Genomic DNA, 55,123 nt, shown 5'->3' on the forward strand with positions numbered 1-55,123 from the left:
TGCTCCCCGCGTGAGCGGGGATGAGCCCCACTCGGGGGCGTCTGCGAGGTACACGGGTAACGTGCTCCCCGCGTGAGCGGGGATGAGCCGCTGCGCAGCACGTAGGGGTTACTACATTTGCGGTGCTCCCCGCGTGTGCGGGGATGAGCCCAACTAGGCCCGCGCCCTCACACCACTCGCTAAGTGCTCCCCACCTGACCGCGGAAGCGCTAGGACGACTACAGTTTGCTATAGTCGGATCTACTGTCGGGACGGCGTCCGTGCAGTTGTCGGAGAGTACGCCCCACGCACGTGGGGATAGCTCGTCTCGGGTCACTGACTTCGGGTCAAGCAACATGTATGCCCCACGCATGTGGGGATAACCTAGGTAGCGCTCACCACGTAAACAGGTATGAGTTTGTATAGACCGTTGGAAGCGTTGTGTCCAACGTGGAGTCGAGCGAGTTTCCCAGTCGTTGTTGTTTTCGATATGGCGTGCACTCCGTTGCAGAATTTCGCGCTTTTCTTCGCTGGAGTTTCAACACTGTCCTAATTTCGTAGTTTTTCTTTTCATGAGAAAACTAGGTCTTCTCCTTTCGCAGTACGCTAGGGTCAGTATCTGTGATTCAGGACGTCGACCCGCTCATCCATTCCCTGTACCAGGTCTTTGATCTCATCGGTGTGGTACTCAACGGCATTATCGGTGGCACGATTGCACGCCGTAGGGAATTCGACATTATTGGCTTCGTCTTTCTGGCGCTCTTTTCGGCGCTGGCTGGCGGCATGATCCGTGACATGCTGATCGCCAGCGGTCCGGCTGCGGCTATCTCTGATCCGCTGTATCTCACGCTGGCGTGTGTGGGCGCGCTCATTGCTTTCTTGACGGACCTGAAGGGCAAGGCCTGGGAAATCTTCCTCGAGCACGCGGATGCTGTCATCTTGGGCGTATGGTGCACGACTGGATGCGTGAAGGCGCTGACCCATGGAATGCCGTTCATCGCCTGCGTATTCTTGGGCGTTTTGACCGCAGTGGGTGGCGGAATGGTACGCGATGTTGCTTCCGGCCAGATTCCCTCGGTCTTTGGCGGCAGCCCACTCTATGCCGTGCCGGCGGTGCTTACAGGAATCGTGATGGCATCCTTCGGGCACTTTGACAAGTTTGCCCTCGGCATGGTCATCTCGCCCTTCGTGGGCTTTGGCCTAGCAGTTATGGCGTATTGGCGCGGATGGGTGCTTCCGCGCGCTGGCATTGCTCCCTTGAACTACACCGCGGCGCAGGTGGCATCGATTGCACGGAAAGCTGAAATTAGGGGCTTTCGGCGAGGCCGTAGAAAACGTAAATAGGTTCTCGGCCGGACCTCGGCCTATCTACAGCTCCTATTGGTTGCTGATTTCTTGGTTTTGATTAGACCTGTTTATTTTCCTCGGGATTTACAGCAAGTTCGTTAGCCGCAGGCTTTTGTTGGTTTCGGTTGAGGAAAGTCCTCACGAGAGGAGTAAGGGATGCTAAGCCAAGGATCGTAGCGCCGACGAAAGACTCCGGTGGCTCCAGAAAGAGCAAACAGCAGAAAATGCCGGCAATGGAAGCGAATGTAATGAACGCGGCGACGCGAAAGCCAGCCTTGGCCTCCCAAAGGGCGTGATCGAACGCCTTCTGAGTGTTCAGCCGATCCGCAATTGTGTCTTCGTGGGCGTCGTCCAGAATTCGCTCGCCAAGCCCTGGCTGAATTTTCTCGCAACCATTGATGATGTGGGGTGGAGGAATGGGGCCGGCGTACGTATGGCCGATAATGGGGCCATATTCAATTAATTGCCCGTCGATCCCTGGGATTGCCGGTTGATTTGGCGGCTGATCCTGCCCCCAATTTGGTTGAATACGCGGGTCTGTCGGGTCTGAGTGCTGCGACGGGCGACCGACAGGGCCTTGTCTACCTGACCCGAGTGGCTGAAGGTGATCTTGTCCATCCCGCGCACCGTGGAGTGGAACATCGTCATGACTCAGACCGTACCTTTTCTATGGTTCGTCTGCCTGAGTTACACAATAAATGAGAGGAATAGGCGGGATTGGAGCTGTAGTGAGCAGCCGGACGCAACTGCCGTTTTCTCTGCTGTCACATCCGTATACCCCTGTGTGATGATGCCCGCGGAAAGAGTCTCGCTAGGGCCTCGCTAGCGAGTCTTCTTACTGCCGTCAAAGTCAAAACGAAACACCGCTCTCCTGTGTCAATACAGGTAGAACGGTGCATTATTTTGCTTCCCCACCAGGACTCGAACCTAGAATGACGGTACCAAAAACCGTAGTGTTGCCGATTACACCATGGGGAAACGCGCCCACATTATGAGCGCTGGGGGACATGTTACCCGACGGGTGCGTATCAGACCTAAACAGGTGGCCAAGACTCGCATTCCCGTTGCTTGCGGCTTACTTTTAGCTGGTGCGGGCCATGTCCAGTGGGGGAGATACAGTAGAAGACATGGTTCGACAAAGGATGACCGGGCGTGAGCGCCGTGAGCAGTTGATCTCCATTGGCCGTGCGGCCTTCGCAGAGCGCGGTTTCGATGGCGCCAGCGTGGAGGACATAGCGGCACGCGCCGGTGTGTCCAAGCCGGTGGTCTACGAGCATTTCGGTGGCAAGGAAGGCCTCTATGCCGTCGTCATTGACCGCGAGCTCGTCGCTTTGGAAAAGGTCGTGACGGAATCGCTACAGACGGGTTCTTGGCGCGAGCGCATCGAGCAGGGAGTTGTCGCCCTGCTGACCTATGTGGAGGAGGAAACCGATGGTTTCTTGATCCTCGTGCGCGACTCCAAGCCAGGGGATGAGCGTAGTTTCTCCACGTTGTTGAACGCAGCAGTTAATCAGATCGCGCACATCCTCGGTGAGGCCTTTGAACACCGCGGGCTTGACCCAGAGCTGGCGGTGCTCTACGGCCAGGCGCTCGTCGGCATGGTGGCCACCACGGCCCAGTGGTGGCTGGATGAGCGTGAGCCTTCGCGTGAGACAGTTGCCGCGCACATCGTTAATCTGTGCTGGAATGGTCTTTCCGGCATGGAAGCAGCACCGAAGTTGAAGGGAGCCAAGTAGGTGGCAACGCCGATGCTGGGCGGGCTTTTAAAGGTAGCCGCCTCAGATCCGAAACTTAAAGGCCTCACCTCCCAAGTGGGGGAAGCCTCATTGCACATTACTGGCATTGACCAGGCACGTCCCTGGGCCATCGGTACCTTGGCGCACCACGCACCGGTGTTGGTGGTGACCGCCTCCGGGCGTGAGGCGGAGGACCTTACCGCAGAGCTGACGGCCATGCTGGGGGAGAAGGTCGCCTACTTCCCGGCATGGGAGACGCTTCCACATGAGAGGCTGTCGCCGGCCGCGGATATCGTCGGCAAGCGCGCGCGTGTGCTCGACCTCGTGGGGGCGGGCAAAGCCCAGGTCGTGGTGACCTCCGCCCGCGGGTATTGCCAGCCCATTCTGAGCAAGGTGGAGGGCCGCGCACCCATTTTCCTGAAGGAAGAGGACGAGCACGAGCTCGCGCATATCCTGTCGGATCTGGAGTTTCGTGCTTACAAGCACGTGGACATGGTGGCCAAGCGCGGTGAGTACGCCACGCGCGGCGGCATCCTTGATGTTTTCCCCACCACGTCGGATTACCCGGTGCGCGTGGAGTTCTGGGGTGATGAGATTACGGATATCCGTCAGTTCTCCGTGGCTGACCAGCGTGCCATCCCCGAGATCGAGGTGGGAGAGGTCGCTATCTATCCCGCCCGCGAGCTGCCGATCACCAATGAGGTCGCCGCACGCGCCCGCGAGCTGGCGCAGAAGTTTGGGGGCAACGCAGCGCTGGCGGAGCTTCTGACCAAGGTAGGGGAGCACATCCCGGCCGAAGGTATGGAAGCCGTGCTGGCCGTGCTTGCCGACGCCCCCTTTGTCACCCTCCCCGAACTGCTTGCCCCGGGCACGCACGTGCTGCTCGTGGCACCGGAAAAGATCCGCACGCGAATTGCTGACCTGGAATCCACCGATGCGGAGTTCTTGGCTGCTGGCTGGGAGGCCGCCGCGATGGGCGCGGATGGCCCGTTGGCTGCTGAGGGCTTGGATACCTCGGCGTCGAGTTATCGCTCCTATGAGTCGCTTGAGGCGACGTGCCGGAATATCGAGGCCCCGTTGTGGACTTTTGCGCCGCCGGGGATGTTTGCGGCGGCTGAATCGGAGACTCTGCCGCTGGACTTTGAACCCGGACCAACTCCGCGCGGTGATATTCCAGAGATTGATGCCATGATGGCGCAGCTTCTGGCGCACACGACGGCCGGCGGGCGTGCCGCCTTCATTGCCCCTGCGCAAGGCGCTATCAAGCGCATGGTGGAGCGCTTTGCGGAGAAGGGTATCCCCACGAAGGTGGCCACACCTGGCTGGGAGCCGAGTCCCGGCGAGGTCACGCTCTACCAGGCCTTGTCCCATGCTGGTCTGGTGTTCCCGAAGGTACGCAAGCTCAAGGACGCTGAGGCGCTGCCGCTGGTGGTCATCACGGAAACCGATCTGACGGGTAACCGTGTGGGCGATATTGCGGGGGCGAAGCGTCGCCCAGCAAAGCGCCGTAACCGCGTGGATCCCCTCGCACTCAAGCAGGGGGACTACGTGGTGCATGAGACTCATGGCATCGGCAAGTTCCTCAAGATGGCCGAGCGCACCGTTCAATCCGGTGACGAGACTTCGCGCCGCGAATACATCGTGTTGGAGTATGCCGCCTCCAAGCGCGGCCAGCCGGCTGATCAGCTGTGGGTCCCCATGGATTCGCTGGATCTGCTGAGCAAATACACCGGCGGCGAGACGCCGACGTTGTCCAAGATGGGCGGCTCGGACTGGAAGAACACCAAGAAGAAGGCGCGCGCCGCGGTGCGCGAGATCGCCGGTGAGCTGGTGGAACTCTATGCCAAGCGCCAGGCCGCACCCGGTCACCAGTTTGGCCCCGATACCCCGTGGCAGGCCGAGATGGAGGATAATTTCCCCTTCGTCGAGACCGAGGACCAAATGCTGGCCATCGACGCCGTCAAACAGGATATGGAATCCACGGTGCCGATGGACCGCGTGGTCGTCGGCGATGTGGGTTATGGCAAAACCGAGGTGGCCGTGCGCGCAGCCTTCAAGGCCGTACAGGACGGCAAGCAAGTCGCGGTCCTCGTGCCCACCACTTTGCTGGCCCAGCAGCACACCGATACTTTCCGCGAGCGCATGCAGGGCTTCCCGGTGGATATCGAGGTGCTTTCGCGCTTTACCTCGACCAAGGAATCCAAGGAGATTCTCGCCGGTTTGGCGGATGGTTCCGTAGACATCGTCATCGGTACCCACCGTTTGTTGCAGACTGGCGTGCAGTGGAAGAACTTGGGCCTCATCGTGGTGGATGAGGAGCAGCGTTTCGGTGTGGAGCACAAGGAGCACATCAAGGCGCTCAAGGCCAGCGTGGACGTGCTCACCATGTCCGCGACGCCGATTCCGCGCACCTTGGAGATGTCCATGGCGGGCATCCGCGAGATGTCCACCATCCTGACCCCGCCGGAGGACCGCCACCCGGTCCTGACCTATGTTGGCGCGTATGAGGATAAGCAGGTGGCCGCGGCCATCCGCCGCGAGCTGCTGCGCGACGGCCAAGTCTTCTTCATCCACAACAAGGTTGCGGATATCGAAAAGAAGGCCCGCGAGCTGCGGGACCTAGTCCCAGAAGCGCGAATCGTCGTGGCACACGGCCAGATGAACGAGGACGTCCTTGAGCGCACCGTCCAAGGATTCTGGGACCGCGAATTCGACGTCCTGGTGTGTACCACCATCGTGGAAACCGGCCTGGATATTGCGAACGCGAATACCCTCATCGTGGAAAACGCCCACCACATGGGCCTGTCCCAGCTGCACCAGCTGCGCGGGCGCGTGGGCCGCTCCCGCGAGCGCGGCTATGCCTACTTCCTGTACCCGAAGGGCGCCACGCTGACGGAAACTTCCTATGACCGCCTGGCCACTATCGCCCAAAACAACGATCTGGGCGCCGGTATGGCCGTGGCCATGAAGGACCTTGAGATGCGCGGTGCTGGCAACGTGCTGGGTGCTGAGCAATCGGGCCACATCGCCGGTGTGGGCTTTGACCTCTACGTGCGCCTTGTCGGTGAGGCAGTGGAGACCTTCAAGGCGCTCGCGCGTGGTGAGACCCCCGTGGTCACGGACGAAGGCCCGAAGGAAATCCGCATCGATCTTCCGGTGGATGCCCATATTCCGGAGTCCTATATCAACTCCGAGCGCTTGCGTTTGGAGGTCTACCGCAAGCTGGCGGCCTCCAAAGACAACGCGGACCTGGCTCATGTGGTGGAAGAAATGCAGGACCGCTACGGGCCCATTCCGGAGCCGGTCGAGCGCCTGCTCGCCGTGGCTCGCCTGCGCCACCAGGCCCGCCGGGCCGGGGTCAGCGATATCACGGTGCAGGGCACGCGCATCAAGGTCCATCCGGTGGAGCTGGCGGATTCCAAGCAGGTACGCCTCAAGCGCCTCTTCCCGGGCTCCAACTACCGTGCAGCGGCCAAGGCCATCCAGCTCAATTTCCCCAAGGCCGGACGCAACGTCACGGACCCCAAGTTGCGTGACATCGAACTCCTGCAGTGGGTGGCGGACTTCTTGGCTTCGATGTTCGAACTCGAGCGCGTCGACGTCAGCGGTGCTAAGACTAAGAAGAATGTCATTAGCGTAGGAGAAAAATAATGGACGCCAGCACCGCCGCCGGGATTTCTCGGGCCAATCCCAGAATCGTTTTAGTGGCGGTGTGGATGGCTGCCTCGCTGCTCAGCATCCCCGTCTCACTGGTGATTAAGTTCAGCGGTGAGAACGGTGGCTGGCTCACCTTCATGTTGATGATGTTCGGAGTAATCCTGGTTGGCATTTGGGTGCTGCTTGGTTTGCTCCCGCTGTTTATCCGCGGTGATTACACAAGCAAGCTGGGGTGGGCGTGGGTGTCGATGGCCTTGGTGTTCATCGGCTTTATCGTGGGCAATGCCAACGTGCCGGATTTTGGGGACGTCGGTCCGGCCACCGTTCCGACGTGGTGGTTTGGCAACGAGGAAGCGGCCTCGATTACTGGAGGCATCTTCCTCGTCATCAGCGCTATCGGCCACGTGTTGTGGATAGCAAGCTGCATCGCCTATGCGGTGCTATCGCGCCGCACGGCGCCCGAGGTTTTCTAGAGCGCCAAGCGGCCCGTGCTCAAGCCCCACACCGCGGCAACCGCGCCGATAACTACCAGCGCTACCACGAACCATTCGAAGGTGTTGAACACGCGCTCTTTCTTGTACAGGCGGGTGGCCACATAAGGAATCATGCTGGGGACCACGGCTAGCGCGCCGAGAAGAACATAAACCGGGTCGGCGGCATAGATGAGCCACAGGGAATAGATGAAGGCGACGAGGCCGATGCAGAGGTGGCGGCGATTCTCTCGGCGGCTCACCTCCGGACCTGAAATATCGAAGCGCACCCCTGCATGTGGGTGAGTCAGCCCCTTGCCGCGCACGGCCAAGAGGACCAGGTAAAGGGAAGAGAAGATGTAGGGCAGCAGGTACATGATGGTGGCCAGCTGCACCATGGCGTTATAAGAAGTTTCGTTGAGGAAGAAGACGATAACGAAGAGCTGAATCGTCAGCGTAGAAATCAGCTGCGCTACCCACGGCGCACCGGCGATGTTCACGGTGCCGATCTTGCGGGGGAGAAGACCATCGACAGCCATCATGACAATCGGTTCCGCGCACAGCATCTGCCAGGACACGTAGGCGCCGAGCACGGAGAGGCACAGGCCGAGGGAAATGAGAGCGCCGCCCCATTCGCCTACGGCCGCGGTGAGCACGGACGCCATCGAGTTATCCGGCAGCGCTGCGAGCTCTTCCTGGGTAAGCACGCCGAAGCTCAGCGTGGACACGGATACCAGCAACGCCAGAACGCTGATGAAGCCGATGACGGTAGCGCGGCCGACGTCGGCACGCGTGCGCGCCTGCTTGGAGTACACGGATGCGCCCTCCACGCCGATGAAGACCCACACGGTAAAGAGCATGATGCCCTGAATCTGCTCGAAGAGGGACTTATCGGAGGCCTCGCCCCAGAAGTCAAGAGTGAATTTGTCCCAGCTAAAGCCTACGAAAGCGAGGATGACGATGAAGGCGAGGATGGGGACGATCTTGGCGATGGACGTCACCATGTTCATGATCGCCGCCTGCTTAATTCCGCGCGCCAGCACAGCAAAGATTCCCCAGGACAACACCGATACGGCGATGGCGGAGACCCAGCGGTGGTCGGCGTCAAAGAAAGGCACGTAGTGGCCAATGGTGTTGAAGAACAGGGTGGCGTAGCCTACCTGCGCCATCACAGATCCTAGCCAGTAGCCCCAGCCGGACGTAAAGCCAATAAAGTCACCTAAGCCGGCGCGGACGTAGGAGTACACACCGGAGTCGAGGTGCGGCTTGCGGTGGGCAAGAATCTGGAAAACGAAAGCTACAGAGAGCATGCCGATGCCTGCGATGAGCCAGCCGATGAGCATGGCGCCAGGGCCGGCCACGGAGGCGATGTTCTGCGGAAGAGAGAAGATTCCGGCGCCCACCGTGGAACCGATGATGAGCGCGATGAGCGTCCACAACGTCACAGAGTGCGTGCGCGGCGATTCGGTGAGATTGGAAGTGGTCATTGGTTAAAAATACCCCTTCAGGCGGGCGTTTGTGCAACTGCAGCGAAAGTTCAAAGAACTGGGGACCTATACTCGTTGCTTATGACTGTCCTGTTGTTAGATCCGCGCTGGCCCACGTTAATCCCTATGGAGGCCGTTGGGAAACTGCAGGGCCCTGTTGTTTTCACTGATGAAGTTCCGGTGAAGGTGCGCTGGGACTTTGATTCACTGTTGTGCGGTGAGGATCCGGAAGGCCATGGTGTTGTGGTGAGCACAGATCCATCACACCCGCAGGTGCGCGCGCTTATCGACGCTGATGCGGACCTCATCCTCGCCCCCTCCCTTGAGGAACCGATGTGGAAGGCACGTGAGGTGATGTCGCGTGCGCGGCGCATTGGGGAGTGGGAGCGCGATCAAACCCACGAAACTTTGCTGCCGTATCTAGAAGAAGAGTCGGCGGAATTCGCCCAGGCGGTGCGGGAGCGTGCCACTGATTCCGAGTTGCTTAAGGAATTGGGCGATGTCTTCTTACAGGTCCTCTTTCACGCCGAGATCGCGGCACGCCGTGGGGCTTTTACTCTCGACGATGTTGCGATGTCCTTCGTCAACAAAATGCGCTCCCGCGCGCCCTACCTTTTCGACGGCACGGAGGACGTCGTGGGGGTAGAGGAGCAGGAGCGCCTGTGGGCCGAGGGTAAGGCCCGAGAAAAGAACTAGCCCTTCTGAATCATCGAGGACAGCAGGGGAGCGTAGTCAGCGATCGTGGAGGATAGGCCGGTACCGCCGGTTGCGAGAGTGTCTTCCTTGACGATCTTGCACTCGAGGGCGCGGTCGGCGGTCTGGCCGGAGTACTTCACGGCGGCCAAGGCCAGCGGGCCGAGTTCCTCAGAGTTGCCCAGTGCGGTGAGGTTCTTGGACAGCTGGTTGCGGGTGGTGTTCGGAGTAAGCAACTCACCCTCGGTGCTCTGATCAATCAGCGTCAGGGTGCTACGCAGGGTGTTGCAATCAGCGGACTGGATGCCCTGGGAGAGGAAGCCGCCCAGCTCAGTCAGGGAAGCGGCAGAAGCGGTGGCGGGGGTGATTGCGCCGAGGGCGACAACGGCGGAAGCAGTAGCGAGGATACGACGGATGGACATGGAACTCCTTGGCTAAGAGAAAGGCACGTTTCTAGAACGGACAGTGATAGAACGTGGAGCACCAGCAGGGCCTCGGCTCTCTGTTCAACGCTGCAGTGTAGCGCAGAATGTTACGCATGGGAACATTTGGACATAACTTTTGTTCCGCGATTGTCGTAGGTCTTGCCTATACGGTCGCCTCGTGGCGCCCTCTGTGTCGCTCGACCCCCTTCCTGCAACGGGCTGTAGTATTCACCTTTATGACGCAGGGGCTTAGGAGGATCGGGGGCTGTGGCCTCGGCATTGTCTTGGCCATCATTCTGATCATTTCCTTGGTGGCCTGGAGTCTTTCCTTCCTGGATAAACCATCCCCGTTCCGGCAGCTTTCCCCCGTCCCAGAGGAACTTCCACCCGTGGGCGGGGCAGAGGTGCCCGCTATTGATGTCGACGGGCCGGGGCGCACGGCGGACAAGCTGACGTGGTGGTCCGACCAGCTTGCCGACGCCACCAGTATCCCCGCCCAGGCATTGCGGGCCTACGGCAACGCCGAGCTGATCGCGCGGCAATCCTGGCCGAACTGTAATCTGCGCTGGAATACCCTCGCCGGTATCGGCTGGGTAGAAACTCGTCACGGGACCTATAATGGAAGCCTCTTCGACCGTTCCTCCCTTGATGAGAATGGTTATCCCGACCCGCCCATTGTGGGCATTCCTCTCGACGGAACTAACAACACCACTTTGGTTCCTGATAGCGATGGCGGCGCCATTGACGGCGATGTCGAGTTTGATCGGGCGGTTGGCCCCATGCAATTCATCGCTTCTTCGTGGGAGCATCTAGGCCGAGATGCCAACGGCGATGGTGTTGCTGATCCCAATCAAATCGACGATGCTGCGCTGGGTGCCGCCGCACTGCTGTGTCACGGAGATAGGGATCTTTCCACGCCAGAGGGATGGCGTTCGGCGGTCCTCAACTACAACCAATCTGAGGACTACCTGCGTAAAGTCGCAGCAGCCGCAAATTCCTACGCCATTGAACAGCCTGCCGTGTCCTAGCCTCTTTCTAGATCTATGTCACGTTGTCCGTTTCCGCCCGACATGTTCCGAAGTTTTCTGGAACAATTGTCCCCAGGTGGTTTGGGAGCCCCTCCCAGAACACGAACCCAAGATCAATTTGGCTCTATAGGAGTGAAAGCAGCATGGCTGACATCATCCACGTAATGGCACGCGAAATTCTTGATTCCCGCGGCAACCCCACCGTTGAGGCTGAAGTATTCCTCGACGATGGTGCACGCGGTGTCGCCGGCGTTCCGTCTGGCGCTTCCACCGGTGTTCACGAGGCTCACGAGTTGCGTGACGGTGGTGACCGCTACTTGGGCAAGGGCGTTCTGAAGGCTGTTGAGAACGTCAACGAAGAGATCGCTGATGAACTTGCCGGCTTCGAGGCCGATGACCAGCGTCTCATCGACCAGGCCCTGATCAAGCTGGACGGCACGGATAACAAGTCCCGCCTCGGCGCCAACGCCATCCTGGGCGTGTCCATCGCAGCCGCCAAGGCCGCTGCCGAGTCTGCTGGCCTTCCGCTCTACCGCTACATTGGCGGCCCGAACGCTCATGTCCTGCCCGTTCCGATGATGAACATTGTCAACGGTGGTGCCCACGCTGACTCCGGTGTTGACGTTCAGGAGTTCATGATCGCCCCGATCGGTGCCGAGTCCTTCAGCGAGGCTCTGCGCATGGGTGCACAGGTCTACCACGCACTGAAGGCCGTTATTAAGTCCAAGGGCCTGTCCACCGGCCTGGGTGACGAGGGCGGATTCGCTCCGGAGGCTGAGTCCACCAAGGCAGCTCTGGACCTCATCGTTGAGGCCATCGAGAAGGCCGGCTTTAAGCCGGGCAAGGATGTTGCCCTGGCCCTCGACGTTGCATCCTCCGAGTTCTACAAGGACGGCAAGTATCACTTCGAGGGCGGCGAGCACACCGCTGAGGAGATGGCCAAGGTCTACGAGGACCTCATCGCCAACTACCCGATCGTGTCCATCGAGGACCCGCTGCAGGAAGATGACTGGGAGGGCTACACCAAACTCACCGCAGCTATCGGTGACAAGGTGCAGATTGTCGGCGATGACTTCTTCGTCACCAACCCGGCTCGCCTGAAGGAAGGCATTGAGAAGAAGGCCGCCAACGCTCTGCTGGTGAAGGTTAACCAGATCGGTACCCTGACCGAGACCTTCGACGCCGTTGAGCTGGCACACCGCAATGGCTACCGCACCATGATGTCCCACCGCTCCGGTGAGACTGAGGACACCACCATTGCCGATCTCGCCGTTGCTCTGAACTGCGGCCAGATCAAGACCGGTGCTCCGGCCCGCTCTGAGCGCGTTGCCAAATACAACCAGCTGCTGCGCATTGAGCAGGAACTGGGTGACGCCGCAGTTTATGCCGGCCGCTCCGCATTCCCGCGCTTCCAGGGCTAGGAATTAACTCCGGTTTCCAGCAGTGGTCTGCACAGACCACTCGCTGAATGACTGGTGAACGAAAAGGTGCCACAGTAACCGTGGCACCTTTTAATCGTTTTGATCGTGGCACCTTTCCTGTTGTCTGGCCCCGAACAGGCCCAGCCCAAAACTTCTGAGGCGCATGTTATTTCTGGGACACGTCGCGCGCCGCACAGCACCTGGGCCGGTCCGGGATACAATGGCTTTCCGATGGCACGCACTACTTCTCCCCGCACGAAACGCCGGAACACCGTTCCGGTTCGCACGCGTGCCCGCGATGAGCAGCGAGCTAAACGGAAGAAAGCGCCGGTGCAGCCCAAGGGGCTAGACATCCTCGGGATCGGCGTGATTATCGCTGTTGTTCTCGTGGTACTGCTATCCATTGCCGTTCCGCTGCGAAACTACTATCACGGCCAATCGGAGATTGCGCGGCTGGAAAGCTCAATCGTCGCCAAGCAGGCACAGAAGGATGTCCTCCTCACGGAGATTGACAAGTACCGATCCGAGGAATACGTCAAGGAGGAGGCGCGCCGCCGCTTCGGTGTCATGGATGAAGGCGAGATGGCCTTTCGCATCATGGATCCGCGCATGGACTCTGGTGACACGGTGACCTCAGAGCGGCGTGAGGATGCCGATGACCGCGAGTGGTACACGGTTTTGTGGGATTCGGTATCGGAAGATCCCGAAAACCTACCGGAAACACCTGCTGAATAGGACTCATCCATATCTCCATGTCACAATGGTTCCTATGACCGTGACCGATGCTGACCTTGAAGTCGTCCGCGAACAGTTGGGCCGCACCCCTCGCGGCGTCGTGGACATTGCTTACCGCACTCCGGACGGAGCCCCAGCGGTGATTAAAACCGCGCCCAAGCTTCCCGACGGCACCCCGTTTCCCACCCTTTACTACCTCACCGACCCGCGCCTGACTGCCGAAGCATCGCGCCTTGAAGTCGCCCATGTCATGAAGTGGATGGAGCAGCGCCTCGCCCAAGAAGAGGACCTGCAGCAGGATTACCAGGCAGCGCACGAACACTACTTGGAAACCCGTAACGCCATGGAAGACCTGGGCACTGAGTTCTCAGGCGGCGGTATGCCAGAGCGCGTGAAGTGCCTCCACGTTCTTATCGCTTATGCCTTAGCTGAGGGACCGGGCCGCGTGCGCTTTGGTACAGAGGCCGTCGCGATGGCTGCGGAGCACGGTAAACTCCGAGGAAGCGCCATCCCTGAGGATTGGCCCACCGTGGGGGACCTGGGCATCGACATGACCCAGTTCGATTTTTCTAACGCCGGTTAAGAGAAAGGCTAGCCCTATGACTCGCGTCGCTGCTGTCGACTGCGGAACCAACTCCATTCGCCTGCTCATCAGCGAGATTCAGGAGGATGGCAAGATCCGGGATATTACCCGCACGATGGAGATCGTCCGCCTTGGCCAGGGCGTCGATGCTACCGGTGAGTTTGATCCTGAAGCGCTTGCGCGGACCCGCGTAGCGCTCGAAGGTTACGTCAAACAAATGAAGTTTGAAAAGGTCGAGCGCGTGCGCATGGTCGCCACCTCGGCCACTCGTGATGCAAAGAACCACCGCGAGTTTTTCAACATGACCGAAGAGCTTCTCGGTGAAATCCAGCCGGGGGCTCGCGCGGAAGTAATTTCCGGTGAGGAAGAGGCACTGCTGTCCTTTACCGGTGCGGTGGGGGACCTGCACTCTGAGGAGGGCCCGTATTGCGTCATCGATTTGGGCGGTGGTTCGACAGAGTTCGTCGTGGGGACAATCGATGGCGAGATCCTCGGCTCGCACTCTGCTCAGATGGGGTGCGTGCGGCTTACCGAGCGCATCATGCGCACCGATCCTCCCACGGAGGCCGAGATTGAGATTGCTAGCGACTATGTTGCTGAGCGCATGGCCGAAGTGGAGAAGATCGTTCCTATCGACAAAGCCCTCACCTTCGTTGGCTGTGCCGGTACGTTTACGACTCTTTCGGCGCTTGCCCAGGGGATGGAGCGCTACGATGCCGACTCCATCCACGGTTCCGAGCTTCGCTTCGATGCGCTGCGGGTGCTCACCCGACAGATGATTGGATTGCCTTCGGATGTGCGCGCTCTCAACCCCGTTATCCACCCCGGGCGCGCAGATGTCATCGGCGGCGGATGTGCTGCCATCGAGGGCATCATGACGATGATTGAGCGCAACAGTGAAGCCCGTTCCTTCTTCATCAGTGAGAAGGACATCCTCGACGGCATCATCAGCGGCCTCGCCGCCAGCTAGCGAGCTCAAAACAAAAGAGTCGCGCAGAAGCCGACCCTATTTTCAGTCCATGCCTACCCGTGCCCTAAGATGAGTGGGCACGGTTTGGCCCCCATAGCCCAATCGGCAGAGGCAGTCGACTTAAAATCGATTCAGTGTGGGTTCGAGTCCCACTGGGGGCACCATGACCAGCGGAAACGCTGAATTTAACGGGGTGAAGGTAGGGAACGCTTCCCAGCGCTCCTCTTCATAGTTTGCGGCAACAGGGGCGCCGGCAAGCGCAGTGCTTGTCGACGCATTCCTGTTAGGCGTGGACAATTTTGCGAATTTTGAGATTTTTGGGAACTTCCTAGCAGTGGGGAGCGTTGATCTTGATGAAACGACAAATAAGGCGGCCCTAGGGGCCGCTTTTTAGAGAAAGACTGTGAAAGGAATCGGGATTCGCGTGCGTTCTAGCAACCCCGTCATGAGTTCCCTCTCGTCCAGCCAAAGTCAGACCCAGGGTGGAAATCCCTACGGTCAGAGCGATAATCCATTTGTTCAGGAGAATCGCAGCGCCGATCGGCCGCTGACTGTTGATGATGTCGTGACCAAGACTGGCATTACTCTTGGCGTCATCATTGTCATGGCCGTGCTCAACTTTGCTGTTGGCGAGTTGATTAACCCAGGCATCGCGATGATTCTTACCTTGGTCGGTGCGCTCGGCGGTTTCATTACTGTTCTTGTCTCAACGTTTGGCAAGAAGTTTGGTTCTGCAGCCGTCACGTTGATTTATGCCGTGTTTGAGGGCCTCTTTGTGGGCGGATTCTCCCTTATGTTTGCCGGCGTATCTTTCGGCAATTCCGATGGCATGGCAGTTATCGGCCAAGCAATCATGGGTACCGTAGGCGTCTTTATCGGCATGCTGATGGTCTACAAGACCGGTGCGGTAAAGGTCACCCCGAAGTTCAACAAGATCATGTTCGGCCTCATTGCCGGCGTGGCCGTGTTGGCTCTGGGTAACATGTTGGGCGCTATTTTCTTCGGCTTTAATCCGCTGCGTGATGGTGGCATGCTTTCCATCATCTTCTCCCTCGTCTGCATTGTTCTGGCGTCCTTGTCCTTTATGACAGACTTCGACCAGGCAGACCGCCTGATTCGCCAGGGTGCTCCGGCGCAGTATGCCTGGGGTATCGCTCTTGGTTTGGCCGTGACCTTGGTCTGGCTGTACACGGAGATTCTCCGTCTGCTGAGCTACTTCAGGGACTAATTAGTCTCATACCGCTTCTGCGAAACCGGCGGCTGGCACCACAAGCTTTGTGGTTGCTGGCCGCCGGTTTCTTTGTGTGCGTGGCGCATCTCTTTTGGAGCAGGGGTATAGCGCCCGTTAGGTGCGGGCGGGATCTTGGCATTGACTGGCGCGAGCTAATACAGATTGCAACAGTTAGAACAGGATTTCCCTTCGCAAATATCTATTTGCGTACCAATTGCGGTATAGGTGGCGAGTACCTCAAGGCGGGTGACGTGGATGACTGCGGGGGTAGTTATGGTTGCAAATCTGAGGTCCTGTTCGGTTCTTGTGGGCGAAATGTTCGATTTCTTGGGTGGGTGAGTCTTTGTCTTGCTGTTAACAGGCTCCGTGAGCCGTCCGCTGGAAATGAAGGCAACTGCATCGGCAAGCACCTGTTTCCGTGCCTAGCCCTGAGCTTTACGCGACCATGCCGACAGAATTGGGTTTCTCATGTTTCCCAAGGATGCGATGCTCTAAGCGGCGTGCGGCAAAGCGGGCAAGATTGCTTCTTAATTGAGGAAAAACGACACCCCAAAAATTGACAGTGTTGTAATTCGGGTACCCCCAATTGGTTATAATCGGCAGGCAAGACACATGTAGTTCACGGCGGGTACCCAAGCTCCATGCAGGCTACGACCAGCTATTATTAACGGATAGTTCTATTAGTGCGATCGAATAGTTACAATAAATTTGCATATAGAAAATGACTAATTTGGCACCGGCGCGACTTCTTGTTCTTTCTCGTGCATTCTGGTCGCAGAAGTCGCTCGGAGTTTAAAGCTCAAGGGAGGGGCTTCTAACGGTCAGGAAAGTTAGTTGAAGGGACACCATGAAGCGAATCGGGGGCCTTGTGATGATGGCGGTTTGTATCGGGGTGCTGTCAAACTGCGCGTCACCGCTCGGCCTCAGTGTTCGTGGCAATGGTAGTAACGCGGGGGACTTTCGCAATTCTCCTGACATGAAAGCCGGCGGTGGCTCAGTGGACTCGGGGGTCGCTGATGCCACCGCCACGACGGGGCGAGAGTCTCAAGCTCAAAGTGAGCAGTCTCGTGCAGGCGGTGGGGTACTTCCACCGCTAGGGGAGTTTGATCGGGAAGCTGCGGGCTTCAGGCTGTTTGATCCTTGCCGGGAAATCTCGGAGCCAGCATTGCAAAGGGCCAGGCTAAGTCGAATCGAGGGGGAAGGATTTCGCGAAAGAGATACGGTCTTCTGCTCCTTTAGCCATGAAGCTGGTGGGGTAGAAGGAGTAGTAAACATCGCTAGTAGCGATACGAGTACCTCGGAAGTCGAAGAGGCTCAGGGGGAGGAAGTTATCTATGAAGGGAAGAAAGTTCCAGCCGTAGCTTACGAAGACCGCTTTTCGGGGCAGTTGATGTGCTCATTGAATCTATCAACTGAGCGGGGGCTTATCACCGTTTCCTACAGCATTCTTTCTGACTTTTCAGACCCAATAGAGCAGTGCGAACAAGCAGAAGAAATTCTTGTAAATCTACTTTAGGAAAAGGGAACCAATGCTTATTGACAGGCGAAATCTGCGTTTAGAAGCTCAAAATGTCGACAGGCTTTCCAGAAGTCTCGACGCCATACACGGAAAGGCGACCTCACCACTTGATGGAGGATTTTCCACCATCACCGGCCTAAGTGAGGTCGGTACAATACACCAGCGTGTGTTGGTAACGGATCCGGGGTCGGCGCGGAATTCTTTAGAGGGGTTTAGGGGGCAGGTTTCTTGGCTTGGGGAGGCACTTAAGACGGAGCTGGCAAGCTTCGAATCACAGGATGAGCTTACGAGTCGGGGGTTGGATGTCGCTGACGCTGGTGGGGGAGGCGGGGCGGTATCGATGCCGATCGTGTCGCAACCAGACCCGGGATACAGCCCGTTTGGGTTTACCATCCCGATCGTGGACACCGGTGCTTCCATCATGGGCTTAGCATCGAATCTGTTTAGCACGCGCTTCTGGGATGTGTCGGAAGCGAATGCGCGGTGGGGCGCTTTGAGTGGGGAAGTCGCAGAAATCGTTGCGGGTCTTGAAAACTCGGCCGCGTCTTTGGAAGCCGAGAACGACAGTGAAGCCACCACACGCGCAGCGCAGAAGATTCGTGAAGTTGCGCAGGCGGGTACACACTTCATTGCCAATGCGAGCGTCATGCAACAGAAGCTGTTCGGCTTCCAAGCGCAGCTGATGAATGTTCAGCCGGAAGCCATTGCCTTGGCCTTTGAGGTGGCGGCAATCCCAGAGCCTGCTACGCGTCAAGCCGCTGAACAAGCAGCCTTGGTCTATATGCAGGGCGTCCTTCAGCAGCAAGTGATTTCCGCTATGCCGTATCAGCATGCGCTTATGGACGCAGCGCCGCCCAGCGGCGGCGGAGACACCAGTACCCACTTTGGGGCAGTCATGGGCGACGGAAATCGCTACAACACCGATGGAGTCACATGGCCGAAGCCAATAGCCGAAGCGATAGAAAACGGCACCATGGGCCCAGGCTCCTTTGGCGTTGCGGACGGCCACATCCAAGGTCTGGAAAGCGTGGGGATGGGGGCTGACGATATCGCGCGCTTTCACAATGAGCTACACAATCGTGGGCGCAGCATCCTCAGCGAGCTTGGTTTCGGAGACGCATTAGCGCCGATCAATGCAGGCGAGGTGAATACCTCGGCTGCCAACGCAGGCTTGAGCGCCCTTGATCCCGTTCGGGGAGGAGCGCCAGGATCGTTGGCAGCTACCAGCGGAGCGGCAAACATGCCAGCTGGTGTAAACGGGCTCGGAGGTCTAGGCAGCGGCGCTGTAGGCCAGGGATTGGGAGCCATCGGTCTTGCTGATGGCCGTGGGAACAAGCTTCCCGGAGGCGTGGCAGGCCACAGCGGTCGCTTGCCGGAAAAGTCGGCGAATCCAACGACAAACGCAGCGGGGTTCGGAGGCGCGGGCGCTTCATTCGGTGGGCCGCAGACCGGAACGCATCCGGTATTAGGAGGCCTTCCTGGGGCCGTAACGGGAACTGGACAACAGAGGGAAGGGCGGACGTCGCTAAGCGGAGGCGGCCTCGTCGGAGGTGGTGCCATCAGTACGGGAGGTTCCGGGGGCGTCGGCAACGCTGGTGGCGCTGGTGGTGTCCTGGGAGCCCCGGGCGGAGCGGGTAGTGCGAGGCAGGGCGTCGGCAGTGCCCGCGGTGCGGGGATGCGCATGATGCCCATGATGGGTGGCATGGCACGCGGCGGCGAAGGCGAAAGGCGGGTCAAGTCCGTCACGACTCAAGTAGAACGCGACCCCAACCGCCGTGATCTACTCGGCGAAGCACCCGCAGTACTGCCAGGGGTTATCGGGGATTGGGTCCGGGAGGCAAAGTAGAAAAAGACGACGGACCCCAGAAAGCTAAAAGCGGCGCCCCAACTATCGGGACGCCGCTTCTTTGCCAGTTGCCGTTGAACCTACTGCTGAACCGGAGCAGTGGTGTATTCAGCCGGAGCAACCTCGGTTGCAGCAACGGCTTCGGACTCAGTGGCTGCTTCGGACTCAGCCGCAGCCTCGGAGGGGGCGGCTGCACCTGCGCCGGGAGCCTCACCGGCAAAGGAAGCGCCGGTGTCAACCTTCTCAGAGGAATCCTGTTGGTTCGGAGGGTGGCAGGCAGCGAGGGTGAGGCCAGCGGAGAAAACCAAACCAGCGGCAGCGAAACGAGTGAACTTCTTCATGGGTTAAAACTCTTTCTCGGAAAAACGATGACCTAAGAGCAGTATAAATTAGGACTTGCGCGGAGTGGCAGCCTTTGCGGAATCATAAGGTGCCGCAGAGACCACGGTGACCGACAAGGTCTTGCCATTCGGCGCCGTGTACTCGCGGGTCTCGCCCTCAGCAGCACCCAGGAGTGCAGCGCCCAGCGGGGACTGCTCGGAGTAGGTCTCCAAGTCCTTGTTATCGGAAGCAGCGGCGCGGGTACCGATGAGGAAGGTCTCGCGGTCCTCCTCGTCGCCGTTGTAGTACACGTGCACAACGGAACCGATGTGGGCAACACCCTCCTGGACGGCGGTGCGCTCGGTGGTGGAGTTCGCCAGAACCTCGGAGATCTGCTTGATGCGGGCCTCTTCCTGGTCCTGCATCTCACGGGCTGCGTCGTAACCCGCGTTCTCCTTGAGGTCACCTTCCTCGCGGCGCTCATTAATCTCCGCGGCGACGACCGGGCGGTGGTCGATGAGGGCCTGCAGCTCGGCCTCGAGCTTGGCCTTGGTTTCCGGGGTAATGTACTGCTTCTGCTGCTCAGCCATAGTGCAACCTTCCGTTTACGGTTCCTAATGAACGGGTCTACTTCTCATTGAATGGGCCAGAAAGCGCAGGTGGCGCGGCCCATTCAGAACGCTCAACATACTAGCACAGCTGGGCTTTTACTCGCCGGTAGCCTCACCCGCTGTATCCATCGTGCTGGTGTCCAAATAGGACGGGATGCTTCCGGAGCAACCGTAGGCGCCACCGGCGACGGCTCTGTGGTTGGTGGGGATATCCACCGCGATGCGTTGAGCGGACTCACCGCCAGCAGGCACGGCGACCTCGCGGCGCCCCACCTCAGCCTTGGAGTAGTCGAAGGCCTGGACAATGCAGTATGCAGGTTCTTCCACGCGGTTGCGGGTGATGTCTACCCACACGCGCGCTGTGTCATCAGACAGAATCTCGTGGGTGACGTAGGAGATATCTGCGTTGACCTTTTGCTGGCTGCGGAAATACTGAACGCCGTAGACAATGGCCGCAATCAACATAGCCAGGAATACCAGCACCAGTGCCCGGTTGGTCCATGAACCTTTTGTGCGAGTGGACTGAGAGGAAGAACCGTAGCGGGACTGCGAGCGTGCGGGTTGAGAAGCAGGTTGGGCGTCAGACATGAGTCTGATTCTATCCAACAGTCGCCGCGAAGAAACTATCCACTAGACTAGGCCTCTGTTTAATGCCTCTGTATTAATGAGGCGAAGTAGGGACGATGTAGGGAGATGTATCACCCAGTGAGCACGAAGCGCCTTTTGGCTATCCACGCGCACCCTGACGATGAGTCCTCGAAGGGTGCTGCGACGACAGCAAAATATGCCGCGGAGGGGGCGGAAGTCCTCGTCGTGACCTGCACCGGTGGCGAGAGGGGAGATATTATCAACCCGGCCATGGATCGCCCCGGTGTCCTTGAGAATATGGGCAGCATTCGCCGTGAGGAAATGGCGAAAGCAGCCGCCGCCTTGGGCGTGCAACATCGCTGGCTTGGGCACATTGATTCGGGCCTTCCTGGTAACCCGCTCGCGCCCAATATCAAGGACTTACTACCTGAGGGCTGCTTTGCGCTTAAGGAAGATGATGACGTAGCCCAAGAGCTGGTTGAAATCATCCGTGAGTTCCGGCCCCACGTCATTATTACCTACGACGAGAACGGCGGCTATCCGCACCCGGATCACCTCATGGTGTACCGCGCGTCCATGCTGGCGTGGGAAAACGCGGGTGACGCGGCATACCACCCAGAATTGGGTGAGCCGTGGGAGCCGCAGAAGCTGTACTACACGCATGGCTTCGTATACCAAAGGATGAAGATCTTCCATGATCTTCTTCTGGAGGAAGGCAAGATCAGTCCATATGAGCCGATGTTGGCGCGCTGGGATACGACGTTCGGAGACATCATGGCGCGGGTAACCACACAGGTCGAATGCGCGGATTACTTCCAGAATCGTGAGGATGCGCTCCGTGCGCACGCAACCCAAATTGATCCAGCCGGTGCCTTCCTAGCCACGCCCGTGTCCGTACAGCAGGAGCACTGGCCCACGGAGGAATTCGAGTTGGCCAAGACTCGCGTTTCTACTGCACTGCCGGAAGATGATTTATTTGCGGGAATTCCAGAAGTAAGGGAGTCTTAAAGCATGAACGCTTTCTACCTCGCAGCGCACGACGTCGCCCTGCTCGCCCAAGGAAGCCAAAGCGGGCCGGTTGGACCGGAGTTTGGTAAGGCTTCGCCTATTGGTCTGCTCATCCTCGCACTGATGGGTGTTGCTGTCCTTTTTGCAGGCTGGAATTTTCACCGCCGCTATTCGCGCTTCCGTCGTCGAACCATGTTTGCGCAGGATCACGGCATCGATCCGTTCAATGATGAGGCGATCGATTCAGCAATGAAGGAAGCCGGCATCCTCGATAACAGCAAGAAGTCCATCTTTTAAGGTAGAGGACGATTCCCACCGTGAAGTTCCTAAGCCAGCTCCTGTACCCCCTGTACGAAGCGCGTCTGACACGTGAAATCAAGAACAAGCCGCAACCACGCCACGTGGCAATCATGGCTGATGGCAACCGCCGCTGGGCGCGCGAGGCTGGATTTACGGATATCAGCCACGGCCACCGGCAGGGCGCGCGGAAGATCAGCGAGATGATCTCCTGGTGCCAGGGCACCGACATCGAGGTTGTCACTATCTACCTGCTCTCGACGGAGAACCTGAAGCGCAGCGAGCAGGAGGTGCAGCTGCTCTTCGACATCATCTCGGATGTCGTCACGCACCTCTCCCAAGGGGACTTGGATTGCCAGATCCGGCTCGTTGGGCACCTAGATCTGCTCCCTGAACAGGTCACGGCCAAGATGCAAAGCGCGGCTGAGGCTACGGAGGATCACCAGGGCGTCATCGTCAACATTGCGGTCGGTTATGGTGGGCGCCAGGAGATTGTGGACGCCGTGCAGAGTTTCATTCGTGGCGAAGCCCGCAAGGGGTTGAGCGCTGAGGAAATTGCGGACAACGTGACGGCGGAGGCCATTACGGGCAACCTCTATACCAAGGGTTTGCCTGACCCCGATCTCGTCATTCGTACCTCCGGCGAGCAGAGGCTGTCCGGCTTTCTGCTGTGGCAGGCCGCTTACTCGGAGATCTGGTTCACGGATACCTATTGGCCCGCATTCCGCCGGGTGGATTTCCTGCGCGCCTTGCGTGACTATTCACAGCGCTCGCGCCGCTTCGGCCGCTAGCTCTGGCGATCGGGCTAGAGCTTACGCATCCTCACCCGGTCAACCAGGTGGTGCGAGCCCTTGCACAGAACCAGGGAGGCGCGTACCCGGGTGGGCAAAATGTTCTCGATGAGGTTGGGCAGGTTGATGGACTGCCAGATTTCACGGGCCTGCACGTAGGCCTCCTCGTCCGTCATGTCCGCGAAGGACGCGAAGTGCGCCCCTGGTTCGCGGAAGGCAGTGTGGCGGAGCTTGAGGAAGCGATCAATGTACCACTTTTCGATGTCGTCGACTCGGGCGTCCACGTAAACAGAGAAGTCGAACAGGTCCGAAACCATGAGGGTCGGCCCGGTTTGTAAGACGTTGAGGCCTTCCAAAATGAGGATGTCCGGCTGGCGAACCTCCTGAAACTCACCAGGAACAATGTCATAAGACACATGCGAGTACAACGGTGCGGTTACCAGCGGCTTGCCGGACTTAACGTCGGTAACAAAACGCATGAGCGCGCGACGGTCATAAGACTCCGGGTAGCCCTTGCGCTGCATAAGCCCGTGCTCTTTAAGATACGCGGTGGGGTAGAGGAACCCGTCGGTGGTGACCAGATCAACCTTCGGGTGGGAATCCCAGCGCTGTAGAAGAACTTGGAGCAAGCGCGCGGTCGTTGACTTGCCCACCGCGACGGAGCCGGCAACGCCGATGACGAAAGGAACGTGCGTGGGTGGGTTTCCTAAGAATGCCTCGGTAGCGGTGGTGAGTTTTTGGCGGGCCTCAACCTGCATGTGAATAAGACGGGATAACGGCAGATAGACCTCAGCCACCTCAGTGAGGTCGATGCGGTCACCGATGCCACGAAGTTTTTCCACCTCGGTCGCCGTTAGCACCTGTGGCATGGATTTACGCAGGGCACGCCACGTATCGCGGTCAAAATCGAGGTACGGGCTCGCATCGGTCATTCGCGCCATGCCGACTATTGTTCCACTCAGCAGAGCGCCTGTGGCAATCGCCCCGAATGAAAAGATTCGAGGAGGCCCCCACGCGGGGGATGCGGGCGTTAGGATGTAGAACTAGCTTCCGCGATTGCAGAGCCGGTGGTGTCGTGCCGCGGGCGGGCGCCGCGGGCTTCATTGACCACCTCTACGAAGGGACATCACGCTTTCATGACCACTACGAACAATTCAGACGTGCGCTACCAGGAGATGCGCGATCTCGACCCCGAGGTCTTTGCTGCTATTAACGGTGAGATTGCTCGTCAGCGCGATACCCTCGAGATGATCGCGTCGGAAAACTTCGTCCCCCGCGCGGTTCTGCAGGCGCAGGGCTCTGTTCTGACCAACAAGTATGCCGAGGGCTACCCGGGGCGCCGCTACTACGGCGGCTGCGAGCACGTTGACATCGTAGAAGATCTGGCTCGTGATCGTGCCAAGGCGCTTTTCGGCGCTGATTTTGCCAACGTCCAGCCCCACTCCGGCGCCCAGGCCAATGCCGCTGTGCTGGCGTCGCTGATCCAGCCGGGTGACAAGATCATGGGCCTGTCCTTGGCTCATGGTGGGCACCTGACCCACGGCATGAAGCTCAACTTCTCCGGCAAGCTTTACGACGTTGCCGCGTACGAGGTTGACCCGGAGACCATGCGCCTTGACATGGATAAGGTGCGCGAGCAGGCTCTGGCTGAGAAGCCGCAGGTGATCATTGCTGGTTGGTCCGCTTACCCGCGCACCATTGATTTCGAGGCTTTCCGCTCCATCGCGGATGAGGTTGGTGCGTACCTGTGGACGGATATGGCGCACTTCGCGGGCCTTGTGGCCGCTGGGCTGCACCCCTCCCCGGTACCGCACTCCGATGTCGTGTCTTCCACCGTGCACAAGACGCTGGGCGGCCCACGTTCTGGTCTCATCCTGGCCAAGCAGGATTTTGCCAAGAAGATCAACTCCAACGTCTTCCCGGGGCAGCAGGGCGGACCGCTCATGCACGTCATCGCGGCGAAGGCTATCGCGCTGAAGATCGCGGCCACCGAGGAGTTCAAGGAGCGCCAGGAGCGAACCCTGGAAGGTGCTCGCATTCTGGCTGAGCGCCTGACCGCCGAGGATTGCACCAGGGCGGGCGTCGACGTCCTCACTGGCGGCACCGACGTGCATCTTGTCCTAGCGGACCTGCGCAACTCCGAGCTCGATGGCCAGCAGGCGGAGGACCTCCTCCACGAGGTCGGCATCACCGTGAACCGCAATGCGGTGCCGAACGATCCGCGCCCGCCGATGGTCACCTCCGGCCTGCGCATTGGTACCCCGGCCCTGGCTACCCGCGGCCTCGACACGGCGGCCTTCACCGAGGTTGCCGACGTTATCGGTACTGCACTGGCAAACGGTAAGAACGCGGACGTCACCAAGCTGCGCGCCCGCGTTGAGAAGGTCGCCGCGGACTTCCCGCTCTACGACGGCCTTGAGGACTGGAAGCTGGTCTAAGCTTCCTTGCGCTCTTCAGCGTGGGCTTTCCGGGCGGCTTCGAGCCACTCGGGCATCGCGCTGAGGAGCTCTTTAATTTCCGCGGTGGTGAGAGGGCGGTCCATCTCGTTCTTCTTCAGCGAGGTCACGGAGATTCCCAGCTTTTGTGCCACGACCGGGCGCGGGTGCGGGCCCTCGCGGCGTAGGGTAGCGAGCCACTCCGGCGGGTTCTCCTGTAAGTCGCGCAGCTGCGCATGGGTTACCGCGTTGGCTTGAAACTCCTCCGGGGCGGCCGGCAGGTAGATGCCCAACTTCTTCGCTGCGGTTTGCGCACGCATGGCGGTGCCGGAAGGCTGCTGGGTTTCGTTGGCTGGGGTTTCACTATTCGGGGTATCAGTCACGCTCACAACGCTAGCAGCACCGTAGTATGAGGTGCATGCTCCGCCTTGTCTTTTCCACTGGCACAGAACCCGGCAAATGGTTTCGTCGCTACCGTGATTCACATCCACCAGAGTCCCTGGTAACCGTCGACGCCGATGACGCGATGGACGTTCTTCTTGCTCATGAGGCAGATCTAGCGCTGACCCGCTTGCCGGATTCGCGGGTTGATGACAGCTTCCACGTCGTCCAGCTCTATGAGGAAGCACCCGGCATCGCCGTTCCGAAAGATTCTGTCTACGCGGAGGTTGGGGAGGACGTCACGCAGGAGGATGTTGCCGAAGAAATAGTGAATTACCGGATTGCGCAGGACGGCAGCGTCGATGTTCCGGCGCTGCGCACCGCTTTGCAGGTCGTGGCAGCCAACGTGGGCGTAGCCATCGCGCCGCGGCCTTTGTTGAAGGTGCTGAGCAAGAAGCAGGTCGTGGCACTGGGCTTGGAGGACCCCACTGTGGCTCGCACAGTGATTGCACTGGTGTGGCGCCGGGCTGATGCCGGCGATGAGATCCAAGACTTCGTCGGGGTCGCAAAGGGAAGGACGCGGAATTCATCCCGCAATGCCGCTCCGAAACGCAGCGCACGCGACAAAGCAAAAGCTAAGCAAGCGCGCAGAAAGTCCCAAGAAAAGCCTCAAAGAGGCTCGGCTTCCAAACCGTTATCAAAAAGATATAGGGGTTCTCAACAGCGGAAACGGAGATAAAGCAACGTCTTTGTTGTCAAATCATAGGTTCTGTGGTGGCAGGAAGTGCTGGCCATGCCTACGGTGGGCATCGTTCTCAACAAAAGTACTTAGAACAGTGCTCAACTAGACAGAAAGGCTTAAGAATATGAAGAAGATGACTCGTCGTTTCGCCGCAGGTATCGCCGCCGCCACCCTGTCCCTGGGTGTCGTTGCTTGTTCCGATGCTGAGGATGCCGCTAAGGATGCTGGCGACGCTGCTCAGTCCGCTGCGTCCGACGCTACCGATGCTGCCGGTTCTGCCGCTAAGGACGCAAAGGATTCCATGAAGGACTCCGAGTCCGCCGATTCTTCCGAGGCCGAGGGCTCTGAGGGGGCCGAGGGCAGCGAAGGTGCCGATTCTTCTGAGTCGGACTCTGCCGAGTCGAAGGATGGCGCTGGCGCTGAGGGCGACAAGGAGAGCGTGTCCACCGCCAATGGTGACGTAGAGGTTCCTTCTGATTTCGCTCAGGCCATCAAGGAGAAGGCTGCTGAGTGGGGCGATCCGGAATCCATTGAAAACACCGACAACGGAAGCGTTGCTACCTTTGCCAAGGACAAGCTGCTGGCATTCGGTGAGGGTGACGGCACCCAGCCGATCATCGGCAAGATCGCAGAGACCTGGACCGAGGAAGGCGGCCTGGAGAGCAAGGTTGGCCTGCCGACTGGCCCGGAGCAGGCCGAGGGCAACGGCTGGGTACAGGAGTTCACCAATGGCACCATCTCCTGGATGCAGGGTGAGTCCGGTGAGTACGAGGCCACCATCAACTAAGCGCTCATGAAACGGCTCGCTGTCTTGTGAGCTAAAGCGACAAAGCTCCGCACTGATAACCACGGTGCGGAGCTTCTTCGTTTTTCACGGTCAACGCGTGAAAGTGCAGGGCTGAAGAATGTAGCTGCAGTGTTGGGTGGGAGTGGGGGAGAGACGACAGGCTCGTAGAGCCTGATGGGGATGGTGTGACGCTGGTGATTGTCGTTTTAATACTGTTCATCTTGCACCCATGTAATTTCAACCTTTGCTCTCTAGCGTGGACGGTGTCCGGACGCTAAGAACAGTCTCCGGACAGTTCGAAAACCACCAGCTTCACCATGCCGTCCCAGGTCGATAAGTTGGGGCGGGCATAACAAGGGAGAACCCTGCCGCTATGACCAATCCTTCCGTCCTCACCGAGCAGCCGCATGAGGCCTCTGTTTTGACCAAGACCTATGTCATCGATACGTCCGTCCTTCTCTCAGATCCCTGGGCGTTGCGTAAGTTTGCTGAACACGATGTGGTACTGCCCATCGTCGTTATTTCTGAGTTGGAAGGAAAACGTCATCACCCGGAGCTTGGCTGGTTCGCCCGCCAAGCTCTTCGCTTTTTGGAGGACCTTCGCGCTACCTATGAGGCGTTGGACCAGCCCCTGCCCGTAAATGCAGCGGGCGGGACTTTGCGCGTGGAACTCAACCACCAGGATCAATCCTTGTTGCCAGCGGCCTTTCGCGGGCCGGAGGGAGATCACCGGATTCTGGCCTGCGCGCTGAATCTCCAGCACGAGGGCAAGGATACCGTCCTGGTGACTAAGGACGTCCCATTGCGCGTCAAGGCTGGTGCCGTAGGCCTGCAGGCGGATGAATACCATGCGCAGGACGTCGTGCTCACCGGTTACACCGGCATGGCCACGGTGCCCACCAGCGCTGAGGTCATCGACGAGCTCTACGGGGAGGGCGAGGTGCTTATCGACGGATCCGTGACCACCGCCGGCACCCGCGTCGAGGACCTGCCGGTGCACTGTGGCATTACGCTGCAGGCGGGCGGGCAGTCCGCTCTGGGCCGGATGACGGCTGAGGGCACCGTTCGCTTGGTGCGTGGCGATGCGAATGTCTTTGGCCTGCAAGGCCGCTCTGCTGAGCAGCGCGTTGCCCTGGACCTTCTCTTGGATCCCTCTGTTGGAATCATGTCCATCGGAGGCCGGGCGGGCACTGGTAAGTCCGCGCTGGCGTTGTGTGCTGGCTTGGAGGCAGTGCTGGAGCGTGGCGAACACCGTCGCATCGTGGTGTTTCGCCCCATGTATGCGGTGGGCGGGCAGTCCCTGGGATATCTGCCGGGCTCTGAAAGCGAGAAGATGAATCCATGGGCGCAGGCCGTCTATGACACTCTGGAAGGTCTGGTATCCGAAAACGTCATGGACGAAGTCCAGGACCGCGGATTGCTGGAGGTTCTCCCGTTGACCCATATCCGCGGCCGCAGCCTGCATGATTCCTTTGTCATCGTCGATGAGGCCCAATCGCTTGAGCGCAATGTGCTGCTGACTGTTCTGTCGCGCTTGGGGCGTGGCTCCCGAGTTGTACTGACGCATGATGTTGCCCAGCGCGATAACTTGCGCGTTGGCCGTCACGACGGCGTGCAGGCAGTCATTGAGAAACTTAAAGGGCATGAGCTCTTTGCACACGTCACGCTGCAGCGCTCTGAGCGCTCTGCCATTGCAGAGCTGGTCACCGATCTGCTGGAAGGCGAAAGCTAACGCGTTCGCGCGCGGCGATCTCTCTGCCCTCAGCTTGGCATTGACGCCATGTGCTCAGTAATAATTGTTCTATGAGCGACAACGCGAAAGACAAGAAGAAGGATTTCCGCATCCGTCCCTTCAATGCGGCGGACTATCCGCAGATGCGAGAAATCTATGAGCAGGGCCTCAACACTGGCCACGCTACCTACGAGACCCGCTCGTTGACCTTTGAAGAGTTCAAAAACGTCAAAATCATGGCGTCAGTTTTCGTCGCTGTTGAGGCGGAGGATGATTCAAAGGTTCTCGGCTGGGTGTGCGCCGCGCAGGCGTCTACCCGCACCGTGTTCCACGGCGTCGTCGAGGATTCCATCTACCTGAGCAAGGAAGCCCAGGGAAGGGGCATCGGTGGCGCCTTGCTGGATCAGCTCATCGAGGTCTGCCGCGACCTGCATAAGTGGGCTATCCACTCCTGGATCTTCCCGGAGAACGAAGGTTCCGCCGGCCTCCACAAGTCCCGCGGCTTCGTCAAGGTGGGCACGTACTCGCACATGGCAAAGATGACCTACGGTGAGCTCGCCGGTCAGTGGCGTGATACGGACGTGTATGAGCTTCTTCTGCCGAAGCCCGAGGAGAAGAAGGCAGCAGCCAACCAGAAGAGAAAGTAATTATCCTGCTTTTCTAATGGAAGGGCATGAGTGGGGATAGAATTAAAGCTGTTCTCATTTCCCCTCGCTTAGAAGGTGAAGCATGTCCTTGCGCACTTCTGTCCTTGCCCTTACTACAGCCGTAGCCGTGTCGGCGGGTGCTTTCTCCGCACCTGTTGCCACGGCAGCAACCTATCCGTCGGCTGGTTCCGTTCCCGTGGCCGAGCTCGACGTTAATCAGCCTAACGGCGCTCTGGCCTATGTCTTTGCCGAGCCAGTGATGCAGTCTGACATCGACTTGGTTACCCGCCAAGTTCGCGAGCTACGCGGCAAAGCCTGGGAGGCCAACCTGCCCTTCAACGGCGGAACCCTCCGGCAGGCCGCTAGTGCCGCTGGCTACCGCACCCGCGACGCATATGTGAATTCAATCTCCTGGGACCGCGGTCTCGAGCACGCGGTTTTGCAGCGTGCTGCTGAGGGAAACTTCTTGTTTGATCATCGCCGCGCAGTTGGCACACGTACTCCTGAAATCTTGGACAACTACAACACCTTGGACAACCTGACCACGACGGACATGGAACATGCCGTTGAATCGTGGTCTACAAGCAGAAGCGGCGGTCCCAGCGAGTGGGACTACCTTGTCCGAGAGAACGGCCAATGGTCAACAAATAATGGCCACCTGTACACGATTCTTAATCCTGAATACGTGAAGTTTGCGCAGGCTCAAATCGGAGAAGTGACAGCTGGTCTCTATTCGGCCGATGATAAGCCGTCCGAACCGGCGCGGTTGGCGGCCGGTCGCCATGCATTCCCCATCGCCGTGCCGGAAAGCGCTATAAACCGTGCTGAACTGATGACCACGGGAGGAACCTCGGTCGGAAGCCAAGGAAGCCTGGGTTTGCGCATCGATGGATTCTGGGGAGCGAAGCTGGGGGTTCCGGTGGCGTCGCCAAGCAGTAGCGACCCAGAGGTTCTTGAAGTCAACGAGGACGGAACCTACACGGCCAAGTCTGAGGGCACCGCGACCGTCACCTTTAACACCTATGTTCTGCGCAATGGCCAGGCAAAGGTCTCGGATAACCAGATCACCAAGACTGTGAAGGTGACCAAGAAGTCCCTCGGCGGGGACTTGAGCTCCGGCGGCACGAACATTGGTGCCATCGTGGGCATCCTCGCCGGCGTGCTCGCGCTCATCGGCGTGGCTGCCCAGGTAGCACGCCAGTTGGGAATCTTGCGCTAAGCATCGTGGCAATAAGAAATCCTCGCTACGTGAATGCTCGTAGCGAGGATTTGTGCTTACTTCACCCGGTTTCTACGCCGAGGGGATATCTCAGCTCCCAGACCACCGTTGCACGTCGTCAAGGGCCAGCTTGTCTCGAAGCAGCGGCTTCTAATCAATCGTCTCCTTGAGGTGCTCCTCGCGGACGGGGAGGATGAGGAGGAGCGCGATGATGGCCATAGGAACCATCAGCAGGATGACGGGGGTTAGGCCGTCGTTGTAAGCGTTGAGGATAACGTCCTTGATGGGGTCCGGCAGCTGAGCAACCAGCGCCGGGGTAAGGCTGGAGGAACCACCATTGGCGCTGGCAAACTTCTCCGCGAAGGGCTTGCCTGCCTCACCCATGGACTTGATGGCAGCGGGCATGTTGGCGGCCATTTCATCCTTCATGTTGTGGATGAAGAGGGAGCCGACGAGGGACGCGCCGATGGCGGAACCGATCTGACGGAAGAAGTTATTTGCGGCAGTCGCGGTTCCGACGAGGGCGATGGGGAAGGAGTTCTGGACAATGAGGACCAGAACCTGCATGACGAAGCCAAGGCCGATGCCGAAGACGAGGAATTCTGCACCGAGCTGGGTCAGAGAGGTGTCTGCAGTCAGCTTGGACATCCAGAACAGCGCGCCAGCAGTGATTGCTAGGCCGATGATGGGGTAGCGCTTGTAGTGACCGGTGCGGGCGATGATGAAACCGACGGCTGTGGAGGTTCCGATCATGCCGACCATCATCGGGATCATCATGAGACCCGCCTTGGTCGGGGTCAAAGTGTGAACCATCTGCAGGTAGGTTGGCATGTAGCCCAGCACTCCGAACATCGCCAAACCCAGTACCATGCCGGCTGCGGTCGTGAGAACCATGTTGCGGTTCTTGAACAGCTGTACCGGGATGAGCGGCTCCTTAGCCTTGGATTCCACAAAGACAGTAATGATGGCGCCGATGATGACGGTGACACCAAGGCCGAGGATGATCGGGTCGGACCACTCGTATTGGGTTCCGCCCCAGGTCGTCATAAGGATCAGGGAGGCGGTGGTGATGGAGATGAAGATGGCGCCGAGGAGGTCAAACTTGCGCAGGTCGGTATCGCCGACGCGTAGGTGGAGGACCAGGGTGCATACGATGATAGCGAGCAGACCCAGCGGGATGTTCATCCACATGCCCCAGCGCCAGCCCGGGCCGTCAGTGAACCAGCCACCGAGGACTGGGCCGAGGACGGAGGAGAGTCCAAAGACGCCGCCCATGATGCCCATGAACTTGCCGCGCTCACGGGAGGTGGTGACCTCCGCGATGATGGATTGGGAGGAAATCATCATGAAACCAGCGCCGAAACCCTGCACGGCGCGGCCAATGATGAGCAGGTTCATCGAGTCGGCGAAGCCGCCGAGCGTGGAACCGATGACGAAGACGCCGATGCCGCCAATGTAGAGCCACTTGCGGCCCATCATGTCACCGAGCTTGCCGGAGATAGGCATGGCGATTGTCATCATGACCAAGAAGGCGGAGATGACCCAGCTCATGTGGTCCACGCCGCCGAGCTCGCCGACGATGGTGGGTAGAGCGGTGGCAAAAATCATCTGGCCCAAAGAGCTCATCAGCATGGTGAGCACGAGGGCGGAGAATACGAGGGCAAGGTTGTTATCCGGCTTGCCGCTGCCGGCCTGAGAGGCCGGCTTAGCCGCGGTATCTACCATGTCAGTCCTTTCGAAAATTTGTTAATGAGTGTGAGCGCAGATTCGAAGCGTTCCTCAAAGGGGATGTCGCAGCTGAAATCTGGCGACGCAGTGGCTATCCAGAATGCTTCCCTGATAGCAAAGGCAATGAGTATCGCCTCAGTCTCAGCCGTGACCTCGGGCATCTGCCGCAAGGAGGCATCCTGGTCAAGGCGCTCGGTGATGAGCTCCAGGATCTCGTTCGATTTGGCCCGCTTACGGCTGAGTGCCGCCGCTGCGGCATCGCTGTCCCCAGAGATCCGACGGCGACGCTCAGCGATGACCTCGTTGACATGCTGGCCAACGAGGTGTCCTTTAACTAGGTCGACCGCCAGCCTGAAAACGCTATCCGTAGGGGCGCTAAGGAAAGCCTTCTTCTGTTCCTCGGTGAAGTCATGACTCGGCGCACCGAGCACAGCAGTGTCTTTGGAATCAAAATAATTAAAAAACGTGCGCCGAGAAATCCCCGCTGCGTCGCAGATTTCCTCGACGGTAACGTCGGCGAATCCACGCTCATCCACGAGACGGGTGGCGGCGTCTTCGATTCGCAGGCGCGTCTTGAGGCGCTTCTGCTCGCGTAATGACATTTCTTCTTGCACAGAGTGCAACAGTACACCCAGTGCAAATTTGCACCAAGTGCAATTCGAGTGATTTTTGAAAGGGAGATCTAAAAATATGACGGTGGTTACTATGACGCTGAGCGTGGGCGTTGAAAACGACGAAGGCCGCCCTCCTGAAGGAGAGCGGCGGCGTTCGCGAAAGCGAGCTTAGAAGTTGTCGCGGTCGCGGTTGGTCATGGTGAGAACGTTGAGGCGCTCATCGAGCTCCTCCTCAGTGAGGTTCTCTCCGTCGACGAAGCCGAGGTCGATGACTGCCTCGCGGACAGTGATCTTCTCGTGCAGTGCGTGCTTAGCAGCCTTGGCTGCGTTCTCATAGCCAATCTTGGAGTTCAGCGGGGTCACGATGGAGGTGGAGGACTCCGCAAACTTCTTCATGCGCTCCTCGTTGGCCTCGATGCCGTCAACGCACTTCTCAGCGAAAACGCGGGAGACGTTGGCCAGCAGGCGGGCCGACTCGAGAACGTTGCGAGCCATCATCGGGATGTAGACATTGAGCTCGAAGTGGCCGTTGGAGCCGCCGAAGGCAACGGCTGCATCGTTACCGATAACCTGGCCAGCGACCATGGTGGCGGCCTCACACAGAACCGGGTTGACCTTGCCCGGCATGATGGAGGAGCCCGGTTGCAGGTCCTTCAAGTGGATCTCGGACAAACCGGTCAACGGGCCGGAGCCCATGAGGCGGATGTCGTTGGCAATCTTGTTGAGGGAGACAGCCACGGTGCGCATGGCGCCGGAGAACTCCACCAGGGCGTCGCGAGCGGCCTGGGCCTCAAAGTGGTTCTTAGCCTCAGACAGCTCCTTGACGCCGGTGAGCTTCTTGAGCTCCTCGGTAACCTTGCCGCCGAAGTCGGCGGAAGTGTTCAGGCCGGTACCGGTTGCGGTGCCGCCGATGGCCAGTTCACCCAAGCGCGGCAGTGTTGCCTCAACGCGCTCAATGCCGAGCTCGATCTGGCGAGCGTAGCCGCCAAACTCCTGACCCAAGGTGATCGGGGTGGCGTCCATCAGGTGGGTGCGTCCGGACTTGACCATGTCGGCGAATTCCTTGGCCTTAGCCACGAGGGATTCGTGGAGGACCTTGAGGCCCGGGATGAGGTCGTTGACGGCAGCCTCGGTCGCCGCAACATGGGTTGCGGTGGGGAAGGTGTCGTTGGAGGACTGGCCCATGTTCACGTGGTCATTCGGGTGAATCTCCACGCCATTGTTGTGGGCGATGGAAGCGATGACCTCGTTCGTGTTCATGTTGGAAGAGGTACCGGAGCCGGTCTGGAAGACATCGATCGGGAAGGCATCGTTGTGCTTGCCTTCTGCAATCTCGGTGGCTGCCGCAATGATAGCGTCGGCCTTCTCCGCATCCAGCTTGCCGGAATCCTTATTCACCTGAGCGCAGGCGGCCTTGAGAAGACCGAGCGCGCGGATCTGGGCAGCTTCAAGGCCACGGCCAGAAATGGGGAAGTTTTCCACAGCGCGCTGGGTTTGGGCACGCCACAGGGCGTCGACCGGAACCTTGACTTCGCCCATAGTGTCGTGTTCGATGCGGTATTCAGTCATGAAGTCACCTTTTCTGTGAGATGAGAATTGTAGAGTTCTTTATGTGTGCCGTGGCACGGCATTGATGGCCACCGTAGCACTCTTCGCAGGAAAGTGGATTAGCTTTCCTTATCGTGGGGGTTGGTGTAGTCCACCACGGAGTATTCCTGCAGCTTAGCCAGCTTATGGATGGAATCGACGTAGCGGATCGTGCCGGACTTGGAGCGCATGACCAGAGAACGGGTCGTGGCGCCGTTGGGGCGGTAGGACACGCCGCGGAGCATGTCGCCATTGGTAACGCCGGTTGCGGCGAAGTAGCAGTTTTCAGAAGAGACCAGATCGTTGGTGGTGAGGACGCGATCAAGGTCGTGTCCGGCCTTGCGTGCCTTCTCTGCCTCTGCTTCATCTTTAGGCCACAGCTTGCCTTGGATTTCACCACCCATACACTTCATGGCACATGCGGTGATGATGCCCTCTGGGGTGCCACCGATACCCATCATCATATCGATGGAGTTGGTGTCCTGGCAGGTGGCGATGGCGCCGGCGACGTCACCATCCATGATGAGGCGAACCTTGGCGCCTGCCTCACGGATCTGGCGGATAAGGTCATCGTGGCGCGGGCGGTCGAGTACGACGACGGTCAGGTCAGCTGGCTTGATGCCCTTGGCCTTGGCCACGGATTTGATGTTCCACTCCACGGACTCATTGAGATCGATTGAGCCAACAGCCTCTGGGCCGACAGCAATCTTCTTCATATAGAACACTGCGGATGGGTCATACATGGTGCCGCGCTCAGCAGCAGCGATGACGGAAATAGCGTTCGGGCGGCCTTCTGCCATAAGACGGGTGCCGTCAACCGGGTCGACGGCGATGTCCATCTCTGCACCCTGGCCGGTGCCGACTTTTTCTCCGTTGAACAGCATGGGGGCTTCATCCTTTTCGCCCTCACCGATGACGACGATGCCGTTCATCTCTACGGAGTTGATGAGCTTGCGCATAGCATCCACCGCGGCGCCGTCACCTTCATTCTTCTGTCCACGGCCAACCCAGCGACCCGAGGCGAGTGCTGCTGCCTCAGTGACACGCACCAGCTCCATGGCTAGGTTGCGATCGGGGATATAAGACGTGTTATCAGACATGTGTGATTAGTCCCTTTCTTTTCAGGTGGCTCGGCCCGGGGTGGGGGACAACCCGGAATACATATTCCATTCTTCCACTTTTCCCTCGTATCCAAGCCCGAATGCCTCCCCCAGAAGAGGGTCTCAGTCAAGTTGGCCACCAAAAGGGCAGGTGGGAGGTCGCTGTCGCGAGCGCGGGAGGCGGCGTGACATACTGGGCGGGTGGCATCTGAAGATAAACCTAAGATTTTTGAGGACGCGCGTGATATCACCCTGACGGTGGGCGTCATCCTCATCATGATGTTCCTGGCGGTTGGAGCAACGGGACTGTGCTCGATCAACCCGGAAAAGCCGGGGCCCGTGCAGAACGTGGATGCCGCTACGTTTCTGGAAATGGAGGCGCGCGGCACCGGGGCCGTCATCAGGGAGCCCGTCATGCCGGAGGGCTGGCAGCCTACGGCCGCACGGCGTAAGGAGATGGGCGGCGAATCCGGTGCCGTGGTGAGCTGGCTTACCGCCGAGGAAGGCTACGTGGAATCGGCGCAGACGCAGTTGGCGCTTGGCGATGTCCCCTCGGCCTACGACTCCAACTATCGTGGCAACTCCGAGCGGCGTGAGGTGGCGGGCCACGACGTGGAAATCCTGAGCAGTGACGACAAAGATGTGCGTCCACTGTGGATTACTGACTTGGGCGATGCCCGCCTCGTTCTTACGGGCTCTGCCTCCGACGCTGATTATGAGACGGCCCTCACCGCCTTCGCGGAAGCTGAGCCGCTCCAAATTGCTGAGGATGGCAGCGTCGTCAGCGAGTAAATAGTTAGCGGAACGTCACGCTCTGCAGCGTTTCATCCCACTCCACCTCGACGGCATCGCCGGCGGCACTGGTGAGAGACTCCGGGTCGAGCCCACTCAGGCGCGTCTTGCCCAGGTAGACATCGACCTTTTCGTGTTGGGACTTGCCGGGGAAGAGTGCAATTTCGACGAGTTTATCAGCGCTAAAACGCAGGACGATGGAGCCGGAGAAATAGCTGATTTCCTCTCCGCTCACGGTGTGCGGCGGGCCGAAAAACTCCTCGACGAGCTGGCGTGAATCCCCAAAGACCATGGATCCCGCTCCGCCCGACTTGGAGACGAAATCGACGCGATCTCCCGGGTAGCCGTAAATTTTCATTTAATCCTCTCCTGCTTCTGCATTGGTGGCTGCGCTATCGGTGCCCTCAGTATTCTTGCGGAGGGCTTCCTCTACGCGCTTCGATGCGCCGTCGAGGTGCGCCTCGCAAGCTTTTGCTAGGGCCTCGCCACGCTCCCAGTATTTAAGAGACTCGTCCAAGCCCATCTGGCCCAGCTCGAGGATCTTTACGGTCTCAATGAGTTCATCGCGGGCTTGTTCATAGCTCAGTTCTTCTACCGGTGGGAACGCGTCCTGGCCGGGTTGGCCGGCACCAATTGTGTCAGTCATGGGGTCAATTCCTTTTCTCTTGTGCTCTAATAAATCGTTTTAATCTGCGGCCTGGGAGGCCATTGCGGCGGCGGTAATCGAACCATCGCCAACGCGGATGCGCAGCTGCGATCCCGGGGGAGACTGCGCATAGCTGGTGACAACCTCTGGTCCGCTACCGTCGCGAGGCAGCACCTGAACGATGGCGTAGCCCCGTTCAAGTGTGGCCGAGGGGCCCAAGGCTGAGACGCGAGCACGCAACGAGGCTACCTGGTTACTTTCGCGATCCAACCGGTGCGTAACTACCCGGCGAATCAGCGCGAGGTTGCGCTCAAGTTCCTCGCGGCGCGCGTTGATCGGCACCATGGGATCGGCGAGGACCGGGCGGGAGCGGATGCTCTCGAGGCCGCGGCGTTCCCTGTCCACCCAGCCGCGCAGCGCTGCCGCCATGCGCGAGCGGGCTTCAGAGATCAGCGCATACTCTTCGGCGGCGGAAGGAACGACGCGCTTGGCCGCATCGGTGGGCGTGGCGGCGCGCAGATCGGCGACATCATCGAGCACCGGGTGGTCCGGTTCGTGTCCGATGGCGGAGACAACCGGAGTGCGGGCGTCTGCCACAGCGCGCTGGAGCGCCTCCTCGGAGAAGGGAAGCAGATCTTCCACTGAACCACCGCCGCGGGCGATGATGATGACATCGACTTCCGGGTTCGCGTCGAGAGTCCGGAGCGCGTCAATCACCTGGGTAACGGCAGTGGCTCCCTGGACAGCAGTGTTAATGACTTCGAACTGAACCGCTGGCCAACGATCCTGCGCTACGGAGAGCACATCGCGCTCGGCATGGGACCCGCGGCCGGTGATGAGGCCAATCTTCTTCGGTAGATAGGGAAGCGGCAGCTTACGGGAAGCGTCGCACAGGCCCTCCTGACGCAGCCGCTGGCGCAGCATCTCTACCCGAGCAAGAAGGTCACCAATACCGACGTGGCGGATCTCCGTGACCCACAGGGAAAAACTTCCGCGTCCGGCGTAGAAGGCGGGCTTGCCGTAGACCACGACGCGGTCGCCATCCTTGAGCGGTGAGGGGGCATTGCGGATGAGCGAGGTGTTACATGTCAACTGAACAGATTTTTCCTGTTCGACATCACGCAACGTGATGTAGGAGAGCTTCCATGTTGGCTTCATGTTCAGCTGGGTGATCTGCCCCTCCACCCAGAGGAAACCCAGGCGCTCGATCCAGCCTTTGACTTGGTCATTGACCTTGCCGACGGGCCACGGCGTTTCCGCAGAATTGGCCGGTTGGTTCACGCGCAGTCCTTTCTCTTGAGTGGTCTAGTCTCTCGGGTATGTTCCGTCCAGTGTAAGAGGCGTGCCGGACATCTGGTGCTACCGGCCAAGCCTGGCAAGCTGTAACTACAGTATGCGCGCGACTTTCGATACTCTGGGAGCCATGACTGAAACTGCAAAGAAGGTGCTCCTGGCGGCTCCCCGCGGCTATTGCGCCGGCGTGGACCGTGCTGTTGAGACAGTGGAAAAGGCGTTGGAGAAATACGGCGCCCCTATCTACGTGCGCAAGCAAATCGTGCACAACCGCTTCGTTGTTGAATCCCTGGCTAAGCGTGGTGTCATCTTTGTGGAGGAGGCTTCCGAAGCCCCTGAAGGCGCTCACCTTGTATTTTCTGCACACGGCATTGCGCCGACGGTGCGCAAGGAAGCGGAGGAACGCAAGCAGCTAACGCTGGACGCAACGTGCCCGCTGGTGACCAAGGTGCACAAGGAAGCACAGCGCTTTGAGCGCGATGGCTATCACATCTTGCTCGTCGGCCACGAGGGCCACGAAGAGGTCGAAGGCACCGCCGGTGAGGCCCCAGAGGTTACCCACTTGGTAGATGGCTTGGACGGCGTCGACAAGCTGCCGGATTTCCTCCACGATGAGAAACTCATCTGGTTGTCGCAAACCACATTGTCGGTTGATGAAACCATTCAGATCGTCAATAAGCTGCGTGAGCGCTTTCCGCACCTGGAGAATCCGCCATCAGATGATATCTGCTACGCCACTCAGAACCGTCAGGAATCGGTGAAGGCCATTGCCCCGAAGTGTGATCTCATGATCGTCGTCGGGTCCCAGAATTCCTCCAACTCAAAGCGTCTCGTCGAGGTCGCCCTAGAAGCAGGCTCTAAGGCCTCGCACCTCGTAGACTTCGCTTCGGAGATCGAAGAAGCTTGGCTGGAGGGCGTGAACACCGTCGGTGTGACGTGTGGCGCATCCGTGCCTGAACTGCTGGTCCGTGAGGTACTGGAATTCCTGGACGAGCGTGGCTACCACGACGTTGAGCAGGTGACGACCTCCACGGAGACCATCACATTCTCCTTGCCGCGCGATCTGCGTCCGGCACGCACCGCGCGTTAATCCTCGTCGTAGAGATTCTCTTCCAGCGGCTGGGAGGACCGCTGGGAGCGCTCCCGTGCGCGCCGCGCATTCTCTGCCGATTCAGCGGCGGCACGGCGGAATTCCTCCCGCTCATCTGCGTCGGGGGAGGCTTGTTTGCGCTGTTCGCGCTCCTCGGCCTGAATACGGCGGCGTTCTTCGCGGTCGCGCTCCCGGACTCGGCCGGAGCCTGTGGCTTCACGAGCAAGGAGCTCGGCTACGGAAAGACGCTCGGAGCGGTTTCGAAGGTCGGAAGCTGCGTCGGTGCGGCGCTTTTCCTGGGCTTTGGCCTCACGGCTCTTCGCACGATTGTCGCTGCGCCACAGTCGCAGGACTGCGAGTAGCGCGCAGGCAATTACTGTGACAATAAGTACGGGGAAGTGCTGCAGCAGCGGGAAGGCCGTGGTGAGAAGCGCGGTCTTAGAAAACGGCGACGCGCCTTCTGGCAAGGCTGACGTGGAACTGATGAAGCCACCGCCCACGGTTCCCAGCGCGTAGAGCAGGGGCAATGAAATTACCAGCATGTAGAGCCCGCGGGTTTCCACCAGCCAGGTGACGGCGAGCGATCCCAGTCCAAAAATCAGGGCGAACGGCAGCCCCACGCTGCCAAGCACTCCTGAGACCGTCAAAGCCACGAGCGTTACGACGAGCGCGAGGAGAAGCGCTCGGGTAAGCGGCATCCCGCGGCGGGGAGGGCGGCGACGATTTTTGGCAACTGACACGCCCAGAGAGCTTACCGGGAATGTTGGCCAAACCGTTATTCATTCTGGGCGCGCCGCGGCCAAGAACCGACACGGCGCGGCTCCACGGGCAGGCGGTCGACGCGGGCGGGGACGTCCAATTCTTTGAGCCGCCGTGCAGTGACCGAAACGCGCGAATCCAAACTAGCCAGGCTTGCGTTATAGGCCTCCACCGCGCGCTCCAGCCCGCGGCCCACCTTGTCGTAGTGCTCATTAAGAGTGTTGAGCCGGGTGTACAGCTCGCGGCCCAGGCGCTGGACCTCGCGGGCTTTATCCTCGATCTCTTCGTGCTGCCAGCTCACCGCAACGGTACGTAAGAGTGCGAAAAGGGTGCTCGGGGTAGCGATGACGATGTTGCGCTCGAAGGCGAACTCGAGCAATTCAGCGTCGATAGACAAGGCCGCGTCCACGAAGGTGTCAGCGGGGACAAAGAGGATCACAAATTGTGGTGTGGGGGAGAAGGCCTCGATATAGTCCTTCGACGCCAGTGCCTGCACGTGGGAACGCATGAGGTGCGCATGGCGGCGTAGGTATCCAGCCCGCTCCTCCGGGTCTTCAGTCTCCATCGCATCGAGGTAGGCGCTGAGCGGTACCTTGGCGTCCACGATAATGCTGCGCCCGCCGGCCAAGTGAACGACAAGATCGGGGCGGACGAGCGAGCCATTGATGCGGGCGTTCACCTGTGAATCAAAATCCACGTGTTTGCGCATGCCGCCGAGCTCGACGACGCGCTCGAGCTGCACTTCGCCCCAGCGTCCCCGAACATTCGGGGAACGCAGTGCGCCGACCAGCTTGTCCGTGCGGTCAGACAGGCGTGTCGACGTGCGGGTCACCGCTTGTACTTGGCTGCTGAGTGCTGCGAGCGATGTCGCCCGATCCTCCTCGATTTCTTGGAGCTGGAGGCCCAAACGGTCCATGGCCTTCTCTAGAGGGGCGAGTTCTGCTTGGCGGCGTTGAGACTCTTGAAGTGCACGGTGTTCCTCTGATGGCTGGGCGGACTGTGCGGAATAGGCGCGGGCCAGCCAGCCCAGAGCGGCCCCGATGATGAGGCCGAGGAACAAGAGCACTACGGGAAGGGAAGACGTCATGCCTGTCATCATGGCACGCTCCCCGGACACGGAGGCTTAGCTCTTGTCTTTTGATTGCAAAATCTGTTCGAGAGCGCCAATCGCTCGCTTGATTCCCGCTCGGGCACCGCTATCTCGTTCGCTGAAGTCTGCGTCAACGTCGACATCGATCTTTTGGTCCAGCGGGCTGGTGCCGTCGTGGGCTACGTCCTCTGCTGCGCCCTCGGGTGCGGCGTGGTCCGGGATGGACAGCCATTGTTCGCGCTTCCGGTCACCCTGCTGCTGTGTGTAGCGCCCGATGAGGAAGCCGGCGACCGTTGAGAATTCCAAGTCTTCGGCGGTCCTTTCGCCGGATTGGAGCATCATCATGTCTTGGAAGTAGCGGTAGACCACCGCGATGGTCGCCGCCGCCGGAACGGCGAGGAAGCCGCCGACGAGGCCGAAGAGCGCGGAACCTACAGTCACAGAAATCAACACGATGACCGGGTGCAGGTTCATGGCCTTCGATTGCAGCCACGGGGAGAGTACGTTGCCCTCAAGCTGCTGAACTAAAAGGACCAAGCCAAGAACGAGCAGTGCTTTGGTAAAGCCCAAGGAGACCAGCGCGATGGTCACGGATAGCGCACCAGCCACGATCGCGCCCACAAAGGGGATAAAGCCGGCGATGAAGGTGATGATGGCCAGCGCCATGGCCAAAGGCACCCCGATGAGGGCGAGGCCGAGGCCGATGAAGATGGCGTCGACAAGCGAGACCACCGCCTGCGCCCGCACGAAACCGCCCAGCGTGGTCCACACACGGGTGAGCAGCTCAGTGAGGTGCCAGCCGGTCCGGCGGCCCGTGGCCTGTCGCAACCAGGGGAGGAAGTTGTGGCCATCTTTAAGGAAGAAGAAGGTCAGCACCACGATGATGAAGAGCGTGACCACGATGGAGGTCGCCGTGCCAATTCCTGTGAACACGGAACCCGCAATAGAGCCGGCCTGGCGCTGCAGCCACAGGGCGATCTCATCGATGTATTGGCCGATCTCATCCGGATCGAGGTTGAGCGGCGGACCCTGTGCCCATAGCTGCAGGCGCTGAATGCCTTCCGCAGTTTGCAAATACAGCGTTTGGGATTGCCGCGCAAAGTCCGGAGCAATGAACATGAAAAGCGAGCCCACCGCGGTAAAGGACACGAGGATGGTTACCGCCGCAGCCAGGGCCGACGGCAACCCCTTGCGCCGCATGGCGCTCGCAACAGGGGCAAGCACAGTGCAGATGATGAGAGCAATGAGAACCGGCAAAATGCCACGCCAGAAGTTGCCCAACATGCGGAATGAGGCATAGAGGAATAGCCCAATAATGGTCAGGCGCAGTGCCCACAGCGATGCGGACTTGATGACCTCGCCGACCACCACGGAGCGATCCACTTGGTTGCCTGGCGGGTGCGGCGAGACTGCGTTCAGCGAAGCGGCGTCGACGGAATCATCGAAGCGTCCGCCAAGCGCTGCCTCAGCGGCGGCGAGCTCAGGCGAGGATGCATTGGGGGATGGCTGATCAGAACTCACCCCACCATCTTGCCTTAAAAGATCCGGGGTGCGTTAGGATTGGCCCCGTGAGTCTTACACTTGGAATCGTCGGCCTGCCCAATGTGGGCAAGTCCACTTTGTTTAATGCCCTGACCCGTTCCGATATCTTGGCAGCGAACTATCCGTTTGCCACCATCGAGCCCAATGTCGGACTAGTGGAGCTTCCCGATTCCCGCCTGAACCGCCTCGCGGAAATCTTCAGCTCCGAGCGCATCCTTCCGGCCACCGTGTCCTTCGTGGACATCGCCGGCATTGTCGAGGGCGCTTCCAAGGGTGAGGGAATGGGCAACGCCTTCCTTGCCAACATCCGTGAAGCTGACGCCATCTGCCAGGTGGTGCGCGCTTTCGCTGATGAGAACGTTATCCACGTCGACGGTGAGGTTAACCCGGCGCACGATATTTCGGTCATCAACACCGAGCTCATCCTTGCGGACCTCCAGACCATCGAGAAGGCTTTGCCGCGTTTGGAAAAGGAGGCCCGCAAGAACAAGGATCTGGCAGAAACCGTGGAGGAGACCAAGAAGGCCCAGGCCATCTTGGAGGATGACCGTACCCTCTTCGCGGCGTCCAAGAACAATGAGATTGATTTGTCTTTGCTGCGCGAGCTGCACCTCATGACCGCGAAGCCTTTCCTTTATGTCTTCAACTCGGACGAGGCCGTCCTCACCGATGAGGGCAAGAAGGAGGAGCTGCGCCAGCTTGTCGCCCCGGCGGAGTGCGTCTTCCTCGATGCCCAGACTGAAACCGAGCTCCTTGAGCTCGACGAGGCAGAGGCCCTCGAATTGCTGGAGTCTGTCGGCCAGGAAGAGCCAGGCTTGGCGACGTTGGCCAAGGCCGGCTTCGCCACCCTCGGCCTGCAGACCTACCTGACCGCTGGCCCGAAGGAAGCCCGCGCGTGGACCATCAGGCAGGGCTCTGCGGCACCGCAGGCCGCGGGTGTCATTCACACCGACTTTGAGAAGAAGTTCATCAAGGCAGAAATCGTCTCCTTCGACGACCTTGATGCTGCTGGCTCCATGGCGGAAGCCCGTAACGCTGGCAAGGTGCGCCAGGAGGGTAAGGAATACATCATGCAGGATGGCGACGTCTGCGATTTCAAGATCGGCGGCTAGCTCGTGCGCTCATAGCGCGTAGGCTGTGGGCATGAGTATCGCCCACATCCTAGACCGAGCAGCACATGCCACGCAGTGGCAAGAAGCCCTGTACAAGGACCTTCACCAGCATCCTGAGCTCAGCATGGAAGAGGAGCGCACCCGCGGCGTCATCGCGGATAAACTCCGGGAGTTTCCAGAGGCTGAGGTGCTTGAATTCGGCGGGGGAGTCGTCGGCATCCTCCGCAACGGTGAGGGTTCGACGGTTTTAGAGCGCGCTGACTTCGACGGCCTGCCGGTCACTGAAGACACTGGCCTGGACTACTCGGCCACGGGCGAGGTTATGCACGCCTGTGGCCACGACACCCACGTGACCGCCTTGCTTGGCGCCACGGAAGCGATGGCGAAGGCCACTGACGCGTGGTCCGGTACTTTCATCGCGCTCTTTCAACCGGGCGAGGAAACCGCTGAGGGCGCGCAATCCATGGTGGACGCGGGACTTACCGGCAAAGTCCCCACACCTGACGTGTCCTTTGGTCAACACATCTTTATTGATAAAAACGCCCCGGCCGGCAGCGTACTGATTGCGCCCGGCCCGGTCTTGTCGACAGCGACCTCACTCACCGTCACCGTCTATGGCCACGGTTCCCATGGTTCGATGCCACACCTCAGTGTCGATCCAGTCGTCTTGGCCAGCTCCATCGTGTTGCGGCTGCAGACCGTCGTGTCCCGCGAAGTCGATCCTCACCAGTTCGCCGTACTGACCGTCGGCGCGCTGCAAGCGGGGTCGAAGGCCAATATCATCCCGGATTCGGCCACCCTGCGCATCAATGTCCGCGCCTATAGCGAGGAGATTCGAGAGCAAATCGTTGTGGCCATCCACCGGATTGTCAACGCCGAGTGCCAGGCAGCGATGTCCCCACGTGAGCCGGAGATCACCGAAAGCGATAATTACCCGCTCACTGTCAACGATGAGGAAGTCACGAACAAGGTGCGCGCGCAGCTTGTCGACGTCCTCGGAAGCGACAACGTCCTCGACATGGAACCGTGGACCGCATCGGAAGATTTCTCGAGACTCCCCGATGCCTTCGGCGCTCCCTATTGCTTTTGGGGCTTCGGTGGCCGCACGGACGGCGTTTCCGTCCCGAACCACAATCCGCGCTTTGCACCGGAGCTGCAGCCGACGCTCAGCACCGCGACGCAGGCGCTCATCGCCGCGGCCTACGCCTACCTGGGAAATTAATCTTCCATCGCCGAATGGAGCACGGAGAGCACCGTGCGCCGTGCCGCGGAATCATCGAGGTGGGAATCCACCAGCGTCACGAGTGCTTCAAGCACCAGCAGAAAAGCAACGCGCGAGGCATCCTGCAGCTCTGCACGAAATGTCCCATCCGGGGAGGGGATGACCAGCGTGTAGGAGGCGAGCTCCGCCAAGGGCGAGGAGGTAAACGAAGTCAGCGCGATGAGCTTCGCGCCCGCCTCGAAGGATGCGGTCGCGGCTTTGAGCGTGAGCGTGGTCGACCCTGAACCGGAAACGACGAGGCACACGCACTCTGCGTCTAGTTGCGTCGCCGCGATGTGCTGGCCCATGGCCTCCGCCACGAACTCGGCGGGGCGCCCGATGCTTGTGAGGCGCAGCGCCATGGTCTGCGCCAAGGGAGCAGAGAGGCCATTGCCCACGAGGAGAACCCGCTTGGCCTGTGCTACTGCCTCCACTGTCGCGGCTAGCTCATCCTCGTTGAGCAGGGCAGTAAGCCCATGCAGGTAGTTGCTGAAGGAGGCAATCTCGGCACTCATGCGGCCGACGTGGGTGGAATCGGCACCCGCCGGCGGGGTGGGGCGCTGCGCAATCTCCTGCGTGAGCGCCACACGCAACTGCTGGTACCCGTCGTAGCCCAGCGCTTTCGCGGTGCGGATGACGGAGGTACGGGACGTGCCTACCTTGGCTGCCAGCTGGTCCGCAGTGGCGTGCAGGACGAAGTCCATGTCTTCGAGGATTGCCTGGGCCACGCGTTGTTCGATGGGCTGCAGGCTCGGCATGCGCGTGGTGATGTGCGCGGAGAGCGGGGCGGAATCAGTCATAGGGGTAACTATCAGGTGAATTTGGCGGCCACGATGCGGCGGCGGATAGCGCCGGAGATGGCGTCGATGGACATGGTGATGACGATGACCACGATGAGCAGGACGCCGACGACGTCCCACTGGCGGTACTGCGTATAGCCGGTGAGCATGTCACCGATGCCACCCACGCCGATGAGGCCGAGGACCGCGGAGGTGCGCACGTTGATCTCAAAACGGTAGAGCGCGAGCGAAGCCAGCTCGGGTTGGACAATGGGCCAGGTTCCCCAGCGTACCATTTCTGCCAGGCTGCCGCCGGCTGCCTTGACCGCTTCGGCTGGGCCAGTCGGCGCGGTTTCAATGGCCTCATAGGTCCACTTCGCATGCGTGCCGATGCCGCCGATGGCTAGAGCTAGCGCGCCCGTAAACGGGGTTAACCCGGTGACGGTGAGGATAATGATGGCGATGATGATCTCCGGTACCGCGCGGATGATGGCAAACAGCGCGCGCAGTGGTAGGCATACCCACCCCGGGGAGACCGTATTGGCAGCTAGGACACCGAGGATGGTGGAGAGGAACACGCCGAGCAGCGCGCCGATCCAGGCCATGGCCACGGAGCGCCAGGTCTGCAGGAGGGCCTCACCCAGCTTGGACCAGTCCGGGTTGGAGAACATGAGCACGAGGTAGTGCCAGATGTTCGAGGGCAAATCTTTAAGAGCCGTCAGATCAACGCGAATGTAGCCAAAGGACAGCGCCAAAATAATAAGGAATCCGGCCCACGCAGCGAAGACTCCCCAGCTGCGGGAGCGGGAGGGAAGTACATGTGCAGTGCTCATCGCAGCCTCTTTCGCAGGTTGACGGACACGATCTCTAGGGCGATGACCACGACGAGCAGCTCGAGCACGATGGCGGAGAGCGCGTCATAGCGGTAGAAGCCACGGACTTCGTCGATCAGCAGGCCAATGCCACCAGCGCCCACGAGGCCGAGGACCGCGGAGATGCGGACGTTGAGCTCGAGGGAGTAGATCACCTGGCTGGCAAATACCGGCCAGGTCTGCGGCAGGGCAGTAACCCGGTTGATCTGGGTTTGCGTGCCGCCGGCGGCCCGGCCGGCCTCCATGTAAGAATCATCCGCGGAGTCGATGGCTTCGGAGACGAGCTTGACCACGATGCCGACGTCGAAAAGCACCAGCGTGATGATGCCGGGCAGGGCACCGACTCCGAGCATGGCCACGAGGATGGTGGCGTAGACCAAGTCGGGCACCGCGCGGACAACGTTGACGATGCCGCGCACTAGCGAGCGCCACGGTGTCGATGGGTTGGTGGGCCGCGCCGCCCACAGGGATAAGGGCAGAGCGATGACCGCGGAGATGGCGGCACCGACGACAGCCATGGCGAGGGTTTCAAGCATCGGCTCCCACGTGCGCGGGAGGATGGACCAGTCGGGGCTGAACATCAGGGCCAAGCGGTCGGCGCCGTTGCGCCAGTTGCGAGCGATCTGCCCAAAGTCGATCTCGATTCCGCCCCAGGCGGGGACGCAGGTGGCGATGGTGAGCGCGAGAAAAGCAGCCAGCCCGCCAAGGATGCCGGGCCAGTTGCGCTGCCGTGGGGGAAGTACCGCCGTCATGCCCGGCTCTCCTGACTTCCCAGCTGGTCTTCCTCGCGGATGCGGCGGCCGTAGATGGCTTCGAAATCCTCCACGGTGGAGCCTGCGGCGGGCCCATCGAAAACTATCTTGCCGTGGCGAATGCCGATGATGCGCGTGGCGTAGTCTTGCGCCAGATCCACCAGGTGCAAGTTCACCAGGGTGGTCAGGTCCCGCTCGGTATTGATGCGGCGCAGATCCTTCATCACGGAGTGGGCAGTGGGCGGGTCGAGGGAGGCGACGGGTTCATCGGCCAGCATGATCGCCGGCTTCTGGGACAGGGCGCGGGCGATGGCCACGCGCTGCTTCTGGCCGCCCGACAAGGCGCCGGCCTTATTCCACGCCTTGTCGAGGATCCCTACGGAGTCGAGGGCCTCGGCGATGATTGCTTTGTCCTCGGCGGTAGAGATTCCCAACAGGGTGCGCCAGCTGGGATTGTGAGAAAAGCGCCCGACGAGGACATTGGAGAAGACGCTCGCGCGGTCGGCTAGGTTGAACTCCTGGAAGATCATGCCGATGCGGCCGCGTAGCTTCCGCAGCTGTGCTCCTTTCGCTGCGGAAATCTCGTGGTCGCCGACGAAAATCTTGCCGGATGTCGGTTGCACGAGGCCGTTGATGCTGCGGATGAACGTGGATTTGCCAGAGCCGGACAGGCCGACGATGGCGACGAATTCGCCGGGAGCGATGTCCACGGAGACGTCGTCGAGCGCCAGCGTTCCGTTGGGGTAGCGCACCGAGACATTCTCGAAGCGGATTCCCCACGCTTTCTCCTCCGTCATGGGTGAAGCCTTTCTGAGTAGGGGCGTCAGGCTACTGGGCGAAGCGCTCGTTGACCTTGCGCGCCATATCGATGGATTCCTGCTTGGCGGGAACCCAGTCGGTGATGTCGAAGATGGCGGACATGGTGTCCGGATCAACCTCGGAGAAGCCGTCCATGAGGTCGGTGATCTGGCCGCGCAGATCCTCCGGCACCTCATCAGAAATCACGACGCCACCGTTGGGGTACATGTCGGTGTAGCCGAAGACCACGAGCTTCTCGGCCAGACCTGGGGCCTCCGACGCGTCGATGGTGGAACGCGCATCCCAGAAGCTGAAGCCCACCTCGGCATCGCCGTTGTAGACCGCCATGATGGAGGCGTCGTTGGAGGTCACAGGCACCTTCTTGAGGCTGTCGACGTCGATGCCCTGGGATTCCATAGCCATGACCGGCAGCTGGTATCCGGCGGGGGAGGTAGCACCCAGCATGGCGACGGTGGTCTCCCCATCGATCTTCTTGAGCGCCTCGAGGCCCTTCGGACCCTGGCCCTTGTTCTCCTCCGGGGTGGCGGTGCCGTTGCAGTACAGGTAGTCGGCACCGCTGGCAGCATAGGTGGAGGCCACCGGCTCGTCCTTGCAGTACTTGTCGGGGTTGTTGGTGACGAACTGGCCGGCGTAGGAATCCGCGCCGAAGCGCTCGTCCTGCAGTACGGCGTGAGCGCCGTACATGTCTTCTGCAGAGGCCAGCTGCGCGGCGGAGGCGATGGCGATATCTGCCTGGCCGGAGCCGATGGCCTCGACGGCGGCCTGGTAGTCCTTGGTCACGACTCCCTCGACCTCGATGCCGAGCTCCTCGGAAAGGTAGTCAGTCAGCGGCTTTGCGGTGGTGACGAGATCGTTGACCTTCTCGTTCGGGATGAGCGCGAGGGTGAGCTTGTCGGGGGAGTTCGAGTCATCGGTTGAGGAGGAATCAGAGGAGCAAGCGGTCAGGGAGAGCGACAGTGCAAGGGCGGAGGCAGCGAGGGCGGTGAAACGGCGCATGAGAATGTCTTTCTGTGTCGAGGGGTGGAGTGCTAGAAGGCGGAAGATAGTTCAGAAAAGATGTCGGTGACGCGCTGAGCGCGCCACGTGGGGTTGGCGTCTGCGGGGGTGGCGAACGGTGTTTCCAATAAAACGGTGCGCCCGCCACGGGCAGTCACGGGAGCGAGATCGAAATCCCAGATATCGCCGAAAGCGATGATGGGGCTATCGGGGAAATCAGATTCGAGGATTCGAGTCAAGCCGTCGGGCTTGCCCACCCTCGTGTAGATGGCGTCGAAGGAGTTGCTCAGCCCCAAAACCTTTAGCGCCTCTGCGAGGCCAGTTTCGGGGGAGTTGGTGGCGAGAACCGCGCGGCCGGGATACGAGCCTAGAAACTCGGCGAGGCCTTCGGGCGCTTTGATTCCGGTGTCCGCAAGGTTTAGTCGGGAGGCCATGTAGGCCTGTTGGCAGGAGTCCTCCGGGACATCGCAATCCGCGGCGAGGCTGCGGACGAGGTCGTAGCCGTCGCAATAGTGCACTAGGGAGGCGTCGTTCGTTGAGAGCATGCGCTCGGCGGTGTGGGGGATGGAGTGGTTTCCGGTTGCCTCCCCGATGTGGCGGGCATAGGCCAGCACGGGCCCGTGGCCCAGGCTAACGGTGCCGTCGAAATCGAAGAGGAGAACTGGGGGAGATATGTCTTTGGACATGAAGTACAAACTAACGACGGTGTATGTACTTTACGACCACACGCGGTAAACAATGCGTGAACAGTACGTGCACACTCGCCCTTGGTACCCTGACTCACGGTAAATAGAAATTTTCCTCAGCGAAGGACATATAGAAAGACGCACATGTCTCTTCCAACCGAGCAACTGCTGCTCGAACGCTTCATGAAGCTCTCCATTGCCACCGCAGTGGCCACGATCGCGCTCAAAGTCGTCGCTGCTGCGGCGACGGGATCGGTGGGCTTTCTTTCCGACGCCCTCGAATCCGGTGTGAACCTCGTAGCCGCCGTCGTGGGGTTTGTGGCTATCAAAATTGCGGCGAAGCCGGCAGACGCAAACCACCAGTTCGGCCACGGCAAGGCCGAGTATGTTTCCGCGTTGGTAGAGGGCGCGATGATTTTCGTGGCCGCCGCGATGATCATCTACACGGCCATCCGCCGATTTCTGGTTCCGCAGCCGCTGGAGCAACCTGGGCTCGGCCTCTTACTGTCACTCATCGCCTCTTTGCTGAACTTGGGCGTGGGCCTCCTGCTTGTGCGTGCAGGCAAGCAACACCGCTCAGCTACCTTGCAGGCGGACGGAAAGCACTTGCTTACCGACGTCTGGACGTCCGTCGGCGTCCTCCTCGGCATTGGTGCGGTCGCACTGACTGGCTGGCTGTGGTTGGATCCCGTCATCGCGCTGGCAGTGGGCATTAACATTTTGTGGACTGGGTATAAGCTGCTCAAGGAATCCTTGAGCTCCCTGTTGTCGGAGTCCCTGCCCAAAGAGGAACACGCCAAGTTGGATGCTTTGCTCAATGAGCTGGAGGGCCGTCACGATGTTTCCTTCACCTCACGCCGCACGGTCGCGGCAGGGCGCCAGCGCCTTGTTTACCTCACCATGGATGTTCCCGGCGAGTGGACGGTGCTGCACTCGCACACAATCGCTGACCGCATCGAAGACGCCATCGATGAGCTTTTTCCCGGTGCGGAAGTGTTTATCCATGTCGAGCCCGAAGGAACGGTTCATCGCCGCATCCTACGGATGCCGTAGGCTGGCTACGCCGCGCCCGCCTTCCATGACCCACGGCCAACTGAGGCCATTTCGAGTGAGGACGTTTGCTCGGATCTCATCGGGCACGATCCAATCCTTGTTGGCATAGCCCAGCAGGTATTCGTCGAAGGCGGGGAGTTCGAGCCGGATTTTTAAGGCACCGTCGATTTCGCTCGCGGTGACATCCTCCTGCCAGCCCGCCATCCACAGTGTCTGCCCATCATGGCTAACGGTCGTGGCCTCCGTGCTCGCAAGAGCCTTGGCAGCCTGGGATTTGCTGAGCTTGGACCATGTTTGGAGGTCGGCTACGGATACGGGGCCGTGGCCTTCGACATAGCGCTGGGCTAGCTCTGAGAGCGGTTGGTCCGGTTCACGCTGGACGGTAGGTAGCGCATCGACATGGAGGAAGGTCTCTTGGTTGCCAGCTTTTGGGCCCTGTACCAAGTCACCGGCACCGCCGAATGCGCGGAGTAGGTGGGAGCCCCTGCCTTCTGTGGGGTCCACTCCAACCTCAGCGAAAATCTCGTAGACTTCCGTGCGGCTCAGGGGTTCGGTCGCTGCGCTGTGAAGCGCTTCCGAGGCGGCTGCCACCATGTCTTCGCTCAGCCCCAAACTCGGCCGCCGAGATTTCTGGCTGGAAGCCATTCGTGGATAGAGGAGGCGGGACATCCAGCGGACGTCGGCAGCCGGCATGAAGTGCAGCGTGCCGCGCTGTGGCCAACAGCGCACCACGCGATAGTGTCCAACTTCACCGAGCACCTCTTGATCAGTGCAGCCGGCGCGAAGGGCTAGTGCTGTGATGCCGGCATCGTAGGTCTGCCCCTGCAGAGCGAGGAGATGCTCAGCGACGTCCTGCGCCGAGGAGAGCTGTGATCTCGCGGCCGATGGGGCGAGGCCTTGAGCAATGAGCCGGCGGGCTAGAAGTTCGTCGCGGTTAAGTTCCTTCATGGCTGTCTACATTAGAGCCGGAAGGTCTTCATCAGCTGCATGCCCGTCGAAACCAGCTGGCGGAAGCGTTCCGGTGAGACGTACTCCGACGGCGCAAGCGGGTGCAGGCGCTGCTCGGCCACGGTGCGCTCGTTGGCCCACAGGCGCATGCCGGTAATACCGTGGCGGTGGTTCAGTCCAGATTCCTTGACGCCTCCACCTGGCGCGGCGATAGAACCGTAGGCGGCGGCGAAGCCTTCGTTGATGTTGACCATGCCGGCCTCTAGCTGGGAGGCAACCTTCCACGCGCGGCGGGAATTTCCGGACCATACTGAGGCAGAAAGACCGTAGGTGGTGTCATTGGCGCGCTGGATGGCCTCGGCATCGGAGCTCACCGGGTATACCGCCAACACTGGGCCGAAAGTCTCGGTGGCATAGAGATCCATCTTTGGGGTCACGCCGGTGAGCACGGTGGGCTCATAGAAGAAGGGCCCAAGATCCGGCCGAGCCTTTCCGCCATATACCACGGTGGCGCCCTTGGACAGGGCGTCCTCGACGTGGGAAACTACTGCATCGAGCTGGCGCTGCGAGGTCAGCGAGCCGATGGTGGCAGCATCGGAGAATGCTGCCCCGAGCACTTGCTGGTCCAGGGCGTTCTTGAGTTCTGCGAGGAACTCCTCAAAGACGCTCTCGTGGACATAGGCGCGCTCGGCGGACATGCACAGCTGCCCGGAGGAGGAGAAGGCGGTGCGTACGGCACCTTGGGCGGTGGGTTTAAGGGGGGCGTCGTCAAGCACGAGCATCGGGTTCTTGCCGCCCAACTCCAGCATGGTGGGGATGAGGCGCCCCGCGGCCTGGGTGGCAATCGACTTGCCAGCCTGGGTGGAACCGGTAAAGGAGAGCCCATCCACCAGAGGAACCAGGGCGTCACCCACCTCGGCACCCAGGCCGGGAACCAGCTGCCAGGCGGCCTCCGGAAGGCCCGCCTCAATGGCTAGGCGTCGCAGCAGAATTGCCGTCAACGTGGTCTGGGAGTCCGGCTTGTGTACCACGGCATTGCCGGCGGAGAGTGCTGCCAGGACGTCGCCCACGCCCAAGGACAGTGGGTAATTCCACGGGGAGATGAGCCCCACCACGCCGAGTGGGTAGTACTGCGTGCGTGTCTTGGTCAGCACGGGAAGCGCGCCGGGGTGGCGGTCGTTTCCGAAAGCTTTGCGGATGTTGACGGCATAGAACCGAGCACAGTTATACAGATCCATCAGCTCGTCATAAGCATGGGAGCGGGATTTGCCATTCTCGGCCTGGATGAGGTCGAGGATGAGCTCCTCGTTCTCGTGGACGAGGTCGTGTAGGCGCAGCAGGATGGCGGCGCGGTCACCTTGGCTGACGCCGGCGCGCGCATAGGTGACTGCCTTCTCGACGTCCCCGGCGGTGGCGACGGGGAAGCTAAAGAGCTTGTCACCGCTAAACGGCGCGTGAGCTTGGTGCTGCTCACCCGTGCCGCGAACATCGCGGGCGGGGTCCGTATCCAAGAAATTGTGCACTCGCTGGGGCAGGCGTGTCTGAGTGAAGGTTTTCATGCGGTCTATTGTCCCAAAAATATGGGATGCCGCTATGAGTTTTTCGAGATTTGTCTCACAAACTAAACTAGTTGTGGTTAGGATGACGCTATGCCAATCCTCGCGACCACTCCACAGGCCCAGGTGCGTTCGGCCGTTGAGCCGCTCGTCAGGTCCGGTGAAAGCTCAGCGCCCGTCGGCGTTATCGACCTCGATGCATTCGACTACAACGCTGCACAGATGCCCACCCGCGCCGGGGGACTGCCCATCCGCGTGGCCTCGAAGTCAATACGCAGCGTGGCGGCACTACGCCGTGCCCTCGAGCATGAGGGCTACCGAGGCATCCTCGCGTATTCCGTACCGGAGGCGCTGCATCTGGTCGGGGAGGGTTTCCGCGACATCGTAGTGGCCTACCCGAGCGTTAACCGTCAAGCCCTGCGTGAGCTCGCCGCAGATGACACGGCGCGCGAATCCATCACCGTCATGGTGGATAGCGTGGAGCTGTTGAGCCTGCTCGAGGGTTCTGTACGCGTGGCCATCGATATTGATTGCACGCTCCACTTGCCGGGTGCGGTTATCGGCCCGCGGCGCTCGCCCGTGCGCACTCCGGAACAGGTCTCAGCGCTGGCGCGTGAAGTCGTTCGGCGCGGGCACAGGCTTGTGGGGCTCATGGCTTATGAAGGCCAGGTGGCCTCCGTCGCGGATGGCCTGCCAGGTCCAGTGGGAGCGGTCAAGCGTTGGTTGCGTTCAAAGTCCATGGCGGACCTCGCCCCGCGGCGCCGAGCCTGCGTGGCGGCCGCGCGGGAGGTGGCGGACATCGAATTCGTCAACGGCGGTGGCACGGGCAGCCTCCAGGAATCCGCGGCCGAGGGAACTTTGACCGAGCTGGCCGCTGGCTCCGGCTTCTATACGCCAGCGATCTTCGATGATTTCACTGGCATTAACCACAAGGCGGCCGCGTTCTTCGTCTGCCAAGTATCCCGTGTGCCCGCGCCGGGCTGGGCCACGGTCAACTCCGGCGGCTGGATCGCCTCCGGCCCTCCCGCGAAGGATCGCGTTCCGGTTCCGGTGTGGCCAGCAGGGCTGAGCTACTCCAGTACGGAGGGCGCCGGTGAGGTGCAGACCCCGCTGCGCGGGGCTGACTTAGAAGTCGAGGACCTGGTGTGGTTCCGCCACGCCAAGGCCGGCGAAATGACGGAAAACGTCGACCGCCTCCTCGCCGTCGGGCACGACGGCGTTGATGTATGGGACACCTATAGAGGACAAGGATGGACACTCCGATGACAACCACATTTAGCAATTGGGCAGGATCGGTCACCACGAAACCGCAGGAGTTTGTACAGCCCTCCCGCATAGACGAGATCCCCGGAATTATTAGCC

At 60.1% G+C, this 55,123-nt stretch carries 55 protein-coding genes and 1 tRNA gene (1 of these 56 cut by a window edge); 30 read left to right on the forward strand and 26 right to left on the reverse strand.

The genetic code is table 11. From position 1 onward, the window contains the following. Positions 1-603: 603 nt before the first annotated feature. Positions 604-1,323 (forward strand): trimeric intracellular cation channel family protein, encoded by a 720-nt coding sequence (locus HMPREF2808_RS03360; RefSeq protein ID WP_246816511.1) that lies wholly within the window; start codon positions 604-606, stop codon positions 1,321-1,323. 462 nt (positions 1,324-1,785) lie between these two features. On the opposite strand, the gene HMPREF2808_RS03365 is transcribed toward HMPREF2808_RS03360, so the two are convergent. Further along, on the reverse strand, positions 1,786-1,974 hold the full coding sequence (locus HMPREF2808_RS03365; RefSeq protein WP_070562534.1) for a hypothetical protein: 189 nt from the start codon (positions 1,972-1,974) through the stop codon (positions 1,786-1,788). A gap of 479 nt (positions 1,975-2,453) precedes the next feature. Between HMPREF2808_RS03365 and HMPREF2808_RS03375 the strand changes: the two genes are divergently transcribed. Genes HMPREF2808_RS03375 through HMPREF2808_RS03385 form a run of 3 tightly spaced genes read left to right on the forward strand, consistent with a single transcriptional unit; the run spans position 2,454 to position 7,192 of the window. After that, positions 2,454-3,062 carry a TetR/AcrR family transcriptional regulator gene (locus HMPREF2808_RS03375; protein ID WP_070520882.1) on the forward strand — a complete coding sequence of 203 codons (609 nt, stop codon included), beginning with the start codon at positions 2,454-2,456 and terminating at the stop codon, positions 3,060-3,062. 12 nt (positions 3,063-3,074) lie between these two features. Beyond that, complete coding sequence (mfd, locus tag HMPREF2808_RS03380) at positions 3,075-6,713, forward strand: transcription-repair coupling factor (protein ID WP_070623796.1); 3,639 nt, start codon at positions 3,075-3,077, stop codon at positions 6,711-6,713. Continuing rightward, positions 6,713-7,192 (forward strand): hypothetical protein, encoded by a 480-nt coding sequence (locus tag HMPREF2808_RS03385; protein WP_070530565.1) that lies wholly within the window; start codon positions 6,713-6,715, stop codon positions 7,190-7,192. Before mfd ends, HMPREF2808_RS03385 begins: the two co-directional genes overlap by 1 nt. Here the strand turns inward: HMPREF2808_RS03385 and HMPREF2808_RS03390 are convergent. Then, entirely contained in the window at positions 7,189-8,676 is a 1,488-nt protein-coding gene (locus tag HMPREF2808_RS03390; RefSeq protein ID WP_070562537.1) for an amino acid permease, read from the reverse strand. The genes HMPREF2808_RS03385 and HMPREF2808_RS03390 overlap by 4 nt on opposite strands. Positions 8,677-8,757: 81 nt before the next feature. On the opposite strand from HMPREF2808_RS03390, the gene HMPREF2808_RS03395 reads away from it, so the two are divergent. Next, on the forward strand, positions 8,758-9,372 hold the full coding sequence (locus HMPREF2808_RS03395; protein WP_070530561.1) for a MazG nucleotide pyrophosphohydrolase domain-containing protein: 615 nt from the start codon (positions 8,758-8,760) through the stop codon (positions 9,370-9,372). Here HMPREF2808_RS03395 and HMPREF2808_RS03400 read toward each other — a convergent pair. After that, positions 9,369-9,791: a hypothetical protein gene (locus HMPREF2808_RS03400; RefSeq protein ID WP_070520896.1), complete on the reverse strand. Its 423-nt coding sequence runs from the start codon at positions 9,789-9,791 to the stop codon at positions 9,369-9,371. The genes HMPREF2808_RS03395 and HMPREF2808_RS03400 overlap by 4 nt on opposite strands. Positions 9,792-10,030: 239 nt before the next feature. On the opposite strand from HMPREF2808_RS03400, the gene HMPREF2808_RS03405 reads away from it, so the two are divergent. From HMPREF2808_RS03405 to HMPREF2808_RS03445, 9 genes are all read left to right on the forward strand, one after another. Continuing rightward, on the forward strand, positions 10,031-10,822 hold the full coding sequence (locus HMPREF2808_RS03405; RefSeq protein WP_070562540.1) for a lysozyme family protein: 792 nt from the start codon (positions 10,031-10,033) through the stop codon (positions 10,820-10,822). A 143-nt stretch (positions 10,823-10,965) separates the two neighbouring features. Beyond that, positions 10,966-12,243 carry a phosphopyruvate hydratase gene (gene eno, locus HMPREF2808_RS03410; protein WP_070520900.1) on the forward strand — a complete coding sequence of 426 codons (1,278 nt, stop codon included), beginning with the start codon at positions 10,966-10,968 and terminating at the stop codon, positions 12,241-12,243. A gap of 231 nt (positions 12,244-12,474) precedes the next feature. After that, positions 12,475-12,978 (forward strand): septum formation initiator family protein, encoded by a 504-nt coding sequence (locus tag HMPREF2808_RS03415; RefSeq protein ID WP_070623737.1) that lies wholly within the window; start codon positions 12,475-12,477, stop codon positions 12,976-12,978. A gap of 34 nt (positions 12,979-13,012) precedes the next feature. Next, complete coding sequence (locus HMPREF2808_RS03420) at positions 13,013-13,561, forward strand: DUF501 domain-containing protein (protein WP_070623740.1); 549 nt, start codon at positions 13,013-13,015, stop codon at positions 13,559-13,561. 16 nt (positions 13,562-13,577) lie between these two features. After that, positions 13,578-14,531, forward strand: coding sequence for a Ppx/GppA phosphatase family protein (locus HMPREF2808_RS03425; RefSeq protein ID WP_070623743.1), 954 nt, complete (start codon positions 13,578-13,580; stop codon positions 14,529-14,531). 87 nt (positions 14,532-14,618) lie between these two features. Then, a tRNA-Leu gene (locus tag HMPREF2808_RS03430) sits at positions 14,619-14,695 on the forward strand. Positions 14,696-14,955: 260 nt separating this feature from the next. After that, complete coding sequence (locus tag HMPREF2808_RS03435) at positions 14,956-15,759, forward strand: Bax inhibitor-1/YccA family protein (RefSeq protein ID WP_070623746.1); 804 nt, start codon at positions 14,956-14,958, stop codon at positions 15,757-15,759. 850 nt (positions 15,760-16,609) lie between these two features. Next, a complete protein-coding gene (locus HMPREF2808_RS03440; protein ID WP_070623748.1) occupies positions 16,610-17,278 on the forward strand; it encodes a DUF3558 family protein in 669 nt (222 codons plus the stop codon). Positions 17,279-17,621: 343 nt separating this feature from the next. Further along, positions 17,622-19,127, forward strand: a complete 1,506-nt coding sequence (locus HMPREF2808_RS03445) for a hypothetical protein (RefSeq protein WP_070623799.1) — start codon at positions 17,622-17,624, stop codon at positions 19,125-19,127. 80 nt (positions 19,128-19,207) lie between these two features. Here the strand turns inward: HMPREF2808_RS03445 and HMPREF2808_RS03450 are convergent, their stop codons facing one another. The 3 genes from HMPREF2808_RS03450 to HMPREF2808_RS03460 form a co-directional block, all read right to left on the reverse strand. Next, positions 19,208-19,468 (reverse strand): hypothetical protein, encoded by a 261-nt coding sequence (locus HMPREF2808_RS03450; protein WP_070523942.1) that lies wholly within the window; start codon positions 19,466-19,468, stop codon positions 19,208-19,210. A 48-nt stretch (positions 19,469-19,516) separates the two neighbouring features. Then, positions 19,517-20,038: a transcription elongation factor GreA gene (gene greA, locus HMPREF2808_RS03455; RefSeq protein ID WP_010187368.1), complete on the reverse strand. Its 522-nt coding sequence runs from the start codon at positions 20,036-20,038 to the stop codon at positions 19,517-19,519. A gap of 117 nt (positions 20,039-20,155) precedes the next feature. After that, positions 20,156-20,647 (reverse strand): DUF4307 domain-containing protein, encoded by a 492-nt coding sequence (locus HMPREF2808_RS03460; protein ID WP_070523944.1) that lies wholly within the window; start codon positions 20,645-20,647, stop codon positions 20,156-20,158. Positions 20,648-20,764: 117 nt separating this feature from the next. Here HMPREF2808_RS03460 and mca point away from each other — a divergent pair, with 117 nt between their 5' ends. The 3 genes from mca to HMPREF2808_RS03475 are packed head-to-tail and all read left to right on the forward strand — an operon-like array spanning position 20,765 to position 22,743. Beyond that, a complete protein-coding gene (gene mca / locus HMPREF2808_RS03465; RefSeq protein WP_070623802.1) occupies positions 20,765-21,655 on the forward strand; it encodes a mycothiol conjugate amidase Mca in 891 nt (296 codons plus the stop codon). A gap of 3 nt (positions 21,656-21,658) precedes the next feature. Beyond that, on the forward strand, positions 21,659-21,952 hold the full coding sequence (locus HMPREF2808_RS03470; RefSeq protein WP_070523946.1) for a hypothetical protein: 294 nt from the start codon (positions 21,659-21,661) through the stop codon (positions 21,950-21,952). A 20-nt stretch (positions 21,953-21,972) separates the two neighbouring features. Further along, complete coding sequence (locus tag HMPREF2808_RS03475) at positions 21,973-22,743, forward strand: isoprenyl transferase (protein ID WP_070523948.1); 771 nt, start codon at positions 21,973-21,975, stop codon at positions 22,741-22,743. Between the two features lie 14 nt (positions 22,744-22,757). Here the strand turns inward: HMPREF2808_RS03475 and coaA are convergent, their stop codons facing one another. Further along, entirely contained in the window at positions 22,758-23,684 is a 927-nt protein-coding gene (gene coaA, locus HMPREF2808_RS03480) for a type I pantothenate kinase (RefSeq protein ID WP_070523949.1), read from the reverse strand. 195 nt (positions 23,685-23,879) lie between these two features. On the opposite strand from coaA, the gene glyA reads away from it, so the two are divergent. Next, positions 23,880-25,181: a serine hydroxymethyltransferase gene (glyA, locus tag HMPREF2808_RS03485; protein ID WP_070623751.1), complete on the forward strand. Its 1,302-nt coding sequence runs from the start codon at positions 23,880-23,882 to the stop codon at positions 25,179-25,181. Here the strand turns inward: glyA and HMPREF2808_RS03490 are convergent. Continuing rightward, positions 25,178-25,498: a DUF5997 family protein gene (locus HMPREF2808_RS03490; protein ID WP_083303792.1), complete on the reverse strand. Its 321-nt coding sequence runs from the start codon at positions 25,496-25,498 to the stop codon at positions 25,178-25,180. The genes glyA and HMPREF2808_RS03490 overlap by 4 nt on opposite strands. Positions 25,499-25,596: 98 nt before the next feature. Here HMPREF2808_RS03490 and HMPREF2808_RS03495 point away from each other — a divergent pair, with 98 nt between their 5' ends. The 5 genes from HMPREF2808_RS03495 (at position 25,597) to HMPREF2808_RS03515 (ending at position 30,686) form a co-directional block, all read left to right on the forward strand. Then, a complete protein-coding gene (locus HMPREF2808_RS03495; RefSeq protein ID WP_070623805.1) occupies positions 25,597-26,298 on the forward strand; it encodes a LysR family transcriptional regulator substrate-binding protein in 702 nt (233 codons plus the stop codon). Between the two features lie 127 nt (positions 26,299-26,425). Next, positions 26,426-27,088 (forward strand): LGFP repeat-containing protein, encoded by a 663-nt coding sequence (locus HMPREF2808_RS03500; RefSeq protein WP_070623754.1) that lies wholly within the window; start codon positions 26,426-26,428, stop codon positions 27,086-27,088. A gap of 373 nt (positions 27,089-27,461) precedes the next feature. Further along, a complete protein-coding gene (locus HMPREF2808_RS03505) occupies positions 27,462-28,820 on the forward strand; it encodes a PhoH family protein (protein WP_070623757.1) in 1,359 nt (452 codons plus the stop codon). A 71-nt stretch (positions 28,821-28,891) separates the two neighbouring features. Next, positions 28,892-29,467 (forward strand): GNAT family N-acetyltransferase, encoded by a 576-nt coding sequence (locus tag HMPREF2808_RS03510; RefSeq protein ID WP_070523963.1) that lies wholly within the window; start codon positions 28,892-28,894, stop codon positions 29,465-29,467. A gap of 82 nt (positions 29,468-29,549) precedes the next feature. Then, a complete protein-coding gene (locus tag HMPREF2808_RS03515; RefSeq protein ID WP_070623759.1) occupies positions 29,550-30,686 on the forward strand; it encodes a hypothetical protein in 1,137 nt (378 codons plus the stop codon). Between the two features lie 150 nt (positions 30,687-30,836). On the opposite strand, the gene HMPREF2808_RS03520 is transcribed toward HMPREF2808_RS03515, so the two are convergent. The 4 genes from HMPREF2808_RS03520 to glpX all read right to left on the reverse strand — a co-directional run bounded on the left by HMPREF2808_RS03520 (position 30,837) and on the right by glpX (position 35,715). Then, on the reverse strand, positions 30,837-32,411 hold the full coding sequence (locus HMPREF2808_RS03520) for an MDR family MFS transporter (protein ID WP_070562557.1): 1,575 nt from the start codon (positions 32,409-32,411) through the stop codon (positions 30,837-30,839). Continuing rightward, on the reverse strand, positions 32,405-33,016 hold the full coding sequence (locus HMPREF2808_RS03525; RefSeq protein ID WP_193634158.1) for a TetR/AcrR family transcriptional regulator: 612 nt from the start codon (positions 33,014-33,016) through the stop codon (positions 32,405-32,407). The genes HMPREF2808_RS03520 and HMPREF2808_RS03525 overlap by 7 nt, the downstream gene beginning before the upstream one ends. Positions 33,017-33,196: 180 nt before the next feature. Further along, entirely contained in the window at positions 33,197-34,597 is a 1,401-nt protein-coding gene (locus tag HMPREF2808_RS03530; protein ID WP_070623765.1) for a class II fumarate hydratase, read from the reverse strand. A gap of 98 nt (positions 34,598-34,695) precedes the next feature. Further along, a complete protein-coding gene (gene glpX, locus HMPREF2808_RS03535) occupies positions 34,696-35,715 on the reverse strand; it encodes a class II fructose-bisphosphatase (RefSeq protein ID WP_070523973.1) in 1,020 nt (339 codons plus the stop codon). 201 nt (positions 35,716-35,916) lie between these two features. Between glpX and HMPREF2808_RS03540 the strand changes: the two genes are divergently transcribed. Then, on the forward strand, positions 35,917-36,507 hold the full coding sequence (locus tag HMPREF2808_RS03540) for a DUF4245 domain-containing protein (protein WP_070562565.1): 591 nt from the start codon (positions 35,917-35,919) through the stop codon (positions 36,505-36,507). 4 nt (positions 36,508-36,511) lie between these two features. Here the strand turns inward: HMPREF2808_RS03540 and HMPREF2808_RS03545 are convergent, their stop codons facing one another. The 3 genes from HMPREF2808_RS03545 to xseA are packed head-to-tail and all read right to left on the reverse strand — an operon-like array spanning position 36,512 to position 38,434. Then, on the reverse strand, positions 36,512-36,865 hold the full coding sequence (locus tag HMPREF2808_RS03545) for a hypothetical protein (RefSeq protein ID WP_070523977.1): 354 nt from the start codon (positions 36,863-36,865) through the stop codon (positions 36,512-36,514). After that, positions 36,866-37,153: an exodeoxyribonuclease VII small subunit gene (locus HMPREF2808_RS03550; protein WP_070523979.1), complete on the reverse strand. Its 288-nt coding sequence runs from the start codon at positions 37,151-37,153 to the stop codon at positions 36,866-36,868. It lies immediately after the preceding gene. A gap of 39 nt (positions 37,154-37,192) precedes the next feature. Beyond that, on the reverse strand, positions 37,193-38,434 hold the full coding sequence (gene xseA / locus HMPREF2808_RS03555) for an exodeoxyribonuclease VII large subunit (RefSeq protein WP_070523981.1): 1,242 nt from the start codon (positions 38,432-38,434) through the stop codon (positions 37,193-37,195). Positions 38,435-38,576: 142 nt separating this feature from the next. On the opposite strand from xseA, the gene HMPREF2808_RS03560 reads away from it, so the two are divergent. Continuing rightward, a complete protein-coding gene (locus HMPREF2808_RS03560) occupies positions 38,577-39,536 on the forward strand; it encodes a 4-hydroxy-3-methylbut-2-enyl diphosphate reductase (RefSeq protein ID WP_180952102.1) in 960 nt (319 codons plus the stop codon). On the opposite strand, the gene HMPREF2808_RS03565 is transcribed toward HMPREF2808_RS03560, so the two are convergent. From HMPREF2808_RS03565 to HMPREF2808_RS03575, 3 genes are read right to left on the reverse strand one after another with little or no spacing between them, the layout of a single operon-like run. Continuing rightward, the gene (locus HMPREF2808_RS03565; protein WP_232748431.1) at positions 39,533-40,276 is read right to left on the reverse strand and encodes a DUF6542 domain-containing protein; all 744 of its coding nucleotides are present in this window, start codon (positions 40,274-40,276) and stop codon (positions 39,533-39,535) included. The two genes, HMPREF2808_RS03560 and HMPREF2808_RS03565, sit on opposite strands and share 4 nt — an antisense overlap. Positions 40,277-40,311: 35 nt before the next feature. Continuing rightward, positions 40,312-41,382, reverse strand: a complete 1,071-nt coding sequence (locus HMPREF2808_RS03570; protein ID WP_070562602.1) for a DNA recombination protein RmuC — start codon at positions 41,380-41,382, stop codon at positions 40,312-40,314. 36 nt (positions 41,383-41,418) lie between these two features. Beyond that, a complete protein-coding gene (locus HMPREF2808_RS03575) occupies positions 41,419-42,906 on the reverse strand; it encodes an AI-2E family transporter (RefSeq protein ID WP_070523987.1) in 1,488 nt (495 codons plus the stop codon). A gap of 47 nt (positions 42,907-42,953) precedes the next feature. Between HMPREF2808_RS03575 and ychF the strand changes: the two genes are divergently transcribed. After that, positions 42,954-44,039, forward strand: coding sequence for a redox-regulated ATPase YchF (ychF, locus tag HMPREF2808_RS03580; RefSeq protein ID WP_070623769.1), 1,086 nt, complete (start codon positions 42,954-42,956; stop codon positions 44,037-44,039). Between the two features lie 31 nt (positions 44,040-44,070). Continuing rightward, on the forward strand, positions 44,071-45,261 hold the full coding sequence (locus HMPREF2808_RS03585; RefSeq protein ID WP_070623772.1) for an amidohydrolase: 1,191 nt from the start codon (positions 44,071-44,073) through the stop codon (positions 45,259-45,261). Here HMPREF2808_RS03585 and HMPREF2808_RS03590 read toward each other — a convergent pair. The 6 genes from HMPREF2808_RS03590 to HMPREF2808_RS03615 are packed head-to-tail and all read right to left on the reverse strand — an operon-like array spanning position 45,258 to position 50,204. Then, positions 45,258-46,100 carry a MurR/RpiR family transcriptional regulator gene (locus HMPREF2808_RS03590; protein WP_070523993.1) on the reverse strand — a complete coding sequence of 281 codons (843 nt, stop codon included), beginning with the start codon at positions 46,098-46,100 and terminating at the stop codon, positions 45,258-45,260. The two genes, HMPREF2808_RS03585 and HMPREF2808_RS03590, sit on opposite strands and share 4 nt — an antisense overlap. 11 nt (positions 46,101-46,111) lie before the next feature. Next, positions 46,112-46,912, reverse strand: coding sequence for a phosphonate ABC transporter, permease protein PhnE (phnE, locus tag HMPREF2808_RS03595; protein ID WP_070523995.1), 801 nt, complete (start codon positions 46,910-46,912; stop codon positions 46,112-46,114). Then, complete coding sequence (gene phnE, locus HMPREF2808_RS03600) at positions 46,909-47,703, reverse strand: phosphonate ABC transporter, permease protein PhnE (RefSeq protein ID WP_046649249.1); 795 nt, start codon at positions 47,701-47,703, stop codon at positions 46,909-46,911. The genes phnE (HMPREF2808_RS03595) and phnE (HMPREF2808_RS03600) overlap by 4 nt, the downstream gene beginning before the upstream one ends. Next, positions 47,700-48,500: a phosphonate ABC transporter ATP-binding protein gene (phnC, locus tag HMPREF2808_RS03605; protein WP_049155476.1), complete on the reverse strand. Its 801-nt coding sequence runs from the start codon at positions 48,498-48,500 to the stop codon at positions 47,700-47,702. The genes phnE (HMPREF2808_RS03600) and phnC overlap by 4 nt, the downstream gene beginning before the upstream one ends. Positions 48,501-48,531: 31 nt before the next feature. After that, a complete protein-coding gene (locus HMPREF2808_RS03610) occupies positions 48,532-49,518 on the reverse strand; it encodes a phosphate/phosphite/phosphonate ABC transporter substrate-binding protein (protein ID WP_070623775.1) in 987 nt (328 codons plus the stop codon). 32 nt (positions 49,519-49,550) lie between these two features. After that, a complete protein-coding gene (locus HMPREF2808_RS03615) occupies positions 49,551-50,204 on the reverse strand; it encodes an HAD family hydrolase (protein WP_070524001.1) in 654 nt (217 codons plus the stop codon). A 144-nt stretch (positions 50,205-50,348) separates the two neighbouring features. Here HMPREF2808_RS03615 and HMPREF2808_RS03620 point away from each other — a divergent pair, with 144 nt between their 5' ends. Beyond that, positions 50,349-51,257 carry a cation diffusion facilitator family transporter gene (locus HMPREF2808_RS03620; protein WP_070623778.1) on the forward strand — a complete coding sequence of 303 codons (909 nt, stop codon included), beginning with the start codon at positions 50,349-50,351 and terminating at the stop codon, positions 51,255-51,257. Here HMPREF2808_RS03620 and HMPREF2808_RS03625 read toward each other — a convergent pair. Beyond that, positions 51,243-52,205: a winged helix DNA-binding domain-containing protein gene (locus HMPREF2808_RS03625; RefSeq protein WP_070623781.1), complete on the reverse strand. Its 963-nt coding sequence runs from the start codon at positions 52,203-52,205 to the stop codon at positions 51,243-51,245. The two genes, HMPREF2808_RS03620 and HMPREF2808_RS03625, sit on opposite strands and share 15 nt — an antisense overlap. Positions 52,206-52,216: 11 nt before the next feature. After that, on the reverse strand, positions 52,217-53,764 hold the full coding sequence (locus tag HMPREF2808_RS03630; protein WP_070564361.1) for a succinic semialdehyde dehydrogenase: 1,548 nt from the start codon (positions 53,762-53,764) through the stop codon (positions 52,217-52,219). Positions 53,765-53,854: 90 nt separating this feature from the next. Here HMPREF2808_RS03630 and HMPREF2808_RS03635 point away from each other — a divergent pair, with 90 nt between their 5' ends. Both HMPREF2808_RS03635 and HMPREF2808_RS03640 read left to right on the forward strand, forming a co-directional pair. Further along, on the forward strand, positions 53,855-55,027 hold the full coding sequence (locus HMPREF2808_RS03635) for an alanine racemase (RefSeq protein WP_070623784.1): 1,173 nt from the start codon (positions 53,855-53,857) through the stop codon (positions 55,025-55,027). Next, positions 55,024-55,123, forward strand: the beginning of a protein-coding gene (locus tag HMPREF2808_RS03640) for a D-arabinono-1,4-lactone oxidase (protein ID WP_070524011.1). The gene runs 1,184 nt beyond the window's last position; 100 of the gene's 1,284 nt are visible here — the first part of the coding sequence; its start codon is at positions 55,024-55,026; its stop codon lies off the right edge, out of view. The genes HMPREF2808_RS03635 and HMPREF2808_RS03640 overlap by 4 nt, the downstream gene beginning before the upstream one ends.

The sequence above is a fragment of the Corynebacterium sp. HMSC078A10 genome (genome assembly GCF_001811565.1).
GTDB classification, from domain to species: Bacteria; Actinomycetota; Actinomycetes; order Mycobacteriales; family Mycobacteriaceae; genus Corynebacterium; species Corynebacterium hesseae.

What these genes read in the sequence shown, in the direction of transcription:
- HMPREF2808_RS03375 (WP_070520882.1), top strand. Translation starts at nt 2,454, where the DNA reads ATGGTTCGACAAAGGATGACCGGGCGTGAGCGCCGTGAGCAGTTGATC.
- HMPREF2808_RS03495 (WP_070623805.1), top strand. Translation starts at nt 25,597, where the DNA reads ATGCTCCGCCTTGTCTTTTCCACTGGCACAGAACCCGGCAAATGGTTT.
- HMPREF2808_RS03625 (WP_070623781.1), bottom strand. Translation starts at nt 52,205, where the DNA reads ATGAAGGAACTTAACCGCGACGAACTTCTAGCCCGCCGGCTCATTGCT.
- HMPREF2808_RS03620 (WP_070623778.1), top strand. Translation starts at nt 50,349, where the DNA reads ATGTCTCTTCCAACCGAGCAACTGCTGCTCGAACGCTTCATGAAGCTC.
- HMPREF2808_RS03550 (WP_070523979.1), bottom strand. Translation starts at nt 37,153, where the DNA reads ATGACTGACACAATTGGTGCCGGCCAACCCGGCCAGGACGCGTTCCCA.
- phnE (WP_070523995.1), bottom strand. Translation starts at nt 46,912, where the DNA reads ATGAGCACTGCACATGTACTTCCCTCCCGCTCCCGCAGCTGGGGAGTC.
- HMPREF2808_RS03500 (WP_070623754.1), top strand. Translation starts at nt 26,426, where the DNA reads ATGAAGAAGATGACTCGTCGTTTCGCCGCAGGTATCGCCGCCGCCACC.
- HMPREF2808_RS03490 (WP_083303792.1), bottom strand. Translation starts at nt 25,498, where the DNA reads ATGCGTGCGCAAACCGCAGCGAAGAAGTTGGGCATCTACCTGCCGGCC.
- HMPREF2808_RS03460 (WP_070523944.1), bottom strand. Translation starts at nt 20,647, where the DNA reads ATGTCTGACGCCCAACCTGCTTCTCAACCCGCACGCTCGCAGTCCCGC.
- greA (WP_010187368.1), bottom strand. Translation starts at nt 20,038, where the DNA reads ATGGCTGAGCAGCAGAAGCAGTACATTACCCCGGAAACCAAGGCCAAG.
- HMPREF2808_RS03520 (WP_070562557.1), bottom strand. Translation starts at nt 32,411, where the DNA reads ATGGTAGATACCGCGGCTAAGCCGGCCTCTCAGGCCGGCAGCGGCAAG.
- eno (WP_070520900.1), top strand. Translation starts at nt 10,966, where the DNA reads ATGGCTGACATCATCCACGTAATGGCACGCGAAATTCTTGATTCCCGC.
- HMPREF2808_RS03425 (WP_070623743.1), top strand. Translation starts at nt 13,578, where the DNA reads ATGACTCGCGTCGCTGCTGTCGACTGCGGAACCAACTCCATTCGCCTG.
- HMPREF2808_RS03395 (WP_070530561.1), top strand. Translation starts at nt 8,758, where the DNA reads ATGACTGTCCTGTTGTTAGATCCGCGCTGGCCCACGTTAATCCCTATG.
- glpX (WP_070523973.1), bottom strand. Translation starts at nt 35,715, where the DNA reads ATGTCTGATAACACGTCTTATATCCCCGATCGCAACCTAGCCATGGAG.
- HMPREF2808_RS03505 (WP_070623757.1), top strand. Translation starts at nt 27,462, where the DNA reads ATGACCAATCCTTCCGTCCTCACCGAGCAGCCGCATGAGGCCTCTGTT.
- HMPREF2808_RS03470 (WP_070523946.1), top strand. Translation starts at nt 21,659, where the DNA reads ATGAACGCTTTCTACCTCGCAGCGCACGACGTCGCCCTGCTCGCCCAA.
- HMPREF2808_RS03585 (WP_070623772.1), top strand. Translation starts at nt 44,071, where the DNA reads ATGAGTATCGCCCACATCCTAGACCGAGCAGCACATGCCACGCAGTGG.
- HMPREF2808_RS03385 (WP_070530565.1), top strand. Translation starts at nt 6,713, where the DNA reads ATGGACGCCAGCACCGCCGCCGGGATTTCTCGGGCCAATCCCAGAATC.
- HMPREF2808_RS03390 (WP_070562537.1), bottom strand. Translation starts at nt 8,676, where the DNA reads ATGACCACTTCCAATCTCACCGAATCGCCGCGCACGCACTCTGTGACG.
- HMPREF2808_RS03525 (WP_193634158.1), bottom strand. Translation starts at nt 33,016, where the DNA reads ATGTCATTACGCGAGCAGAAGCGCCTCAAGACGCGCCTGCGAATCGAA.
- coaA (WP_070523949.1), bottom strand. Translation starts at nt 23,684, where the DNA reads ATGGCGCGAATGACCGATGCGAGCCCGTACCTCGATTTTGACCGCGAT.
- HMPREF2808_RS03405 (WP_070562540.1), top strand. Translation starts at nt 10,031, where the DNA reads ATGACGCAGGGGCTTAGGAGGATCGGGGGCTGTGGCCTCGGCATTGTC.
- HMPREF2808_RS03635 (WP_070623784.1), top strand. Translation starts at nt 53,855, where the DNA reads ATGCCAATCCTCGCGACCACTCCACAGGCCCAGGTGCGTTCGGCCGTT.
- phnE (WP_046649249.1), bottom strand. Translation starts at nt 47,703, where the DNA reads ATGACGGCGGTACTTCCCCCACGGCAGCGCAACTGGCCCGGCATCCTT.
- phnC (WP_049155476.1), bottom strand. Translation starts at nt 48,500, where the DNA reads ATGACGGAGGAGAAAGCGTGGGGAATCCGCTTCGAGAATGTCTCGGTG.
- HMPREF2808_RS03590 (WP_070523993.1), bottom strand. Translation starts at nt 46,100, where the DNA reads ATGACTGATTCCGCCCCGCTCTCCGCGCACATCACCACGCGCATGCCG.
- HMPREF2808_RS03610 (WP_070623775.1), bottom strand. Translation starts at nt 49,518, where the DNA reads ATGCGCCGTTTCACCGCCCTCGCTGCCTCCGCCCTTGCACTGTCGCTC.
- HMPREF2808_RS03530 (WP_070623765.1), bottom strand. Translation starts at nt 34,597, where the DNA reads ATGACTGAATACCGCATCGAACACGACACTATGGGCGAAGTCAAGGTT.
- HMPREF2808_RS03615 (WP_070524001.1), bottom strand. Translation starts at nt 50,204, where the DNA reads ATGTCCAAAGACATATCTCCCCCAGTTCTCCTCTTCGATTTCGACGGC.
- HMPREF2808_RS03560 (WP_180952102.1), top strand. Translation starts at nt 38,577, where the DNA reads ATGACTGAAACTGCAAAGAAGGTGCTCCTGGCGGCTCCCCGCGGCTAT.
- HMPREF2808_RS03415 (WP_070623737.1), top strand. Translation starts at nt 12,475, where the DNA reads ATGGCACGCACTACTTCTCCCCGCACGAAACGCCGGAACACCGTTCCG.
- HMPREF2808_RS03440 (WP_070623748.1), top strand. Translation starts at nt 16,610, where the DNA reads ATGAAGCGAATCGGGGGCCTTGTGATGATGGCGGTTTGTATCGGGGTG.
- HMPREF2808_RS03510 (WP_070523963.1), top strand. Translation starts at nt 28,892, where the DNA reads ATGAGCGACAACGCGAAAGACAAGAAGAAGGATTTCCGCATCCGTCCC.
- HMPREF2808_RS03400 (WP_070520896.1), bottom strand. Translation starts at nt 9,791, where the DNA reads ATGTCCATCCGTCGTATCCTCGCTACTGCTTCCGCCGTTGTCGCCCTC.
- HMPREF2808_RS03450 (WP_070523942.1), bottom strand. Translation starts at nt 19,468, where the DNA reads ATGAAGAAGTTCACTCGTTTCGCTGCCGCTGGTTTGGTTTTCTCCGCT.
- mfd (WP_070623796.1), top strand. Translation starts at nt 3,075, where the DNA reads ATGCTGGGCGGGCTTTTAAAGGTAGCCGCCTCAGATCCGAAACTTAAA.
- HMPREF2808_RS03515 (WP_070623759.1), top strand. Translation starts at nt 29,550, where the DNA reads ATGTCCTTGCGCACTTCTGTCCTTGCCCTTACTACAGCCGTAGCCGTG.
- HMPREF2808_RS03545 (WP_070523977.1), bottom strand. Translation starts at nt 36,865, where the DNA reads ATGAAAATTTACGGCTACCCGGGAGATCGCGTCGATTTCGTCTCCAAG.
- HMPREF2808_RS03420 (WP_070623740.1), top strand. Translation starts at nt 13,013, where the DNA reads ATGACCGTGACCGATGCTGACCTTGAAGTCGTCCGCGAACAGTTGGGC.
- HMPREF2808_RS03630 (WP_070564361.1), bottom strand. Translation starts at nt 53,764, where the DNA reads ATGAAAACCTTCACTCAGACACGCCTGCCCCAGCGAGTGCACAATTTC.
- HMPREF2808_RS03570 (WP_070562602.1), bottom strand. Translation starts at nt 41,382, where the DNA reads ATGACGTCTTCCCTTCCCGTAGTGCTCTTGTTCCTCGGCCTCATCATC.
- glyA (WP_070623751.1), top strand. Translation starts at nt 23,880, where the DNA reads ATGACCACTACGAACAATTCAGACGTGCGCTACCAGGAGATGCGCGAT.
- HMPREF2808_RS03365 (WP_070562534.1), bottom strand. Translation starts at nt 1,974, where the DNA reads ATGACGATGTTCCACTCCACGGTGCGCGGGATGGACAAGATCACCTTC.
- HMPREF2808_RS03445 (WP_070623799.1), top strand. Translation starts at nt 17,622, where the DNA reads ATGCCGATCGTGTCGCAACCAGACCCGGGATACAGCCCGTTTGGGTTT.